The 57,671-nt window shown below is 50.3% G+C and carries 57 protein-coding genes and 4 pseudogenes (1 of these 61 running past the window's edge); 38 read left to right on the top strand and 23 right to left on the bottom strand.

The features are described from left to right. Nucleotides 1-1,118, bottom strand: partial view of a Re/Si-specific NAD(P)(+) transhydrogenase subunit alpha gene (gene pntA, locus A7090_RS13330; RefSeq protein WP_105274386.1) — the 5' portion only. 415 nt of this gene lie to the left of the window's left edge; only the first 1,118 of its 1,533 coding nucleotides appear in the window; the start codon lies at nt 1,116-1,118; the stop codon falls past the left edge of the window. Between the two features lie 523 nt (nt 1,119-1,641). Here pntA and ydgH point away from each other — a divergent pair. The 3 genes from ydgH to folM all read left to right on the top strand — a co-directional run bounded on the left by ydgH (nt 1,642) and on the right by folM (nt 4,912). Continuing rightward, nucleotides 1,642-2,586, top strand: a complete 945-nt coding sequence (gene ydgH / locus A7090_RS13325) for a DUF1471 family protein YdgH (protein WP_105274385.1) — start codon at nt 1,642-1,644, stop codon at nt 2,584-2,586. 185 nt (nt 2,587-2,771) lie between these two features. After that, nucleotides 2,772-4,154: an amino acid permease gene (locus A7090_RS13315; protein WP_105274384.1), complete on the top strand. Its 1,383-nt coding sequence runs from the start codon at nt 2,772-2,774 to the stop codon at nt 4,152-4,154. 35 nt (nt 4,155-4,189) lie between these two features. Then, entirely contained in the window at nt 4,190-4,912 is a 723-nt protein-coding gene (gene folM, locus A7090_RS13310; RefSeq protein WP_105274383.1) for a dihydromonapterin reductase, read from the top strand. Here folM and A7090_RS13305 read toward each other — a convergent pair. After that, nucleotides 4,909-5,244 carry a GlpM family protein gene (locus A7090_RS13305; RefSeq protein ID WP_105274382.1) on the bottom strand — a complete coding sequence of 112 codons (336 nt, stop codon included), beginning with the start codon at nt 5,242-5,244 and terminating at the stop codon, nt 4,909-4,911. The two genes, folM and A7090_RS13305, sit on opposite strands and share 4 nt — an antisense overlap. Nucleotides 5,245-5,372: 128 nt before the next feature. Between A7090_RS13305 and rstA the strand changes: the two genes are divergently transcribed. The 3 genes from rstA (at nt 5,373) to tus (ending at nt 8,403) form a co-directional block, all read left to right on the top strand. Next, nucleotides 5,373-6,092: a two-component system response regulator RstA gene (gene rstA / locus A7090_RS13300; protein ID WP_105274381.1), complete on the top strand. Its 720-nt coding sequence runs from the start codon at nt 5,373-5,375 to the stop codon at nt 6,090-6,092. Nucleotides 6,093-6,095: 3 nt separating this feature from the next. Then, nucleotides 6,096-7,397: a two-component system sensor histidine kinase RstB gene (gene rstB, locus A7090_RS13295; RefSeq protein ID WP_105274380.1), complete on the top strand. Its 1,302-nt coding sequence runs from the start codon at nt 6,096-6,098 to the stop codon at nt 7,395-7,397. A 76-nt stretch (nt 7,398-7,473) separates the two neighbouring features. Next, nucleotides 7,474-8,403 (top strand): DNA replication terminus site-binding protein, encoded by a 930-nt coding sequence (gene tus / locus A7090_RS13290; protein WP_105274379.1) that lies wholly within the window; start codon nt 7,474-7,476, stop codon nt 8,401-8,403. On the opposite strand, the gene fumC is transcribed toward tus, so the two are convergent. Together fumC and fumB are read right to left on the bottom strand one after the other, a co-directional pair. Next, complete coding sequence (fumC, locus tag A7090_RS13285; RefSeq protein WP_105274378.1) at nt 8,400-9,803, bottom strand: class II fumarate hydratase; 1,404 nt, start codon at nt 9,801-9,803, stop codon at nt 8,400-8,402. The genes tus and fumC overlap by 4 nt on opposite strands. Nucleotides 9,804-9,945: 142 nt before the next feature. Further along, nucleotides 9,946-11,592, bottom strand: a complete 1,647-nt coding sequence (fumB, locus tag A7090_RS13280) for a class I fumarate hydratase (protein WP_105274377.1) — start codon at nt 11,590-11,592, stop codon at nt 9,946-9,948. Nucleotides 11,593-11,790: 198 nt separating this feature from the next. On the opposite strand from fumB, the gene manA reads away from it, so the two are divergent. Both manA and A7090_RS13270 read left to right on the top strand, forming a co-directional pair. After that, a complete protein-coding gene (gene manA, locus A7090_RS13275; RefSeq protein WP_105274376.1) occupies nt 11,791-12,966 on the top strand; it encodes a mannose-6-phosphate isomerase in 1,176 nt (391 codons plus the stop codon). A 100-nt stretch (nt 12,967-13,066) separates the two neighbouring features. After that, nucleotides 13,067-14,575, top strand: coding sequence for a YdgA family protein (locus tag A7090_RS13270; RefSeq protein ID WP_105274375.1), 1,509 nt, complete (start codon nt 13,067-13,069; stop codon nt 14,573-14,575). Between the two features lies 1 nt (nt 14,576). On the opposite strand, the pseudogene A7090_RS26575 reads toward A7090_RS13270, so the two are convergent. The 3 genes and pseudogenes from A7090_RS26575 to malI form a co-directional block, all read right to left on the bottom strand. Continuing rightward, nucleotides 14,577-14,693, bottom strand: a pseudogene (locus tag A7090_RS26575) (hypothetical protein); the annotation flags it as partial. A gap of 199 nt (nt 14,694-14,892) precedes the next feature. Next, nucleotides 14,893-15,483: a TetR/AcrR family transcriptional regulator gene (locus tag A7090_RS13265; RefSeq protein ID WP_105274374.1), complete on the bottom strand. Its 591-nt coding sequence runs from the start codon at nt 15,481-15,483 to the stop codon at nt 14,893-14,895. Nucleotides 15,484-15,675: 192 nt separating this feature from the next. Continuing rightward, complete coding sequence (gene malI, locus A7090_RS13260; RefSeq protein ID WP_032280932.1) at nt 15,676-16,704, bottom strand: mal regulon transcriptional regulator MalI; 1,029 nt, start codon at nt 16,702-16,704, stop codon at nt 15,676-15,678. A 174-nt stretch (nt 16,705-16,878) separates the two neighbouring features. On the opposite strand from malI, the gene malX reads away from it, so the two are divergent. The 3 genes from malX to add all read left to right on the top strand — a co-directional run bounded on the left by malX (nt 16,879) and on the right by add (nt 20,759). Beyond that, nucleotides 16,879-18,471 (top strand): PTS maltose transporter subunit IICB, encoded by a 1,593-nt coding sequence (gene malX, locus A7090_RS13255; RefSeq protein WP_105274373.1) that lies wholly within the window; start codon nt 16,879-16,881, stop codon nt 18,469-18,471. Between the two features lie 9 nt (nt 18,472-18,480). Continuing rightward, nucleotides 18,481-19,653 carry a bifunctional maltose regulon transcriptional repressor/cystathionine beta-lyase MalY gene (malY, locus tag A7090_RS13250; protein ID WP_105274372.1) on the top strand — a complete coding sequence of 391 codons (1,173 nt, stop codon included), beginning with the start codon at nt 18,481-18,483 and terminating at the stop codon, nt 19,651-19,653. A 104-nt stretch (nt 19,654-19,757) separates the two neighbouring features. Next, on the top strand, nt 19,758-20,759 hold the full coding sequence (gene add, locus A7090_RS13245; protein ID WP_105274371.1) for an adenosine deaminase: 1,002 nt from the start codon (nt 19,758-19,760) through the stop codon (nt 20,757-20,759). 96 nt (nt 20,760-20,855) lie between these two features. Here the strand turns inward: add and A7090_RS13240 are convergent, their stop codons facing one another. Beyond that, complete coding sequence (locus A7090_RS13240) at nt 20,856-21,896, bottom strand: oxidoreductase (protein WP_105274370.1); 1,041 nt, start codon at nt 21,894-21,896, stop codon at nt 20,856-20,858. Nucleotides 21,897-22,138: 242 nt separating this feature from the next. On the opposite strand from A7090_RS13240, the gene blr reads away from it, so the two are divergent. The 12 genes from blr to gstA all read left to right on the top strand — a co-directional run bounded on the left by blr (nt 22,139) and on the right by gstA (nt 32,473). Further along, the gene (gene blr / locus A7090_RS13235; RefSeq protein WP_105274394.1) at nt 22,139-22,264 is read left to right on the top strand and encodes a division septum protein Blr; all 126 of its coding nucleotides are present in this window, start codon (nt 22,139-22,141) and stop codon (nt 22,262-22,264) included. Between the two features lie 271 nt (nt 22,265-22,535). Next, on the top strand, nt 22,536-22,751 hold the full coding sequence (ydgT, locus tag A7090_RS13225; protein ID WP_105274369.1) for a transcription modulator YdgT: 216 nt from the start codon (nt 22,536-22,538) through the stop codon (nt 22,749-22,751). Between the two features lie 85 nt (nt 22,752-22,836). After that, nucleotides 22,837-23,277, top strand: a complete 441-nt coding sequence (locus A7090_RS13220; RefSeq protein ID WP_105274368.1) for a DUF2569 domain-containing protein — start codon at nt 22,837-22,839, stop codon at nt 23,275-23,277. 76 nt (nt 23,278-23,353) lie between these two features. Beyond that, a complete protein-coding gene (gene rsxA / locus A7090_RS13215; protein ID WP_000133193.1) occupies nt 23,354-23,935 on the top strand; it encodes an electron transport complex subunit RsxA in 582 nt (193 codons plus the stop codon). After that, complete coding sequence (gene rsxB / locus A7090_RS13210; RefSeq protein ID WP_105274367.1) at nt 23,935-24,513, top strand: electron transport complex subunit RsxB; 579 nt, start codon at nt 23,935-23,937, stop codon at nt 24,511-24,513. Before rsxA ends, rsxB begins: the two co-directional genes overlap by 1 nt. Continuing rightward, nucleotides 24,506-26,632, top strand: a complete 2,127-nt coding sequence (rsxC, locus tag A7090_RS13205; RefSeq protein WP_105274366.1) for an electron transport complex subunit RsxC — start codon at nt 24,506-24,508, stop codon at nt 26,630-26,632. Before rsxB ends, rsxC begins: the two co-directional genes overlap by 8 nt. Continuing rightward, nucleotides 26,633-27,691, top strand: coding sequence for an electron transport complex subunit RsxD (rsxD, locus tag A7090_RS13200; protein ID WP_105274365.1), 1,059 nt, complete (start codon nt 26,633-26,635; stop codon nt 27,689-27,691). Between the two features lie 3 nt (nt 27,692-27,694). Further along, complete coding sequence (rsxG, locus tag A7090_RS13195; protein ID WP_105274364.1) at nt 27,695-28,315, top strand: electron transport complex subunit RsxG; 621 nt, start codon at nt 27,695-27,697, stop codon at nt 28,313-28,315. Nucleotides 28,316-28,318: 3 nt separating this feature from the next. Then, a complete protein-coding gene (rsxE, locus tag A7090_RS13190; RefSeq protein WP_098027609.1) occupies nt 28,319-29,014 on the top strand; it encodes an electron transport complex subunit RsxE in 696 nt (231 codons plus the stop codon). Beyond that, nucleotides 29,014-29,649 (top strand): endonuclease III, encoded by a 636-nt coding sequence (nth, locus tag A7090_RS13185; protein WP_105274363.1) that lies wholly within the window; start codon nt 29,014-29,016, stop codon nt 29,647-29,649. The genes rsxE and nth overlap by 1 nt, the downstream gene beginning before the upstream one ends. Nucleotides 29,650-30,259: 610 nt before the next feature. Further along, a complete protein-coding gene (gene dtpA / locus A7090_RS13175; protein WP_105274361.1) occupies nt 30,260-31,762 on the top strand; it encodes a dipeptide/tripeptide permease DtpA in 1,503 nt (500 codons plus the stop codon). A gap of 105 nt (nt 31,763-31,867) precedes the next feature. Continuing rightward, entirely contained in the window at nt 31,868-32,473 is a 606-nt protein-coding gene (gene gstA / locus A7090_RS13170; protein WP_105274360.1) for a glutathione transferase GstA, read from the top strand. Nucleotides 32,474-32,516: 43 nt separating this feature from the next. On the opposite strand, the gene pdxY is transcribed toward gstA, so the two are convergent. From pdxY to anmK, 5 genes are all read right to left on the bottom strand, one after another. Continuing rightward, the gene (gene pdxY, locus A7090_RS13165; protein ID WP_123056951.1) at nt 32,517-33,377 is read right to left on the bottom strand and encodes a pyridoxal kinase PdxY; all 861 of its coding nucleotides are present in this window, start codon (nt 33,375-33,377) and stop codon (nt 32,517-32,519) included. A gap of 61 nt (nt 33,378-33,438) precedes the next feature. Next, nucleotides 33,439-34,713, bottom strand: a complete 1,275-nt coding sequence (gene tyrS, locus A7090_RS13160; RefSeq protein ID WP_052909514.1) for a tyrosine--tRNA ligase — start codon at nt 34,711-34,713, stop codon at nt 33,439-33,441. A gap of 128 nt (nt 34,714-34,841) precedes the next feature. Further along, entirely contained in the window at nt 34,842-35,498 is a 657-nt protein-coding gene (pdxH, locus tag A7090_RS13155; protein WP_105274358.1) for a pyridoxamine 5'-phosphate oxidase, read from the bottom strand. A gap of 58 nt (nt 35,499-35,556) precedes the next feature. Next, complete coding sequence (gene mliC, locus A7090_RS13150; RefSeq protein WP_000061974.1) at nt 35,557-35,886, bottom strand: C-type lysozyme inhibitor; 330 nt, start codon at nt 35,884-35,886, stop codon at nt 35,557-35,559. A gap of 97 nt (nt 35,887-35,983) precedes the next feature. Next, a complete protein-coding gene (gene anmK / locus A7090_RS13145; RefSeq protein ID WP_105274357.1) occupies nt 35,984-37,093 on the bottom strand; it encodes an anhydro-N-acetylmuramic acid kinase in 1,110 nt (369 codons plus the stop codon). A 273-nt stretch (nt 37,094-37,366) separates the two neighbouring features. On the opposite strand from anmK, the gene slyB reads away from it, so the two are divergent. Then, nucleotides 37,367-37,834 carry an outer membrane lipoprotein SlyB gene (gene slyB / locus A7090_RS13140; RefSeq protein ID WP_105274356.1) on the top strand — a complete coding sequence of 156 codons (468 nt, stop codon included), beginning with the start codon at nt 37,367-37,369 and terminating at the stop codon, nt 37,832-37,834. A 45-nt stretch (nt 37,835-37,879) separates the two neighbouring features. On the opposite strand, the gene slyA is transcribed toward slyB, so the two are convergent. Then, nucleotides 37,880-38,314 (bottom strand): transcriptional regulator SlyA, encoded by a 435-nt coding sequence (slyA, locus tag A7090_RS13135; protein WP_000445640.1) that lies wholly within the window; start codon nt 38,312-38,314, stop codon nt 37,880-37,882. A 199-nt stretch (nt 38,315-38,513) separates the two neighbouring features. Here slyA and A7090_RS13130 point away from each other — a divergent pair, with 199 nt between their 5' ends. Genes A7090_RS13130 through A7090_RS13120 form a run of 3 tightly spaced genes read left to right on the top strand, consistent with a single transcriptional unit; the run spans nt 38,514 to nt 41,622 of the window. After that, nucleotides 38,514-38,750: a DUF1656 domain-containing protein gene (locus A7090_RS13130; protein ID WP_000670998.1), complete on the top strand. Its 237-nt coding sequence runs from the start codon at nt 38,514-38,516 to the stop codon at nt 38,748-38,750. A 2-nt stretch (nt 38,751-38,752) separates the two neighbouring features. Continuing rightward, entirely contained in the window at nt 38,753-39,610 is an 858-nt protein-coding gene (locus tag A7090_RS13125; RefSeq protein ID WP_105274355.1) for an efflux RND transporter periplasmic adaptor subunit, read from the top strand. Beyond that, nucleotides 39,610-41,622: an FUSC family protein gene (locus A7090_RS13120; protein WP_105274354.1), complete on the top strand. Its 2,013-nt coding sequence runs from the start codon at nt 39,610-39,612 to the stop codon at nt 41,620-41,622. The genes A7090_RS13125 and A7090_RS13120 overlap by 1 nt, the downstream gene beginning before the upstream one ends. Here A7090_RS13120 and sodC read toward each other — a convergent pair whose 3' ends face one another. The 3 genes from sodC to A7090_RS13105 all read right to left on the bottom strand — a co-directional run bounded on the left by sodC (nt 41,623) and on the right by A7090_RS13105 (nt 43,409). Next, entirely contained in the window at nt 41,623-42,144 is a 522-nt protein-coding gene (gene sodC, locus A7090_RS13115; RefSeq protein WP_105274393.1) for a superoxide dismutase [Cu-Zn] SodC, read from the bottom strand. It lies immediately after the preceding gene. A gap of 80 nt (nt 42,145-42,224) precedes the next feature. Beyond that, nucleotides 42,225-43,121 carry an aldo/keto reductase gene (locus tag A7090_RS13110; RefSeq protein WP_105274353.1) on the bottom strand — a complete coding sequence of 299 codons (897 nt, stop codon included), beginning with the start codon at nt 43,119-43,121 and terminating at the stop codon, nt 42,225-42,227. A gap of 48 nt (nt 43,122-43,169) precedes the next feature. Further along, nucleotides 43,170-43,409: a DUF1289 domain-containing protein gene (locus A7090_RS13105; protein ID WP_105274392.1), complete on the bottom strand. Its 240-nt coding sequence runs from the start codon at nt 43,407-43,409 to the stop codon at nt 43,170-43,172. 101 nt (nt 43,410-43,510) lie between these two features. Here A7090_RS13105 and nemR point away from each other — a divergent pair, with 101 nt between their 5' ends. The 4 genes from nemR to rnt all read left to right on the top strand — a co-directional run bounded on the left by nemR (nt 43,511) and on the right by rnt (nt 46,482). Continuing rightward, nucleotides 43,511-44,110, top strand: a complete 600-nt coding sequence (gene nemR, locus A7090_RS13100) for a DNA-binding transcriptional regulator NemR (protein ID WP_105274352.1) — start codon at nt 43,511-43,513, stop codon at nt 44,108-44,110. 36 nt (nt 44,111-44,146) lie between these two features. After that, a complete protein-coding gene (gene nemA, locus A7090_RS13095; protein ID WP_105274351.1) occupies nt 44,147-45,244 on the top strand; it encodes an N-ethylmaleimide reductase in 1,098 nt (365 codons plus the stop codon). A gap of 80 nt (nt 45,245-45,324) precedes the next feature. Next, nucleotides 45,325-45,732, top strand: coding sequence for a lactoylglutathione lyase (gene gloA / locus A7090_RS13090; protein WP_105274350.1), 408 nt, complete (start codon nt 45,325-45,327; stop codon nt 45,730-45,732). A 102-nt stretch (nt 45,733-45,834) separates the two neighbouring features. Beyond that, on the top strand, nt 45,835-46,482 hold the full coding sequence (gene rnt / locus A7090_RS13085) for a ribonuclease T (protein ID WP_105274349.1): 648 nt from the start codon (nt 45,835-45,837) through the stop codon (nt 46,480-46,482). Between the two features lie 264 nt (nt 46,483-46,746). Here rnt and grxD read toward each other — a convergent pair whose 3' ends face one another. Next, complete coding sequence (grxD, locus tag A7090_RS13080) at nt 46,747-47,094, bottom strand: monothiol glutaredoxin 4 (protein ID WP_000108172.1); 348 nt, start codon at nt 47,092-47,094, stop codon at nt 46,747-46,749. A 334-nt stretch (nt 47,095-47,428) separates the two neighbouring features. On the opposite strand from grxD, the gene mepH reads away from it, so the two are divergent. Together mepH and sodB are read left to right on the top strand one after the other, a co-directional pair. Beyond that, complete coding sequence (gene mepH / locus A7090_RS13075) at nt 47,429-48,256, top strand: peptidoglycan DD-endopeptidase MepH (protein ID WP_105274348.1); 828 nt, start codon at nt 47,429-47,431, stop codon at nt 48,254-48,256. A 127-nt stretch (nt 48,257-48,383) separates the two neighbouring features. Further along, the gene (gene sodB / locus A7090_RS13070) at nt 48,384-48,965 is read left to right on the top strand and encodes a superoxide dismutase [Fe] (protein WP_105274347.1); all 582 of its coding nucleotides are present in this window, start codon (nt 48,384-48,386) and stop codon (nt 48,963-48,965) included. 41 nt (nt 48,966-49,006) lie between these two features. Here sodB and A7090_RS26570 read toward each other — a convergent pair. After that, nucleotides 49,007-49,211, bottom strand: a pseudogene (locus A7090_RS26570) (MFS transporter); the annotation flags it as partial. A gap of 137 nt (nt 49,212-49,348) precedes the next feature. Then, on the bottom strand, nt 49,349-49,438 hold the full coding sequence (gene cydH / locus A7090_RS13060) for a cytochrome bd-I accessory subunit CydH (protein WP_000102278.1): 90 nt from the start codon (nt 49,436-49,438) through the stop codon (nt 49,349-49,351). Nucleotides 49,439-49,736: 298 nt separating this feature from the next. Between cydH and purR the strand changes: the two genes are divergently transcribed. Next, nucleotides 49,737-50,762 (top strand): HTH-type transcriptional repressor PurR, encoded by a 1,026-nt coding sequence (gene purR, locus A7090_RS13050; protein WP_000190982.1) that lies wholly within the window; start codon nt 49,737-49,739, stop codon nt 50,760-50,762. Here purR and punR read toward each other — a convergent pair. Continuing rightward, a complete protein-coding gene (gene punR, locus A7090_RS13045; RefSeq protein ID WP_105274345.1) occupies nt 50,759-51,691 on the bottom strand; it encodes a DNA-binding transcriptional activator PunR in 933 nt (310 codons plus the stop codon). The two genes, purR and punR, sit on opposite strands and share 4 nt — an antisense overlap. 112 nt (nt 51,692-51,803) lie before the next feature. Between punR and punC the strand changes: the two genes are divergently transcribed. Further along, nucleotides 51,804-53,015, top strand: coding sequence for a purine nucleoside transporter PunC (gene punC, locus A7090_RS13040; protein WP_105274344.1), 1,212 nt, complete (start codon nt 51,804-51,806; stop codon nt 53,013-53,015). Between the two features lie 290 nt (nt 53,016-53,305). Then, nucleotides 53,306-54,454 (top strand): cyclopropane fatty acyl phospholipid synthase, encoded by a 1,149-nt coding sequence (cfa, locus tag A7090_RS13035; RefSeq protein WP_105274343.1) that lies wholly within the window; start codon nt 53,306-53,308, stop codon nt 54,452-54,454. 39 nt (nt 54,455-54,493) lie between these two features. Here cfa and ribE read toward each other — a convergent pair whose 3' ends face one another. After that, a complete protein-coding gene (ribE, locus tag A7090_RS13030) occupies nt 54,494-55,135 on the bottom strand; it encodes a riboflavin synthase (RefSeq protein WP_105274342.1) in 642 nt (213 codons plus the stop codon). A 214-nt stretch (nt 55,136-55,349) separates the two neighbouring features. Here ribE and mdtK point away from each other — a divergent pair, with 214 nt between their 5' ends. Continuing rightward, on the top strand, nt 55,350-56,723 hold the full coding sequence (gene mdtK / locus A7090_RS13025; protein ID WP_105274341.1) for a multidrug efflux MATE transporter MdtK: 1,374 nt from the start codon (nt 55,350-55,352) through the stop codon (nt 56,721-56,723). Nucleotides 56,724-56,756: 33 nt separating this feature from the next. Continuing rightward, nucleotides 56,757-56,993: pseudogene (locus A7090_RS13020) on the top strand (hypothetical protein); the annotation flags it as partial. A gap of 120 nt (nt 56,994-57,113) precedes the next feature. On the opposite strand, the pseudogene A7090_RS13015 reads toward A7090_RS13020, so the two are convergent. Next, a pseudogene (locus A7090_RS13015) lies at nt 57,114-57,671 on the bottom strand (IS630 family transposase); the annotation flags it as partial.

Genomic DNA, 57,671 nt, shown 5'->3' with positions numbered 1-57,671 from the left:
ATCGGCGGCGCCGGCCAGGTAATTTCGCCCGCACGTATCACTGTCACGCCGCGAATCACCACATCATCAAAATCAACCGTGATGTTGCCGTCTTTCTCTTTGCACAACAGTTTCAGCAGATTAACGAGGTTGGTGCCATAAAGCTGTGAGGATTGCGTCGGCAGACGCCCTGGGAGATCGGTATAACCAATCACTTTGACGCCATTTTCCGTAGTGAAGATTTCACCTGGCACGGTGTATTCACAGTTGCCGCCGTTTTGGGCAGCCAGGTCAACAATCACACTGCCCGACTTCATGGAGTCAACCATTTCACGGGTAATTAGCTTCGGCGCCGGTTTGCCTGGAATAAGCGCGGTGGTGACAATGATATCGACCTCTTTTGCCTGCGCGGCAAAAAGCGCCATTTCCGCTTTGATGAAGGCGTCCGACATCACTTTGGCATAGCCATCGCCGCTGCCCGCTTCCTCTTTAAAATCCAGCTCGAGGAATTCCGCGCCCATACTTTGAACTTGTTCTTTCACTTCCGGGCGAGTGTCGAATGCACGCACTATCGCGCCGAGACTGTTTGCTGCGCCTATGGCGGCCAGCCCCGCAACACCCGCACCAATCACCATCACTTTTGCCGGTGGCACTTTCCCTGCGGCAGTGATTTGCCCGGTAAAGAAGCGCCCAAACTCATGTGCCGCCTCAACAATTGCGCGATAACCAGCGATGTTCGCCATCGAACTTAGTGCGTCCAGCGATTGTGCGCGTGAGATACGCGGCACAGCGTCCATCGCCATCACGGTCACATTACGTTCCGCAAGTTTCTGCATTAATTCCGGGTGCTGTGCAGGCCAGATAAAACTCACCAGCGTTGTCCCAGGATTCAGTAACGCAATTTCATCATCTAACGGCGCATTGACCTTTAGAATGATCTCTGACTGCCAGACGTTATTCCCTTCAACAATTTCAGCGCCCGCTTGCAAAAACGCTTTATCGTCAAAACTTGCCAGTTGACCCGCGCCGCTCTCTACCGCGACGGTAAAACCCAGTTTCAGCAACTGTTCCACTGTTTTTGGCGTTGCTGAAACACGGGTTTCATTGGTTAACCGTTCTCTTGGTATGCCAATTCGCATGATATTCCCTTCCATCGGTTTTATTGATGATGGTTTGCCTGTGTCAGGACCCACACAAGCCGCTCATGTACGAGCTAAATGTTACTCCGTTCAAATAAATTAGTAACAAACGCCCTATAACGTACTGAAAATCATGCCTGTGATCTAGCGCTAAAAATCAGTATTTTGGCGTGAACTCGCAAAATATTAACGATTCAGCTGTGATAGAGGGATAAACACCTTAGAACATCAGATAAAGACTGATAATTGTCTTCGGCGGTCGGGTAAAACGTGATATCGCCCCGGCACGGATCACGACTTAACATTAAATTAACTAATACTATTCAGCTGCTTCAGTAATATTGATGCTGGTACGACTGTTTTTTAAGCATAGACGGTCATTTGAGCAGGATTAAAATTGGCTTAAGGAATGTGATATGAAAAATGACGCAGACAGTTACACCGTTTAAATGCAATAATCGGCCACGTTTCTCGTTAATAACAATACCAGTACCTGGTTTGCGCAAGGCGAAGGATTATTTTTATGAAGCTTAAGAACACCCTCCTGGCGTCGGCACTGCTTTCTGCTACGGCATTCTCCGTTAACGCAGCAACAGAACTGACACCGGAGCAAGCGGCAGCGGTTAAACCTTTTGACCGTGTAGTGGTTACCGGTCGTTTTAATGCTATTGGCGAAGCGGTGAAAGCCGTTTCTCGTCGCGCTGATAAAGAAGGTGCTGCCTCTTTTTATGTTGTCGACACGTCTGATTTTGGGAACAGCGGTAACTGGCGTGTGGTCGCTGACCTCTATAAAGCCGATGCTGAAAAGGCAGAAACTGAAAAGAATCGTGTCTTCAATGGGGTAATTGAACTGCCTAAAGACCAGGCGGTTTTGATCGAACCGTATGACACCGTTACCATTCAGGGCTTCTTCCGCAGCCAACCAGAAGTGAACGATGCCATCACCAAAGCGGCAAAAGCGAAAGGTGCCTACTCTTACTACATTGTTCGTCAAATCGATGCCAACCAGGGCGGCAACCAGCGTATTACCGCATTCATCTACAAACAAGATGCTAAAAAACGCATCGTCCAGAGCTCGGATGTGATCCCGGCAGATTCTGATGCTGGTCGCGCGGCACTGGCTGCCGGTGGAGAAGCTGCGAAAAAAGTTGAGATCCCAGGCGTTGCGACAACTGCATCACCAAGTTCTGAAGTCGGTCGTTTCTTTGAAACCCAGTCATCAAAAGGCGGGCGTTACACTGTCACGCTTCCTGACGGCACTAAAATCGAAGAACTGAACAAAGCAACAGCAGCGATGATGGTTCCGTTCGACAGCATCAAATTCTCTGGCAACTACGGCAACATGACTGAAGTCTCCTATCAGGCTGCAAAACACGCCGCGAAGAAAGGTGCTAAGTATTACCACATCACCCGCCAGTGGCAGGAACGTGGTAATAACCTGACCGTCAGCGCAGATCTGTATAAATAACTATTCAGTTACTACTATAAGGCGGCTTGATGCCGCCTTTCGCATTTTTAGTCACAAATTTCCCCGCGACCATTGCATGCAGACACATCTCTTCGTAAAATCCCGCGCTTCAGTGGCAAACTCCATTTTTATGCGTTTTGCCCTAATATTTATTCTTCTTATCACGTTTTAATCACTGGATATCGATGGAAAAGAAACTGGGACTGAGCGCACTCACCGCGCTGGTATTAAGCTCAATGCTGGGTGCAGGTGTTTTCAGTCTGCCGCAAAATATGGCGGCAGTTGCCAGCCCGGCAGCACTGCTCATCGGCTGGGGCATTACTGGCGCTGGCATTTTATTGCTGGCCTTTGCCATGCTGATCCTCACGCGCATTCGTCCCGAACTTGACGGCGGTATCTTTACCTATGCCCGCGAAGGGTTTGGCGAGCTAATCGGTTTTTGCTCCGCATGGGGGTACTGGCTGTGCGCGGTCATCGCCAACGTCTCCTATCTGGTGATCGTTTTTTCCGCATTAAGCTTTTTTACGGACACGCCGGAATTGCGTCTGTTTGGCGATGGCAATACCTGGCAATCGATCGTCGGTGCCTCGGCTTTATTGTGGATTGTTCACTTTTTGATCCTGCGTGGGGTGCAAACCGCTGCCAGCATTAATCTGGTCGCGACACTGGCAAAATTGTTGCCGCTGGGTCTGTTTATTGTGCTGGCGATAATGATGTTCAAACTGGACACCTTCAAGCTCGACTTCACCGGACTTGCACTTGGCGTCCCGGTGTGGGAACAGGTGAAAAACACTATGCTTATCACCCTGTGGGTGTTCATTGGTGTGGAAGGTGCCGTGGTTGTTTCTGCACGAGCGCGTAATAAACGTGATGTTGGCAAAGCGACACTTCTGGCTGTTCTCTCCGCTCTGGGCGTTTACTTACTGGTAACGCTGCTTTCGCTGGGCGTGGTGGCACGTCCTGAACTGGCTGAAATTCGTAACCCGTCAATGGCCGGTCTGATGGTGGAAATGATGGGACCGTGGGGTGAAATCATCATCGCTGCCGGTTTGATCGTTTCCGTTTGCGGCGCGTACTTAAGCTGGACCATCATGGCGGCAGAAGTTCCATTTCTGGCCGCCACCCATAAAGCATTCCCGCGCATTTTTGCACGCCAGAACGCACAAGCTGCGCCATCTGCCTCGCTGTGGCTGACCAACATCTGCGTGCAAATTTGTCTGGTACTCATCTGGCTGACCGGTTCCGATTACAACACGTTGCTGACCATCGCCTCAGAAATGATTCTGGTGCCCTATTTCCTGGTCGGCGCGTTCTTGCTGAAAATCGCAACCCGTTCACTGCATAAAGCGGTAGGTGTCGGTGCCTGCATTTATGGCTTATGGTTATTGTACGCCTCTGGCCCAATGCACTTGCTGTTATCCGTTGTTCTGTATGCGCCGGGGCTACTGGTTTTCCTGTACGCGCGTAAAACGCATACACATGATAATGTACTGAACCGTCAGGAAATGGTGCTGATTGGTATGCTGTTAATTGCCTCAGTTCCGGCGACCTGGATGCTGGTGGGATAACGTTCATCCCATCGTTGATAGCTAAGGAGATAACGATGGGTAAAACCCAGCCCTTGCCAATATTAATTACTGGTGGAGGTCGTCGCATCGGCCTCGCCCTCGCCTGGCATTTCATTAATCAAAAGCAACCGGTGATTGTCAGCTATCGGACGCACTATCCTGCCATTGATAGGCTGATTCAGGCGGGGGCGCAGTGTATTCAAGCTGATTTTTCGACCAACGACGGAGTGATGGCGTTTGCGGATGAAGTACTAAAAAGTACCCATGGTCTGCGTGCTATTTTGCATAACGCCAGTACGTGGATGGCGGAAAAACCGGGTGCGCCACTGACCGACGTGCTGGCCTGCATGATGCAGATCCACGTTAACACCCCTTACCTGCTCAACCATACGCTGGAAAGATTACTGCGTGGGCACGGACACGCTGCCAGCGATATCATTCACTTTACCGATTATGTGGTGGAGCGCGGTAGCGACAAACATATTGCCTATGCTGCAAGTAAAGCGGCACTGGATAATATGACTCGCTCATTTGCCCGCAAACTGGCACCGGAAGTGAAAGTGAATTCTATTGCGCCATCGCTGATCCTGTTTAATGAGCATGATGATGCCGAATATCGTCAACAGGCGCTGAATAAATCACTGATGAAAACTGCACCTGGTGAGAAAGAAGTGATCGACCTGGTCGATTACTTACTTACCAGCTGCTTTGTCACCGGACGCAGTTTCCCACTTGATGGCGGTCGTCATCTGCGTTAATGCAGCTTAATCCAGCATATAATCAACACCCATGCGCTTAATCCCCAACACACCACAGAACCGACAAAAGCAGCGGGCAAGCGCATTATTCCGGTGAAATACCACAGCGACGCCAGGTAAACAAAATAGGGAATAATCGACCACATACTAAAAATGATGGTTGCACGTAAGGCTTCAATGCCGCGTTCGCTGGCAACAATATAATGCGCGATGAGCGCAAAAGTCGGGAAAAGCGGAATCAGCCCGGCGATATAATAATTTTTCGTTTTTGCTAAAACACCAATCAACAGCACTACCAGCGCACCGAGCGCGGCTTTGATTACCAGCCCCATCTTTTTACCTTAACACTTCCATAACAAGTCATCAGTAGAATACCTGATGAAAACTTGTTTAGAAACGATTGATAGTAAGTAAAAACAGCTCGGTGTATTGTGACGTTTTTATATCTACCGTGAATAATATGAACACTATCGTATTTGTGGAAGATGATGCGGAAGTCGGTTCACTGATTGCCGCGTACCTGGCAAAACATGATATGCAGGTTACCGTGGAACCGCGCGGCGACCGGGCCGAAGAAACCATTCTGCGAGAAAATCCGGATTTGGTGTTACTCGACATCATGCTACCAGGCAAGGACGGCATGACCATTTGTCGTGATTTACGCGCAAAGTGGTCCGGACCGATTGTTCTTCTAACCTCTCTCGATAGCGATATGAATCACATCCTGGCACTGGAAATGGGTGCCTGCGACTATATTCTCAAAACGACCCCCCCTGCTGTATTGTTAGCGCGCTTACGTTTGCATTTGCGTCAGAATGAGCAAGTCACACTGACCAAAGGTCTTCAGGAAACGACGCTGACCCCTTACAAAGCCCTGCATTTCGGCACGTTGACCATCGATCCCGTCAACCGCGTAGTCACTCTGGCGAATACTGAAATCTCGCTATCGACAGCTGATTTCGAATTATTGTGGGAATTAGCTACCCATGCCGGGCAAATCATGGACCGCGATGCATTGCTGAAAAATTTACGCGGCGTCAGTTATGACGGATTGGATCGTAGCGTGGATGTAGCCATCTCGAGATTAAGAAAAAAACTGCTCGATAACGCTGCCGAACCTTATCGCATTAAAACTGTGCGTAATAAAGGTTATCTTTTTGCGCCTCATGCGTGGGAATAAGCGATGAAAAAACTGTTTATTCAGTTTTATCTTTTGCTGTTTGTATGCTTTCTGGTGATGTCTCTGCTGGTTGGGCTGGTGTATAAATTTACCGCCGAACGCGCGGGCAAACAGTCGCTGGATGATTTGATGAACAGTTCGCTGTATCTGATGCGCAGCGAATTGCGTGAGATCCCCCCACACGACTGGGGAAAAACGCTGAAAGAGATGGATCTAAATCTCTCTTTCGATCTACGTGTCGAGCCGCTGAGTAAATATCATCTTGATGATATTTCCATGCTCCGGTTGCGTGGCGGCGAAATTGTCGCCCTGGACGATCAGTACACTTTTTTGCAACGTATCCCACGTAGCCACTACGTGCTGGCAGTGGGTCCTGTTCCTTATCTTTATTACCTCCATCAGATGCGATTGCTGGATATCGCCCTGATCGCTTTTATTGCTATCTCCCTCGCCCTTCCGGTGTTTATCTGGATGCGTCCGCACTGGCAGGATATGTTAAAACTGGAAGCTGCGGCGCAACGATTTGGCGATGGGCATCTCAATGAACGTATCCACTTTGATGAGGATTCGAGCTTTGAACGACTTGGCGTCGCGTTTAACCAGATGGCAGACAATATCAACGCCTTGATTGCCAGCAAAAAACAGCTTATTGACGGTATCGCTCACGAACTTCGAACGCCTTTAGTGCGCCTGCGTTATCGACTGGAGATGAGCGATAACCTGAGCGCCGCCGAATCCCAGGCGTTGAATCGCGATATCAGTCAACTTGAAGCGTTAATTGAAGAGCTGCTGACTTATGCCCGACTCGATCGCCCACAAAATGAGCTTCATCTTAGCGAACCAGACCTGCCGTTATGGCTGTCAACGCATCTGGCAGATATTCAGGCAGTCACGCCCGATAAAACGGTACGGATAAAAACGCTCGTGCGAGGTCATTATGCGGCGTTGGATATGCGCTTAATGGAGCGCGTGCTGGATAATTTGCTCAATAACGCCCTGCGCTACTGCCATTCAACGGTTGAAACCAGCCTGCTACTGTCGGGGAATAGAGCGACATTAATTGTTGAGGATGATGGCCCAGGGATTGCCCCTGAAAATCGCGAACATATCTTTGAACCTTTTGTTCGCCTCGATCCCAGCCGGGATCGCTCAACCGGCGGCTGTGGACTGGGGCTGGCGATTGTCCACTCCATAGCACTAGCAATGGGGGGGACGGTTAATTGTCACACCAGCGAATTGGGAGGTGCCCGCTTCTCGTTTAGCTGGCCGTTATGGCATAACATCCCGCAATTTACCTCTGTCTGACACCTGGCGCACGGTGGTCAAGTTGTTGTCACTGTGCTATAAAATAAGTATGTTGTAACTAAAGTGGTTAATTATTATGACTCGTTACGATCTCGTAGACCGACTCAACACGACCTTTCGCCAGATGGAACAAGAGCTGGCTGCATTTGCCGCAGATCTTGAACAACACAAGCTATTAGTTGCCCGCGTGTTCTCTTTGCCGGAGGTGAAAAAAGAGGATGAACATAACCCGCTTAATCGTATTGAGGTAAGGCAACATCTCGGCAAAGAGGCGCAGGAACTGGCGATACGTCATTTCCGCCATTTGTTTATTCAGCAACAGTCTGAAAATCGCAGCAGCAAAGCCGCTGTCCGTCTGCCAGGTGTGTTGTGTTACCAGGTTGATAACCTTTCGCAAGCGGCGTTGGTCTGTCATATTCAGCGCATCAATCAACTCAAGACCACTTTCGAACATATCGTCACGGTTGAGTCAGAACGCCCCACAGCGGCGCGTTTTGAATGGGTGCATCGTCATTTGCCGGGCCTAATCACCCTTAATGCTTACCGAACGCTCACTGTTCTGCACGACCCCGCCACTTTACGTTTTGGTTGGGCGAATAAACATATCATTAAGAATTTGCATCGTGATGAAGTCCTGGCACAGCTGGAAAAAAGCCTGAAATCCCCACGCAGTGTCGCTCCATGGACGCGCGAGGAGTGGCAAAGAAAACTGGAGCGTGAGTATCAGGATATTGCGGCCCTGCCGCAGAACGCGAAATTAAAAATCAAACGTCCGGTTAAGGTGCAGCCGATTGCCCGCGTCTGGTACAAAGGAGATCAAAAACAAGTACAACACGCCTGCCCTACGCCGCTTATTGCGCTGATTAATCGGGATAATGGCGCGAGCGTGCCGGACGTTGGCGAGTTGTTAAATTACGATGCCGACAATGTGCAGCACCGTTATAAACCACAGGCGCAACCGCTTCGTTTAATCATTCCACGGTTACACCTGTATGTTGCAGATTAACGCCCGGCTTTCATACTGCCGACCATCTGTTCTGGCCGTACCCAACTGTCAAACTCAGCTTCGCTAAGATAACCCAACGCAAGGGCTGCGGCCTTTAAGGTCAGCCCTTCTTTATGCGCTTTTTTGGCGATCCCGGCGGCTTTGTCATAGCCAATATGAGTATTGAGTGCCGTCACCAGCATCAGTGATTCATTGAGTAATTGATTGATTCGCTCACGATTCGGTTCAATTCCCACTGCGCAGTGTTTATTGAAACTTTCCATGCCATCTGCCAGTAAGCGCACTGATTGCAGGAAATTGTGGATCACCATCGGACGGAAGACATTCAGTTCAAAGTTTCCGGAAGCGCCCCCCATGTTGATTGCCACGTCGTTCCCCATCACCTGACAGCAGAGCATGGTTAATGCTTCACACTGGGTTGGATTCACTTTCCCCGGCATGATAGAGCTGCCCGGCTCGTTTTCCGGGATTGAGATTTCACCCATTCCGCAGCGCGGGCCGGAAGCCAGCCAGCGGACGTCATTAGCAATTTTCATCAGTGACGCAGCCAACCCTTTCAACGCGCCGTGCGCCTGCACCAGGGCATCACAGGTCGCCAGCGCTTCAAATTTGTTCGGCGCGGTAACAAACGGTGCACAGGTAATGACTGCCAGTTCATCTGCCACGCGACGCGCATACTCCGGATGGGTATTTAATCCAGTCCCCACAGCTGTACCGCCCAAAGCCAGTTCAGCTACGTGAGGCAGGCTGTATTCGATATGTTTGAGATTATGCTCCAGCATCGCTACCCAGCCGGAAATCTCCTGCCCCAGTGTTAGCGGCGTGGCATCCTGCAAGTGGGTACGACCAATTTTGACGATATCGGCAAATGCACGGGATTTCTCATTCAGAGTTTGTGTCAGGGTTTTAAGTTGTGGAATGAGTTGCTTGCGTAGCGCCAGCAGCGCCGCAACGTGCATCGCCGTCGGAAAGACATCATTGGAACTTTGGCTTTTGTTCACATCGTCGTTAGGATGAACTTTACGTTCCATCCCGCGCACACCACCGAGTAGTTCACTGGCCCGGTTAGCCAGCACTTCGTTCATGTTCATGTTACTTTGCGTGCCGGAACCGGTCTGCCAGATAGCCAGCGGGAATTCATCGTCATGCTGTCCCGCCAGTACTTCATCCACCGCCTGACGAATGGCGATCGCTTTCTCTTCAGACAACAAGCCTAAATCTTCATTAACTTTTGCCGCTGCGCGCTTGGTTAGCGCCAGCGCATGAATCAGTGAGGCAGGCATTTTCTCCGTCGAAATGCGGAAATGCTCCAGCGAGCGTTGAGTTTGTGCGCCCCACAGCTTATCTGCCGGGACATCAATCGTCCCCATCGAATCTTTTTCGCTGCGTACTGTATTCATGGCCTGCTCCTCACCTGATTAATTTTTTCTTTCTGTTTTGCTTACGTTAAGCAACTTTTAGCTCACTTATTATTTACTATTTGATAACAAATGTTTGGTCTTTTGTGCCATGTAAAAAAGCCGCCCCGAAGGACGGCTCAGTTTATTTCACACAGCGGATACACTGCGTAAGTTGTATCTGCTGGAAGAAGTCATTTCCTTTATCATCCACAAGGATAAACGCCGGGAAATCTTCCACTTCGATTTTCCAGATGGCTTCCATTCCCAGTTCCGGATATTCAACACATTCCAGACTCTTAATACTTCCCTGCGCCAGCACTGCCGCAGGACCGCCGATACTGCCGAGGTAAAAGCCACCGTGTTTTTTACAGGCATCCGTCACCTGCTGGCTGCGGTTGCCTTTCGCCAGCATAATCATACTGCCGCCCTGTGCTTGCAGTTGATCGACATAAGAATCCATCCGCCCGGCGGTCGTTGGGCCAAGAGAACCAGAGGCATAACCTTCCGGCGTTTTGGCCGGACCCGCGTAGTAAATCGGATGATCTTTAATGTACTGCGGTAGCCCTTCACCGTTATCCATTCGCTCTTTCAGTTTGGCGTGGGCAATATCACGACCGACGATAATCGTGCCGTTAAGCGATAAGCGTGTAGAAACGGGATACTGCGACAACTGCGCGAGGATCTCTTTCATCGAACGGTTAAGGTCAACGCGAACCGCTTCGCCTTCGCCCGCTTTGCGCAGCTCTTCCGGGATATATTTTCCCGGATTATGTTCCAGTTTTTCGATCCAGATCCCCTGACGGTTGATCTTCGCTTTGATATTACGGTCAGCAGAACAGGAGACGCCCATTCCGACCGGGCAGGATGCGCCGTGACGTGGCAGACGTATCACCCGGATGTCGTGAGCGAAGTATTTACCACCAAACTGCGCACCCAGACCGAGATTTTGCGCTTCGATCAGCAATTCTTTTTCCAGTTCCACATCGCGGAAGGCCTGACCGTGTTCATTCCCTTCCGTTGGCAGTTCGTCATAGTATTTTGCGGAAGCCAGTTTTACCGTTTTAAGGTTAGTTTCCGCAGACGTACCACCAATAACGAACGCAATGTGATACGGAGGGCACGCCGCCGTACCCAGCGTACGCATTTTCTCAACCAGGTAATTTTTCAGTTTTCCCGGCGTCAGTAACGCTTTGGTTTCCTGATAGAGATACGTCTTGTTTGCCGAACCGCCACCTTTGGCGATACAGAGGAATTTGTATTCGTCACCCTCAACGGCATAAAGATCGATCTGCGCTGGCAGATTGGTGCCGGTATTCACCTCTTTATACATATCCAGCGGCGCGTTTTGCGAGTAGCGCAGATTATCTTCGATATAGGTGTTATAGACACCACGCGCCAGCGCCGCTTCATCGCCACCACCGGTCCATACACGCTGCCCTTTTTTACCAACAATAATCGCGGTGCCGGTATCCTGACAGGTTGGCAAAACACCTTTTGCCGCGATGTCGGAGTTACGCAGGAATTGCAGCGCCACATATTTATCGTTTTCGCTGGCTTCCGGGTCACGCAGAATATCGGCCACCTGTTGTTGGTGAGCCGGACGCAGCATAAATGACGCATCATGAAACGCCTGACGCGCCAGAAGAGTTAACGCTTCAGGCGCGACTTTCAAAATCTCCTGCCCTTCAAATTCAGAAACACTAACGTGTTCGCTGGTTAGCAGATAATACTCGGTATCGTCTTTCTTGAGTGGAAAAGGAGCCTGATAATGAAAGGGTTTGTTTGACATTGTTCTCTCACTTACTGCCTGGTTTGGTTATGTTCTGGGCGGGTGTTCCGTTGCCCTGTTAAAAGCGAGTAACAATATCCTACACACTTTTTTAACAAAAACTGAGACTAGTACGACTTTTTGCGGCTCCAGGTTACTTCCCGTTGGATTCTTGCTTTAATAGCGGGATTAATTTCCACATTTAAACAGGGATTGATCATGCAAAAACTCATTAACTCAGTGCAAAACTATGCCTGGGGCAGCAAAACGGCGTTGACTGAACTTTATGGTATGGAAAATTCGTCCAGTCAGCCGATGGCTGAGCTGTGGATGGGCGCACATCCGAAAAGCAGTTCACGTGTGCAGAATGCCGCCGGAGATATCGTTTCACTGCGTGATGTGATTGAGAGTGATAAATCGACTCTGCTCGGAGAAGCCGTTGCCAAACGCTTTGGCGAACTGCCTTTCCTGTTCAAAGTATTATGCGCAGCACAGCCGCTCTCCATTCAGGTTCATCCAAACAAACGCAATTCTGAAATCGGTTTTGCCAAAGAAAATGCCGCAGGTATTCCGATGGATGCCGCCGAGCGTAACTATAAAGATCCTAACCACAAGCCAGAGCTGGTTTTTGCTCTGACGCCTTTCCTCGCGATGAACGCGTTTCGTGAGTTTTCCGAGATTGTCTCCCTGCTCCAGCTGGTCGCAGGTGCACATCCGGCGATTGATCACTTTTTACAACAGCCTAATGCCGAACGTTTAAGCGAACTGTTCGCCAGCCTGTTGAATATGCAGGGTGAAGAAAAATCCCGCGCACTGGCGATTTTAAAATCGGCGCTCGACAGCCAGCAGGGTGAACCGTGGCAAACAATTCGTTTAATTTCTGAATTTTACCCGGAAGACAGCGGTCTGTTCTCCCCGCTGTTGCTGAATGTGGTGAAATTGAATCCTGGCGAAGCGATGTTCCTGTTCGCAGAAACACCGCACGCTTACCTGCAAGGTGTGGCGCTGGAAGTGATGGCGAACTCCGATAACGTGCTGCGTGCGGGTCTGACGCCTAAATACATTGATATTCCGGAACTGGTTGCCAACGTGAAGTTCGAAGCCAAACCGGCTAACCAGTTGTTGACCCAGCCGGTGAAACAAGGTGCAGAACTGGACTTCCCGATTCCGGTGGACGATTTTGCCTTCTCGCTGCATGACCTTAGTGATAAAGAAACCCCCATCAGCCAGCAGAGCGCCGCCATTCTGTTCTGCGTTGAAGGCGAAGCGACCCTGTGTAAAGGCTCTCAGCATTTACAGCTTAAACCGGGTGAATCTGCGTTTATTGCCGCCAACGAGTCACCGGTGACCGTCAAAGGCCACGGACGTTTGGCCCGTGTTTACAACAAGCTGTAAGAGCTTACTGAAAAAATTAACATCTCTTGCTAAGCTTATTAAAGGCTTATAACACCTTCAGGCGGCCAGTCCGCCTGATTTCATTTTATGGATAATTATTATGAATAAATCGCTGGTCGCGGTAGGCGTCATTGTTGCGCTAGGCGTAGTCTGGACAGGCGGCGCATGGTATACAGGCAAGAAGATTGAAACCCATCTCGAAGACATGGTCGCGCAGGCGAACGCGCAACTCAAACTAACAGCGCCGGAATCCAACCTGGAAGTGAGTTATCAAAACTATCATCGCGGCGTATTCAGCAGCCAGTTGCAACTGTTGGTGAAACCCATGGCCGGGAAAGAAAATCCGTGGATTAAAAGCGGTCAGAGCGTCATCTTCAACGAATCGGTTGATCATGGTCCCTTCCCGCTTGCCCAGCTTAAAAAACTGAATCTGATCCCGTCGATAGCATCAATTCAAACCACGCTGGTCAATAACGAAGTAAGCAAACCACTGTTTGATATGGCAAAAGGTGAAACGCCTTTTGAGATTAACTCCCGCATTGGTTACAGCGGTGATTCCAGTTCCGATATTTCGCTCAAACCACTGAATTACGAACAAAAGGATGAAAAGGTCGCCTTTAGCGGCGGCGAGTTCCAGTTAAATGCTGACAGAGACGGCAAAGCCATTTCCCTTTCCGGGGAGGCGCAAAGTGGTCGGGTTGACGCGGTTAACGAATACAACCAGAAAGTGCAGTTAACCTTTAATAATCTGAAAACCGACGGTTCCAGCACACTAGCAAGTTTTGGTGAGCGCATCGGCAACCAAAAACTGTCGCTGGAAAAAATGGCTATTTCTGTTGAAGGCAAAGAACTGGCACTGCTGGAAGGCATGGAAATCAGCGGTAAATCAGACCTTGTGAATGACGGTAAAACGATCAATAGCCAACTGGATTACTCGCTAAATAGCCTGAAGGTACAGAATCAGGATCTGGGCAGCGGCAAACTGACTTTAAAAGTCGGCCAGATTGATGGCGAAGCCTGGCATCAGTTTAGCCAGCAATATAACGCGCAAACTCAGGCGCTGCTGGCACAGCCAGAAATTGCCAACAATCCCGAACTTTATCAGGATAAAGTGACAGAAGCCTTCTTTAGCGCCCTGCCGCTGATGTTGAAAGGCGATCCAGTGATTACTATCGCGCCGCTAAGCTGGAAAAACAGTCAGGGTGAAAGTGCGCTGAATCTGTCGCTGTTCCTGAAAGATCCGGCAACATCTAAAGAAGCGCCGCAAACGCTGGCTCAGGAAGTGGACCACTCGGTTAAATCTCTGGATGCGAAACTGACCATCCCGGTGGATATGGCAACTGAGCTGATGACTCAGGTAGCGAAGCTGGAAGGTTATCAGGAGGAGCAGGCGAAAAAACTGGCGAAACAGCAAGTTGAAGGTGCGTCAGCAATGGGGCAGATGTTCCGTCTGACTACCTTGCAGGACAATACCATTACTACCAGCCTGCAATATGCTAACGGTCAGATAACGTTAAACGGGCAGAAAATGCCACTGGAAGATTTTGTTGGCATGTTTGCAATGCCAGCGCTTACCGTTCCAGCAGTACCGACCATTCCGCAACAGTAATTCACCGCCAAAACGCCGGAGAGAAAATTCTCCGGCGTTTTGGCATACCGTCATACTGAATACTCATTTTCACATCCCAGTAATTCAGGCGGTCGCCCAGCCCCCTGCCATCGCCCTTTACCGGCGGCAAGAAAGAAATAACAGCGTTGAAAGATGCCACAAGTTCGCTCTAGCATCTTGAGAAGGATACAACCTCATGACATATGTCTACGGTGAATATTATGGGGGAACTCTCTGACCGAGAGACTGTTTTTTGTACAGGAAAATTAAGGTATGAAACGCGGGCACAGTTGTCACCAGCCCGCGGAAAGAGAGAATCATGATACGGTTAATATACCGCCAATCATCGCGCGCAATCCCTGAACAAACGACGCTTCACGCGCCAGCTCTTCCACGTCGAGATCGGCCAGTACACCATAGGTCAGATCCAGCAATAAACGTGAGGTCATTGCCGTGTTAATGTCTGGGCTTATCTCGCCTTTTTGCTGGGCATCACGCATCCGCTGGGCAACCAATTCGGTGATTGTCAGATGCTTATTTTTAAGCATGGCGGCGATCTGTGGGTTACGCATCCCTTCTGCCATGATTTCGACCACCAGCGCCCGTTGCCCAAAGGCTTCGTGGGAGAGAGAGACAATAGACTCGAGCATATAGTCAACAAAATGAATCTCTTCAATCGGTTCCCGGAAACGGGCCAGCGCCCTCTCCTGGTCCTGTAAGATAATCGCCTGAATCAAGGCTTCTTTAGAGATGAAATGGTGATAGAGCGTCCCTGGACTGATAGAACAGGATTTACAGATGGCTTTCATCGAGGCACTGTGAAATCCATTTCCTGAAAAAATCTCTCTGGCAGCAGTGAGGATCCGGGTCCGTGTCGGTTGTGCTTCAGTCTGCATGTTATCCATCATTAAACCATTATAGTTAGTGAATAACGAGTTTACCGCGTTGTCAGGTGAGCGCCTATCATTGCTGTTGAATAGTGCGAAGGCACACTCGACTCATGAACTTTTCACCCAATAATTGGTTAACCAATGACACTTACTGGGCAGGGACATTAATGAGTTGAACACGCTATCCCGGTATAGCAGATAAAAAGAGGATTATTTCGCCGCAATGAGCCGGGCGGGGATAATAAGATTGCGTGAATGCGTCTCTTCATGGGTGATTTTTTGCATCATGCGATCCGCAAGTGTGGTACCAAGTTCCCGCGCAGGCGTGCTGGCCCAGATAACGGGTATATCATCAAGTGTGGTTGGTGTCGCATCGGTAAATGCCGCCAGCGAAACCTGTTGCTCGAAGTAACGATCGACTCCGCTTTCCCCACTTTGCCGCCCTGCTTTCAGCAAACCAAACCATGCCCCCATCGCTATGGTTTCGTTATAGCAAACCACGGCGCTGATAGTCGGGTTATGACGCAAAAGCGCCGTGATAGCTTCCGCAGCTTGCTTCTGGCTGGAAGTGCACTCCAGCACCCAATCGCTATGAAAAGGCAGGCCAAATTTTAGTAGCGTTGCACAATACCCCCCCACCCGTTCTGCACGGGTTAATGAGGAACTTTGCCCTCCCAGCCAGGCGATACGCTGATGCCCATTGCGAATGAGATGTTCCGTCAACAACTGTGCAGCCTGCATGTTGTCCGGGCGAACCGTATCAACATCATCAAGATAACTGGCACGGGAAGCGAAAATCACCGGGATAGCTTTTTCTTCTGCCATCCGTCGCAGGTCATCGCTGCTTCCTGCGGCCCCGGCAATTACCACACCATCGACACCCTGATTCAGTAACAGTGAAAACCGCTGTGCCAGCTGCTCGCCATCTTTACCGCCGTGAAGCAAAAAAACCATCCGTCCCTGCGCCTCCAGAGCTTCCGTCAATCCGGCCGTTAATTCGGCGTAAAACGGTGCAGATAAATCACGGACGATCAAACCAATGACGCCGCTTTGCCCGCCGCGCAGTGCCGACGCCTGACGATTGCGCACGAATCCCAGCTCTTCAATGGCGGCGTTGACGCGTTCTCCTGTGGCGGTAGAGATTCGCCCTTTGCCACTAAGCACCAGCGAAACGGTACTGACCGACACGCCCGCAGCCAGCGCAACATCATGAATGGTGATTTTTTTGGCGGTAGCCATACAGATGACCGACTCCCTGATTATGTGACAGATAAAACGTTTTACCTTTTATTTATCTTATACCCGCTATTATCGTTGCGTAATGTGATTTATGCCTCACTAAAATTTGATAAAACGTTTTATCTTCTCGCGCAATTTACTGAATCCAGATAGTTCTCTACGAGGAGTCGTTTTATGACGGCGAAAGCAGCACCGAAAGTCACGCTGTGGGAGTTCTTCCAGCAGCTAGGCAAAACCTTCATGTTACCCGTGGCATTATTATCGTTCTGCGGCATTATGCTCGGCATTGGTAGTTCTCTTAGCAACCATGATGTCATCACCCTGATCCCGGTATTGGGCAACCCCGTGTTGCAGGCTATCTTTACCTGGATGAGTAAAATTGGCTCGTTTGCTTTTAGTTTCCTTCCCGTCATGTTCTGTATCGCCATCCCGCTGGGTCTGGCACGCGAAAACAAAGGCGTGGCAGCATTCGCTGGCTTCGTCGGTTACGCGGTAATGAACCTCGCCGTTAACTTCTGGTTGACCAATAAAGGCATTCTGCCGACCACGGACGCCGCTGTTCTGAAAGCCAATAACATCCAGAGCATTCTTGGGATCCAGTCGATCGACACAGGGATCCTCGGTGCGGTGATCGCCGGTATTATCGTCTGGATGCTTCATGAGCGTTTCCATAATATCCGCCTGCCGGATGCGCTGGCATTCTTCGGCGGTACGCGCTTCGTGCCAATCATCTCCTCGCTGGTGATGGGCCTTGTCGGTCTGGTGATTCCGTTAGTCTGGCCGATTTTCGCCATGGGTATTAGCGGATTAGGCCATATGATCAACAGCGCGGGAGATTTCGGACCGATGCTGTTTGGTACGGGTGAACGTCTGCTGTTGCCGTTTGGTCTGCATCACATTCTGGTGGCATTAATTCGCTTTACCGACGCAGGCGGCACGCAGGAAGTCTGCGGTCAAACCGTCAGCGGCGCACTGACCATCTTCCAGGCGCAATTGAGTTGCCCGACCACTCACGGTTTTTCTGAAAGCGCCACGCGTTTCCTTTCGCAAGGCAAAATGCCTGCGTTCCTCGGCGGTCTGCCAGGTGCGGCGTTAGCGATGTATCACTGTGCACGCCCGGAAAATCGCCATAAAATTAAAGGTCTGCTAATTTCAGGCCTGATCGCCTGTGTTGTTGGCGGCACCACCGAACCGCTGGAATTCCTGTTCCTGTTCGTAGCGCCGGTTCTGTATGTCATCCACGCGCTGTTAACCGGACTCGGCTTCACCGTCATGTCAGTGCTCGGCGTCACTATCGGTAATACCGACGGCAATATCATCGACTTTGTGGTGTTCGGCATCCTGCATGGTCTGTCAACCAAGTGGTACATGGTGCCAGTGGTGGCGGCAATCTGGTTTGTTGTTTACTACGTCATCTTCCGTTTCGCTATCACCCGCTTCAATCTGAAAACCCCGGGTCGCGATAGCGAAGTTGCCAGCTCAATCGAAAAAGCCGTTACCGGTGCGCCGGGTAAATCAGGTTATAACGTTCCGGCAATCCTGGAAGCCTTAGGCGGTGCCGACAATATTGTCAGCCTGGATAACTGCATTACCCGTTTGCGTCTGTCAGTGAAAGATATGTCGCTTGTTAATGTGCAGGCACTGAAGGACAATCGGGCAATTGGCGTAGTACAACTTAATCAACATAACCTGCAGGTTGTTATCGGACCACAAGTTCAGTCAGTAAAAGATGAAATGGCCGGTCTGATGCATACTGTCCAGGCATAAGGATAAGATATGTTCGATTTTTCAAAGGTCGTGGATCGTCATGGCACATGGTGTACGCAGTGGGATTATGTCGCTGACCGTTTCGGCACTGTTGACCTGCTCCCCTTCACGATTTCAGACATGGATTTTACCACTGCCCCCTGCATTATCGAGGCGCTCAACCAGCGCCTGATGCACGGCGTGTTTGGCTACAGCCGCTGGAAAAACGATGAATTTCTCGCGGCTATTGCCCACTGGTTTTCCACCCAGCATTACACCGCCATCGATCCTCAGTCAGTAGTGTATGGCCCTTCTGTTATCTATATGGTCTCAGAACTGATTCGTCAGTGGTCTGAAACAGGTGAAGGCGTGGTGATCCACACTCCCGCCTATGACGCATTTTACAAGGCCATTGAAGGTAATCAGCGTACAGTAATGCCCGTTGCTTTAGAGAAGCAGGCTGACGGCTGGTTTTGCGATATGGGCAAGCTGGAGGCCGAGTTAGCGAAACCAGAATGTAAAATTATGCTCCTGTGTAGCCCACAGAATCCTACCGGCAAAGTATGGACGTGCGATGAACTGGAGATCATGGCTGACCTGTGCGAGCGTCATGGTGTGCGGGTTATTTCCGATGAAATCCATATGGATATGGTTTGGGGCGAGCAGCCGCATATTCCCTGGAGTAATATGGCGCGCGGAGACTGGGCGTTGCTAACGTCGGGATCGAAAAGCTTCAACATTCCCGCCCTGACCGGTGCTTACGGGATTATAGAAAATTGCGCCAGCCGTGAAGCCTATTTATCGGCACTCAAAGGACGTGATGGGCTTTCTTCCCCTTCGGTACTGGCGTTAACTGCCCATATCGCCGCCTATCAGCAAGGCGCACCGTGGCTGGATGCGTTACGCGTCTATCTAAAAGATAACCTGACGTATATTGCAGATAAAATGAACGCCGCGTTCCCTGAACTCAACTGGCAGATCCCGCAATCCACTTATCTGGCCTGGCTTGATCTGCGTCCGTTGAATATTGACGACAACATGTTGCAAAAAGCACTTATCGAGCAAGAAAAAGTCGCGATCATGCCGGGGTATACCTACGGCGAAGAAGGTCGTGGTTTTGTCCGACTCAATGCTGGTTGCCCACGTTCGAAACTGGAAAAAGGTGTTGCTGGATTAATTAACGCCATCTGCGCTGTTCGTTAACCTCAATTGCGCAACGAAAAATAAACGTTGCGCAATCGTGGATTTTTATCCTGATTTGTTTTTATAATGGTGCGCACTTTTATATCCAGAAAAAGAGTGCGACCATGATTGATACCACCCTGCCATTAACTGATATCCATCGCCACCTTGATGGCAACATTCGTCCTCAGACCATTCTTGAACTTGGCCGCCAGTATAATATCCCGCTTCCTGCACAATCCCTGGAAACACTGCTCCCCCACGTTCAGGTCATTGCCAACGAACCCGATCTGGTGAGTTTTCTGACCAAACTTGACTGGGGCGTTAAAGTTCTCGCTTCTCTTGATGCCTGCCACCGCGTAGCAATTGAAAACATTGAAGATGCTGCCCGTAACGGCCTGCACTATGTCGAGTTGCGTTTTTCACCGGGCTACATGGCAATGGCACATCAGCTGCCAGTCGCGGGTGTTGTCGACGCGGTGATAGCTGGCGTACGTGAAGGTTGCCGCACCTTTGGTGTGCAGGCGAAGCTTATCGGCATTATGAGCCGGACCTTCGGCGAAGCCGCCTGTCAGCAAGAACTGGAGGCCTTTTTAGCCCACCGTGACCAGATTACCGCGCTTGATTTAGCCGGTGATGAACGTGGTTTCCCCGGAAGTCTGTTCCTTTCTCACTTCAACCGCGCGCGTGATGCTGGCTGGCATATTACTGTCCATGCAGGCGAAGCCGCCGGACCGGAAAGCATCTGGCAGGCGATTCGTGAACTGGGGGCTGAGCGCATTGGACACGGCGTAAAAGCCATTGAAGATCGGGCGCTGATGGATTTTCTCGCCGAGCAGCAAATTGGTATTGAATCCTGTCTGACCTCCAATATTCAGACCAGCACCGTGGTGGATCTGGCCGCACATCCGCTGAAAACATTCCTGGAGCATGGCATTCGCGCCAGTATTAACACTGACGATCCTGGCGTACAGGGAGTGGATATCATTCACGAATATACCGTTGCCGCGCCGGCTGCCGGGTTATCCCGCGAGCAAATCCGCCAGGCACAGATTAATGGTCTGGAAATGGCTTTCCTCAGCGCAGAGGAAAAACGCGCGCTGCGAGAAAAAGTCGCCACGAAATAAGAACATGCCTGATAAGGCGCGTAAGCGTCGTATCAGGCATTAAGCTTATCGCCGGATGCGGCGCAAGCGCTTTGTCCGGCCTAAATTCTTCAGTATTTACGCCAGACACAGCGTCGCGCGATGTTTGGCAGATTCGATACCCAGTTCAATCAACTCCATTACCTGGATTGCCTGGCTTGCCGGAACCGGATTTTCACCATCACCATTTAACGCATCACGAATAGCCGCATAGTAAGCCGGATAATTCCCCGGCACCGTCAACAGCGTTTCTTCGACACACTCCTCACCGTCCACGCGGGTAAGTACGCCATCACGCATATCGTAGCCCCAGTCTTCCTGCGGCAGACGCTCGCCATTTTTCAGACGTTCTTCCTGTGGATCGACGCCATATTTCACATAACTGCCTCGGGAACCATGCACGATATAGCGTGCTGACTCAGCTGCTGCCAACATGGTGCCGTGTAAAATGACTCGCCGCTGCGGATAGGACAAGATGGCGTGGAAATAATCGGTCGACTGCGCTCCGGGCCGTAGCTGTGCCAAATCCACCGTCATGCTGACCGGTAAACCAAATAACGTAATGGCCTGATCAAGAAGATGCGGCGCTAAATCGTACCAGATACCGCTGCCAGGGCCGCCCTGTTCACGCCAGCGATCGCGCACCTGTGGACGGAAGCGATCAAAATGAGACTCAAAATAAGCGACTTCACCCAGCACACCTTCCGCGAGCAAACCTTTTAGCGTCAGGAAATCACTATCCCAGCGACGGTTATGAAATACAGACAGCACACGCCCCAGGCTTTTTGCCAGCGCATCCAGCTCTCGCGCTTGTGACAGTGTCACGGTGAAAGGTTTATCAACGACCACATGTTTACCCGCCTCAAGCGCCGCTTTGGCTAACGGAAAATGGGTATCGTTGGGTGTAGGAATGACAACCAGGTCTATGCTGGGATCGTTAAACAGATGTTTCGGCTCAGAGACAACCGTAACCGTTGGCCAGCCGGCTTTTACTTTTGCTTCATCACTGCTGGAAATTACCGCCAGTTCCAGCCCGGGCGTGCCCGCAATCAGGGGCGCATGGAAGGTTTTGCTCGCATAACCATACCCAATCAACCCAACACGGATGTTGTCGCTCATGTCATTGCCTCTCATTGAAGTATGATGGCTATTTGACACTATCCTTTACCCTCGCTCAACAATTTAATAACCGGCCAACCATAAGGGAAGTTATTTAACTTAAGTCAAAAAAATAGCGAATTTTCCAACAACAAAAGCTAAATATCGCAAAAACCTCAGTAAAAATCTTGCTGGAGCTATTATTGCTAAGTAACATTTACCCCCTGAAGTTAATGGATCAATCAACATAGATGTGGGCAGTAATGAATCGTCTTATTGAATTAACCGGTTGGATCGTTCTTGCCGTTTCAGTCATTCTTCTTGGCGTGGCGAGTCACATTGACAACTACCACCCCCCTGAACAGAGTGCTACGATACAACACAAGTAAACTCTGTGCTTGTAGAGCAACATGCCGCCCATCCGGGTGCATGTTTCTACTTGTCGGATATTAAACCAGGAATTTATTATCTTGTGCGATGCTGTTGGTGATTGTCAGGGATAGTAAATCGAGTTATTCTTTTCAGAGCAGTTTTCATCCCTGGATATTTGGCATCAGCGCATTCTTATTATTGTAATAACACAAGCGTTCACTTTTGGTGAGATTTTACCATCACTAATAATACCTCCCCCTTTGGTATTAATTATTTTATGGACCTTTTATGACTGTTCAGGACTACTTATTAAAATTTCGCAAAATTAGTTCACTCGAAAGTCTGGAAAAACTCTACGACCATCTTAATTACACCCTGACGGACGATCAGGAACTGTTCAATATGTATCGTGCCGCCGATCACCGCCGCGCAGAACTGGTTTCTGGCGGGCGTTTGTTTGACCTCGGCCAGATACCGAAGTCCGTCTGGCACTATGTCCAATAAAGAAAGTAGCGATCGGTTATAAAAGCCTTATAATCACGCCCCTAAAATTAGATTTGCCTGTTTGCGTCGCTATTCTGGAGAACCTATGACCACCACAACGCCACAACGTATTGGAGGCTGGTTGCTTGGCCCGTTGGCCTGGCTTTTAGTCGCTCTGTTGAGCACGACGCTGGCGCTGTTGCTATATGCCACTGCGTTGTCTTCTCAGCAAACATTTCAAACGCTCGGCGAACAAGCACTGACAACACAAATCTTATGGGCCGTTTCTTTTATAACCGCTATCGCCATGTGGTATTACACATTGTGGTTGACCATCGCTTTCTTTAAACGTCGGCGTTGTGTTCCTAAACACTATATTATCTGGCTGCTTATTTCCGTATTACTGGCAGTAAAAGCGTTCGCTTTTTCACCCGTGGAAGATGGCATAGCCGTTCGCCAGTTGCTGTTTACTTTGTTGGCAACCGCATTGATCGTCCCCTATTTCAAACGCTCGTCGCGGGTGAAAGCGACGTTTGTGAATCCGTAATAACCTTACAGTTAACCTGTTGTCGCCTGCTCTGGATTAACGGATAATAGGCGGCTTTTTTATTTCAGGCCAAAAAATGACTGACTACCTGTTACTGTTTGTCGGAACTGTACTGGTCAATAACTTTGTACTGGTCAAGTTTCTCGGTCTCTGTCCGTTTATGGGGGTTTCCAAAAAGCTGGAAACCGCGATGGGCATGGGGCTGGCAACAACGTTTGTGATGACGCTGGCGTCTATTTGCGCCTGGCTTATCGACACGTGGATTTTGATCCCGCTTAATCTGATTTACCTGCGCACCCTGGCGTTTATTCTGGTGATTGCTGTGGTTGTGCAGTTCACCGAGATGGTGGTGCGCAAAACCAGCCCGGTGCTTTACCGTCTGCTGGGGATTTTTTTGCCGCTTATCACCACCAACTGTGCAGTGCTCGGCGTGGCGTTGCTGAATATCAATCTCGGCCACAATTTCTTGCAGTCGGCACTGTACGGTTTTTCTGCCGCTGTCGGTTTCTCGCTGGTGATGGTTCTCTTCGCCGCCATCCGCGAACGCCTTGCTGTGGCTGATGTCCCGGCACCTTTTCGCGGTAATGCCATTGCGTTAATTACCGCAGGTCTTATGTCTCTGGCCTTTATGGGCTTTAGTGGTTTGGTGAAGTTGTAATGAATGCTATCTGGATTGCCGTTGCCGCCGTGAGCCTGCTGGGCCTGGCGTTTGGCGCCATTCTGGGGTATGCCTCCCGCCGTTTTGCGGTGGAAGACGATCCGGTCGTTGAGAAAATTGACGAAATCTTACCGCAGAGCCAGTGTGGCCAGTGCGGTTATCCCGGCTGTCGCCCTTATGCGGAAGCCATCAGCTGTAACGGTGAAAAAATCAACCGCTGCGCCCCTGGAGGCGAAGCTGTGATGCTAAAAATTGCCGAGTTGCTTAATGTCGAGCCGCAGCCGCTGGATGGCGAAACGCAAGAACTAACACCAGCGCGGATGGTGGCGGTTATTGATGAAAATAACTGTATTGGCTGCACTAAATGTATTCAGGCGTGTCCGGTAGATGCCATCATTGGCGCTACCCGTGCCATGCATACGGTCATGAGTGATCTCTGTACTGGCTGCAATTTATGTGTTGATCCGTGCCCGACACACTGCATCTCGTTGCAACCGGTCGCAGAAACACCTGATTCCTGGAAATGGGATCTGAACACCATTCCCGTGCGTATCATTCCCGTGGAACACCATGCTTAAGTTATTCTCTGCATTCAGAAAAAATAAAATCTGGGATTTCAACGGCGGCATCCATCCACCTGAGATGAAAACCCAGTCCAACGGTACGCCGCTGCGCCAGGTACCACTGGCGCAGCGTTTTGTCATTCCACTGAAACAGCATATTGGCGCTGAAGGTGAGTTGTGCGTTAGCGTCGGTGATAAAGTATTGCGCGGCCAGCCGCTTACCCGTGGTCGCGGCAAAATGCTGCCGGTTCACGCCCCCACCTCGGGGACCGTTACGGCTATTGCGCCCCACTCTACGGCTCATCCTTCAGCCTTAGCTGAATTAAGCGTGATTATTGATGCCGATGGCGAAGACTGCTGGGTCCCGCGCGACGGCTGGACCGACTATCGCTCTCGCAGTCGGGAAGCGTTAATCGAACGCATTCATCAGTTTGGTGTTGCCGGGTTGGGTGGTGCGGGCTTCCCGACAGGCGTTAAATTGCAGGGCGGTGGTGATAAAATTGAAACGTTGATTATCAACGCAGCCGAGTGCGAACCGTACATTACTGCCGATGACCGTTTAATGCAGGATTGCGCGGCTCAGGTCGTAGAGGGTATTCGCATTCTTGCGCATATCCTGCAGCCACGCGAAGTTCTTATCGGCATTGAAGATAACAAACCGCAGGCGATTTCCATGCTGCGCGCAGTGCTTGCGGACTCCCACGATATTTCTCTACGAGTGATTCCAACCAAATATCCTTCTGGCGGCGCCAAACAATTAACCTACATTCTGACCGGGAAGCAGGTTCCACATGGCGGCCGCTCGTCCGATATCGGCGTATTAATGCAAAACGTCGGCACCGCTTACGCAGTGAAACGTGCCGTTATTGATGGCGAGCCGATTACCGAGCGTGTCGTGACCCTGACTGGCGAAGCAATCGCACACCCTGGTAACGTCTGGGCACGACTGGGTACGCCAGTGCGCCACTTATTGAATGATGCCGGATTCTGTCCTTCTGGCGATCAAATGGTGATTATGGGCGGCCCGCTAATGGGCTTTACCTTGCCGTGGCTGGATGTCCCGGTCGTAAAAATTACCAACTGTCTGTTGGCTCCTTCAGCCAATGAATTTGGCGAACTACAGGAAGAACAAAGCTGCATCCGTTGTAGCGCCTGTGCTGACGCCTGCCCTGCGGATCTTCTGCCGCAACAGCTGTACTGGTTCAGCAAAGGTCAGCAGCACGATAAAGCCACCACACATAACATTGCCGACTGCATTGAATGTGGGGCTTGCGCGTGGGTTTGCCCGAGCAATATCCCCCTGGTGCAATATTTCCGCCAGGAAAAAGCTGAAATTGCGGCAATTCGTCAGGAAGAGAAACGCGCGGCAGAAGCCAAAGCGCGTTTCGAAGCACGCCAGGCTCGTCTGGAACGCGAAAAAGCGGCTCGCCTTGAACGACATAAAAGCGCAGCCATTCAACCTGCCGCTAAAGATAAAGATGCGATTGCTGCCGCTCTGGCGCGAGTGAAAGAGAAACAGGCCAGGGCTACACAGCCTGTTGTGATTAAAGCGGGCGAACGCCCGGATAACAGTGCAATTATTGCAGCACGGGAAGCCCGTAAAGCGCAAGCCAGAGCGAAGCAGGCTGAATTGCAGCAAACTAACGACACAGCAACCGTTGCTGATCCACGCAAAGCCGCCGTCGAAGCCGCTATTGCCCGTGCCAAAGCACGTAAGCTGGAACAACAACAGGCTAACGCAGAACCAGAACAACAGGCCGATCCGCGCAAAGCCGCCGTCGAAGCCGCTATTGCCCGTGCCAAAGCACGCAAGCTGGAACAACAACAGGCTAACGCAGAACCAGAACAACCGGTCGATCCACGCAAAGCCGCCGTCGAAGCCGCTATTGCCCGTGCCAAAGCACGTAAGCTGGAACAACAACAGGCTAATGCGGAACCAGAACAACCGGTCGATCCGCGCAAAGCCGCCGTCGAAGCTGCTATTGCCCGTGCCAAAGCACGTAAGCTGGAACAACAACAGGCTAATGCGGAACCAGAAGAACAGGTTGATCCGCGCAAAGCGGCAGTTGCCGCGGCTATTGCCCGCGTTCAGGCCAAAAAAGCCGCCCCGCAAAAGGTTGTAAACGAGGACTAAATGGTATTCAGAATAGCTAGTTCCCCTTATACCCATAACCAACGCCAGACATCGCGCATTATGCTGTTGGTGTTGCTCGCAGCCGTACCAGGAATCGCAGCGCAACTGTGGTTTTTTGGCTGGGGCACTCTCGTGCAGATCCTGTTGGCGTCGGTCAGTGCTCTGTTAGCCGAAACTCTCGTACTCAAACTACGCAAGCAGTCGGTAGCCGCAACGTTGAAAGATAACTCAGCATTGCTGACAGGTTTATTGCTGGCGGTAAGTATTCCTCCCCTCACGCCGTGGTGGATGGTCGTGCTGGCTACGGTTTTTGCGGTGATCATCGCTAAACAGTTGTATGGCGGCCTGGGGCAAAACCCATTTAATCCGGCAATGATTGGTTATGTGGTCTTACTGATCTCCTTCCCGGTGCAGATGACCAGCTGGTTACCGCCGCATGAAATTGCGGTCAACATCCCTGGTTTTATCGACGCCGTACAGGTTATTTTCAGCGGTCATACCGCCAGTGGCGCTGATATGAACACGCTACGCTTAGGTATTGATGGCATTAGTCAGGCGACACCGCTGGATACATTCAAAACCTCTGTCCGCGCCGGCCATTCGGTTGAACAGATTATGCAATATCCGATCTACAGCGGTATTTTCGCGGGTGCAGGCTGGCAATGGGTAAATCTCGCCTGGCTGGCTGGCGGCGTATGGTTGCTATGGCAGAAAGCGATTCGCTGGCATATTCCCCTCAGCTTCTTAGTAACGCTGGCGTTATGCGCAACGTTGGGCTGGTTGTTCTCACCAGAAACACTGGCATCACCGCAAATTCATCTGCTGTCTGGTGCGACCATGCTCGGCGCATTCTTTATTTTGACTGACCCGGTTACCGCTTCTACGACCAATCGTGGTCGGCTGATTTTCGGCGCGCTGGCGGGCTTATTAGTCTGGTTGATCCGCAGTTTCGGCGGCTATCCTGACGGCGTGGCTTTTGCCGTCCTGCTGGCGAACATTACGGTTCCTCTGATCGATTACTACACGCGTCCTCGCGTCTACGGCCATCGCAAAGGGTAAACCATGCTGAAAACTATCCAAAAACACGGCATTACGTTGGCGCTATTTGCAGCGGGTTCAACAGGGTTAACTGCGGCCATCAACCAGATGACCAAAACGACGATTGCTGAACAGGCCAGTCTGCAACAAAAAGCGTTATTTGATCAGGTGCTGCCAACCGAACGCTATAACAATGCGCTGTCGCAGAATTGCTATCGAGTGACTGCACCAGAGTTAGGTAAAGGTGAGCATCGGGTTTACATCGCCAAACAGGATGACAAACCGGTAGCTGCCGTTCTGGAAGCAACCGCGCCAGATGGCTATTCCGGCGCGATTCAGCTGCTGGTAGGAGCCGATTTTAACGGCACGGTACTGGGCACGCGCGTGACAGAGCACCACGAAACGCCAGGGCTTGGCGATAAGATTGAACTGCGCCTTTCTGACTGGATCACCCATTTTGCGGGTAAAAAAATCAGTAGTGCGGATGATGCGCACTGGGCGGTGAAGAAAGATGGTGGTGATTTCGACCAGTTCACCGGCGCGACGATTACTCCCCGCGCGGTGGTTAATGCGGTAAAACGCGCCGGATTGTACGCTCAGACGTTACCGGCACAACTGTCTCAACTTCCTGCCTGTGGAGAATAAACCGTGAGCGAAATTAAAGACGTTATTGTTCAAGGGTTATGGAAAAACAACTCTGCGCTGGTCCAGTTGCTCGGCCTTTGTCCGCTACTGGCAGTCACGTCTACTGCCACTAACGCCCTGGGTTTAGGACTTGCGACAACGCTGGTGCTGACGCTGACCAACCTGACCATTTCGACACTGCGTCACTGGACGCCAGCCGAGATCCGCATTCCCATTTACGTGATGATCATCGCCTCGGTGGTCAGCGCTGTACAAATGCTGATCAACGCCTACGCCTTTGGCCTGTATCAATCGTTAGGGATTTTTATTCCGCTGATTGTCACTAACTGTATCGTTGTGGGTCGCGCTGAAGCCTTCGCTGCCAAAAAAGGTCCGGCACTTTCGGCACTGGACGGCTTTTCAATCGGCATGGGTGCGACCTGCGCGATGTTCGTGCTGGGTTCACTACGCGAAATTATCGGCAATGGCACATTGTTTGATGGTGCTGATGCGCTGTTAGGTAGCTGGGCAAAAGTATTACGCGTAGAGATTTTCCATACCGACTCCCCTTTCCTGCTGGCAATGCTGCCACCAGGTGCATTTATTGGCCTGGGACTGATGCTGGCAGGCAAATACCTGATTGATGAAAGAATGAAAAAACGCCGTGCTAAAGCTGCTGCTGAACGTGCATTGCCAAACGGTGAAACAGGGAATGTCTGATGAACAAAGCAAAACGCCTGGAGATCCTCTCTCGCCTGCGAGAGAACAATCCTCATCCCACAACCGAGCTTAATTTCAGTTCGCCTTTTGAATTGCTGATTGCCGTACTGCTTTCCGCTCAGGCCACCGATGTCAGCGTTAATAAGGCGACGGCGAAACTCTACCCGGTGGCTAATACGCCTTCAGCGATGCTTGAACTGGGCGTCGAAGGAGTGAAAACCTATATCAAAACTATTGGGCTTTATAACAGCAAAGCAGAAAATATCATCAAAACCTGCCGTATCTTACTGGAACAGCATAATGGCGAGGTTCCGGAAGATCGTGCTGCACTTGAAGCCCTGCCCGGCGTAGGTCGTAAAACAGCCAACGTCGTATTAAACACTGCATTCGGCTGGCCGACTATTGCTGTCGATACGCACATCTTCCGCGTTTGTAATCGTACTCAGTTTGCGCCGGGGAAAAACGTCGAACAGGTAGAGGAAAAGCTACTGAAAGTGGTTCCGGCAGAGTTTAAAGTCGATTGCCACCATTGGTTGATCCTTCACGGGCGTTATACCTGCATTGCCCGCAAGCCCCGCTGTGGCTCCTGCATTATTGAAGATCTTTGTGAATACAAAGAGAAAGTTGATATCTGAAGAAACGGGGTAACACCGATTACCCCATCCATAACCTTTCTTTATCCTCTTGTAAAACATCTTTTTAACGTCAATGATGCCGCTATGTCGCGTTATCATCAGGTAATCCGTTTGCAGATAACCAAAAATGCAGGTTAATTGTTTTTTTAATAGCGAAATTTTCTATTCATTCGTGATCAAAATCACGATGCTGTGGCAATGTAAAAACATTGCAAGAACAAGGTTAAAATCATTTAAATTTACACACGCAACAAACATTGACCTACAAAACATTACACTACCTATTTTTCTAAATCTGGACTATCTCACCAGAAAAGACAGCAAATAGCAGAACATATCTCCATTAGACCATCATCCCCCTCTCAATGTAGTGAAAAAATCTGCCGTTACGTTTTTTGAAAAATTTAACGCTGGATAACATTTCCCGGAATGGTTGAATTCCCCACTTCAGTTATATGTAACAGATTATTACAAAGGACTTGTCTGAAAGTGCAAGATAGTGAACATTACCTGCCGTTTCCCCTCCCACTATAACAATTGCGCGTATGTTTTTTAGGCATAACGCGAGAAAGCCCCCCCGTTAATATGGGTTGTAAAAAAAGAGGTAAAAGTGTCCACTGCAAACCAAAAACCAACTGAAAGCGTCAGTTTGAACGCTTTCAAACAACCGAAGTCGTTCTATCTCATCTTCTCGATTGAGTTATGGGAACGTTTTGGTTATTACGGCCTACAAGGAATTATGGCTGTTTACCTGGTTAAACAACTGGGTATGTCTGAAGCGGATTCAATCACCCTTTTCTCCTCCTTTAGTGCCCTGGTTTATGGTCTGGTCGCTATCGGCGGCTGGTTAGGTGACAAGGTACTGGGTACTAAACGCGTAATTATGCTCGGCGCTATTGTGCTGGCGATTGGTTATGCTCTGGTTGCCTGGTCTGGTCACGATGCCGGTATCGTTTATATGGGTATGGCGGCGATTGCGGTCGGTAACGGCCTGTTTAAAGCCAACCCGTCTTCACTGCTTTCTACTTGCTATGAGAAAAACGACCCGCGTCTGGACGGTGCATTCACCATGTACTACATGTCCGTCAACATCGGCTCTTTCTTCTCTATGATTGCTACGCCGTGGCTGGCCGCGAAATACGGCTGGAGCGTTGCATTTGCGCTAAGCGTTGTGGGTCTGCTGATCACTATCGTTAACTTTGCCTTCTGCCAACGCTGGGTTAAGCAGTACGGTTCAAAACCTGACTTCGAGCCTATCAACTACCGTAACCTGCTGCTGACCATTATTGGTGTTGTAGTACTGATCACTGTTGCCACCTGGCTGCTGCACAATCAGGAAGTTGCGCGTATGGCGCTGGGCGTTGTTGCCTTCGGTATCGTGGTTATCTTCGGTAAAGAAGCCTTCTCGATGAAAAGTGCTGCGCGTCGCAAAATGATCGTTGCCTTCATCCTGATGCTTGAAGCAATCATCTTCTTCGTGCTGTACAGCCAGATGCCAACGTCACTGAACTTCTTTGCGATTCGTAACGTTGAACATACTATTCTGGGTATGGCAGTAGAACCTGAACAGTATCAGGCACTCAACCCGTTCTGGATCATTATTGGTAGCCCGATTCTGGCCGCTATCTATAACAAGATGGGCGATACCCTGCCGATGCCGACTAAATTCGCAATCGGTATGGTGATGTGTTCTGGCGCGTTCCTGATTCTGCCGCTGGGTGCGAAATTCGCGTCTGACGCTGGTATCGTTTCTGTAAGCTGGCTGGTAGTAAGCTATGGCCTGCAGAGTATCGGTGAACTGATGATTTCCGGTCTGGGTCTGGCGATGGTTGCACAACTCGTTCCGCAGCGTCTGATGGGCTTCATTATGGGTAGCTGGTTCCTGACCACTGCTGGCGCAAACCTGATTGGTGGTTATGTTGCGGGTATGATGGCGGTTCCGGATAACGTGACCGATCCGCTGATGTCGCTTGAAGTCTATGGCCGTGTCTTCTTGCAGATTGGTATCGCCACTGCCGTTATCGCAGTGCTGATGCTGCTGACCGCACCGAAACTGAATCGCATGACGCAGGATGATGCTGCAGACAAAGCGGCGAAAGATGCTGTAGCGTAAATTTCAGGGAAACTCTTTTACAAGCCGTTAACTTTTCGTTAGCGGCTTTTTTTTTGTTCAGCAACGCACTACCCTACTTTAAACCACAGACAAAAGGAGTTACCGATGAAACTGTTCTACAAACCGGGCGCCTGTTCTCTCGCTTCCCATATCATCCTGCGTGAGAGCGGAAAGGACTTTACGCTCATCAGTGTGGATTTAATGAAAAAACGCCTCGAAAACGGTGACGATTACTTTGCCGTTAATCCTAAGGGACAGGTGCCTGCATTACTGCTGGACGATGGTACTTTACTGACGGAAGGCGTAGCGATTATGCAGTATCTTGCCGACAACGTACCCGACCGCCAGTTGCTGGCACCAGTAAACAGTATTTCCCGCTATAAAACCATCGAATGGCTGAATTACATCGCCACCGAGCTGCATAAAGGCTTTACTCCGCTGTTTCGCCCTGATACACCGGAAGAGTACAAACCAACAACTCGCGCACAACTGGAGAAGAAGCTGCAATATGTGAACGATGCACTGAAGGATGAGCACTGGATCTGCGGGCAACGATTTACGATTGCTGATGCCTATCTGTTTACGGTTCTGCGCTGGGCATACGCGGTGAAACTGAATCTGGAAGGGTTAGAGCACATTGCGGCATTTATGCAACGTATGACTGAACGTCCGGAAGTACAAGACGCGCTGTCGGCAGAAGGCTTAAAGTAATAGCCATCGGCCCACAGGTCACTGTGGGCCGAAATGAGATATTTCAGAGCTCCGTTGCGCTGAAGTAATGTTCAGGTTTGGCAATACGATCCTGAGCAGCAACCACTTGCAGTTCATATTCCTGCATTGCCCTGGTGGTTACCATGATTTCGTATACCGCAGCGGTCACATGTTCCAGCGCCTCCTGCAGCGTTGCCCCCTGAAGTAGTTTCACCAGCAGTAAACCGCTCGTCACATCACCAACACCTACCGGCTGGCGCATACCAAAATCCACCAGCGGACGACTGATATGCCAGGCTTCATCGGCGGTGACCAGCAGCATTTCAAAACGTTCACGGCTGTAGCCAGCTCGCGCCAGGTGTTTAACCAACACAATTTGTGGTCCTTGCGCAATGAGTTCGCGCGCTGCCAGAACCGCTTCTTCGACGTTATTTACCGGATGCTCACAGAGTATTTCCAGCTCAACCAGATTTGGCGCAATGATATCGCTGGCAGGCAAACCGTGACGCACATGAAACTCTGCAACACCCGGTGCAACGATACAGCCTTTTTCCGGGTGTCCCATTACCGGATCGCAAAAATATTTCGCCTGCGGATTCGCTGCTTTCACCTGCCGGACAATACCGAGAATATGTTCACCCTGCTCTGCCGATCCCAGATAGCCACTTAATACGGCATCACAGGTGTGTAATTTATCAATGGCGGCAATGCCTTGCACAATTTCGGTTAAATGGCTGGGCGGCATTACGCAGCCAGTCCATTTGCCGTACTGGGTGTGATTAGAAAATTGAACGGTGTTCAGCGGCCAGACATTCGCGCCCAGGCGACGCATCGGAAACTCTGCCGCACTGTTACCCGCATGACCATAAACAACGTGAGACTGGATAGCGAGAATATTTTTCATCATGTTCCCTGTATAAAAACCAGGGGGAGTGATTTCTCACTCCCCCTTTGCACTTAATGCATTATTTCCAGCAAATCAGACAGTAATTCTTTTTGCCGCGACGCAGTAAGGTAAAACGACCAAACAGACGATCTTCTTCTTTAAAGAAGTATTCAGGATCGGACTGTTTTTCACCGTTAATGGTGATGGCATTGGAGGCGATAGTTTTACGCGCCTGGCCACGGGAAGGTTGCAGTTCAGAATCAACCAGCGCCTGCATCAGGTCAGCGCCCTTTTCCATCTCAACCATCGGTACGCCGTCCTGCGCCAGCTGTTCGAAGTCCGCTTCACTCAGCGCACTCAAGGAACCACTGAACAGGCATTCGGTAATACGTTTTGCCGCCAGCAAACCTTCCTCACCATGCACCAGACGTGTCACCTGTTCTGCCAGCACATACTGGGCGCGCGGTGCTTTACCGCTGTTTTTATCTTCTTCTTCCAGAGCATTGATCTCTTCAATACTCATAAAGGTAAAGAACTTCAGGAAGCGGTAAACGTCGGCATCCGCAGTGTTGATCCAGAACTGGTAGAATTTGTACGGGCTGGTTTTCTTCGGATCCAACCAGACAGCGCCGCCTTCAGTTTTACCAAATTTGGTGCCGTCTGCTTTGGTGATCAGCGGAACAGTCAGGCCAAACACCTGATTCTGATGCAGACGACGGGTCAGGTCGATACCAGAAGTGATGTTACCCCACTGGTCAGAACCACCGATTTGCAGCACCACACCGTACTGTTTGTTCAGACAGGCGAAGTCATAACCCTGCAACAGGTTGTAGGAAAACTCAGTGAACGAAATCCCCTGATCTTCACGGTTGAGACGCTGCTTAACCGCCTCTTTGTTGATCATCTGGTTAACGGAGAAGTGTTTGCCAATATCGCGCAGGAAGGTCAGCACATTCATATTGCCGAACCAGTCATAGTTGTTCGCCGCGATAGCAGAATTTTCTCCACAGTCGAAATCGAGGAACGGGGCAACCTGCTTGCGGATTTTGTCCACCCACTCCTGAACAGTTTCTTCGGTGTTCAGCTTACGCTCGGCAGCTTTGAAGCTCGGGTCGCCAATCAGCCCCGTCGCGCCGCCTACCAACGCAACCGGCTTGTGGCCCGCCTGCTGGAAGCGTTTCAGGCATAACAATGGAACAAGATGCCCCAAATGCAAGCTGTCAGCGGTAGGATCGAAGCCGCAATAGAGCGCGATCGGGCCTTGCGCCAGTCGCTCTGCTAACGCTTCTTCGTCCGTCACCTGGGCTACCAGCCCCCGCTCTTGCAATTGTTTAATCAAGTTACTGCTTGCCATCAAAATCTCCATGTATATAACGACTGCACCTTTGCCGGTACACGACTTTTCGCCAGATGCGAAAGAGACATAGAATAAAGTGCCGGAATCAGGAGTACCAGCGATTAAAGCAAGATTTTTGCATCTTTTCAGGGGGCGAGACGCTCAATCTTCCACGCATCGTTTTCACGCTGGTACAAAAAGCGGTCATGCAAACGATGCTCACCGCCCTGCCAGAACTCAACCTGTTCAAGGCTGACGCGAAAACCGCCCCAAAAACTCGGCAATGGCACTTCGCCCTGTTGAAACTTCTGTTTCAGTTCCAGGAATTTACTTTCAAGGATACCACGGGCAGAAATACGACTGGACTGCTTCGAAACCCATGCACCAATCTGGCTATCGCGTGGGCGACTATGAAAATATTTCATCACTTCGAGCGTCGAAAGTCGTTCCGCTTTACCGATCACCATCACCTGGCGCTCAAGGGTATGCCACGGAAATAGTAAGCTAACACGCGGATTATTTTCGATTTGATGTGCTTTACGGCTACCGAGGTTGGTGTAAAACACCATGCCTTTTTCGTCGTAATGTTTGAGTAAAACGATGCGCTGATAAGGCTGACCATGTTCATCCACGGTAGCGACCACCATCGCGGTAGGGTCAGCCAGCCTGGCTTCACAAGTCTGAGAGAGCCAACGCTCAAAAAGTGTTAATGGATCGGCGGGAAGATCGCGGCGGCGTAATCCACCTTTGGTATATTCACGGCGCAGATGTGCAATTTGCTGCAATTCGTCATTATCAGACATGGTTTTCTTTACGGATTGTCAGTGGGTGACGCTATTGTGCGCCGCCCCTGGAAAAATCTCAACGCTGTGGATTTTGTAACTGACAGTTATTCAAGACGATGCGGTCGCGTTTATAGACAGTCGCTTCCTCGCCTTTCGACCAGAAAACATAGATTCCGTCGGTGTAACGTGCACCAGACGCTGAAATGCCCTGTTTGAGATGCAGTAGTTGATTATCGTAAACAAAACTGACCTCCTGGCGCGGATTATTCAGTTTGACCGTCAACGGTTTTTCATCACACTGGTATTCCAGCGTATCGGTTTGCATGCGCTCAACCAGTTGATTAAACGCGCTACAGCCAGTGAGAAGTACCGGCAAACAGATCAGTAACAGTTTTTTCATAGACATATCCCGAAGACTTTCCTGGTCTGGAGGGCAATACGCCCTCCCTAACGATCCAAGTGTAACGGCAGACGCGGTAAGAAAAATTCAGTTAACTCTGATATCACCGGTTGGCAGGGAAAATAGCTCCCAGCACCGTCTCCTGGCTTGCGCCGGTGACGGACGGTAGATTTCCCGGTAAACCTGCCAGCGTCCGCCAGGCAAGCCAGGCGAAAGCCAATGCTTCCATGTCATCGCCACTAATGCCAGCGGCATCAGTGGTGGTGACTTCTGTGCCGGGCAGTAATGCCGCCAGACGCGCCATGAGCAGCGGATTACGACTACCGCCACCACATACCATCAATCGTTCGCCGCCACCACTTAACAAAACTTGTTCAGAAATGGTCACGGCAGTGAGTTCTGCCAGTGTGGCCTGCACATCTCGGGGATCCACCCCCGGAAAATGGCGCAAATGGCGCTCCAGCCAGCCGTAGTTAAAGTATTCGCGTCCGGTGCTTTTCGGCGCAGATTGCGAGAAATACGGGTCGCTGAGCATATTTTGCAGCAGTGGAAGAATAACTTTACCCGCCCGTGCCCACTCAGCATCTTTATCGTAAGGTTTACCGGCCTGACGCCAGATCCAGGCATCCATCAGCATGTTACCCGGACCGGTATCGTAGCCCCCTACCGGCTGCCCAGGAATGAGCAGTGACAAATTGGCGATGCCACCAATATTGAGCACCATTCGGCGCTCGGTTGGGTGAGCCAGCAGCGCATGATGGAACGCAGGTACCAGCGGTGCGCCTTGTCCTCCTAAGGCAATATCGCGACGGCGAAAATCTCCAACAACTGTAATTCCGGTGCGCGCTACAATCTGATTGTTATCGCCTATCTGTAAAGTGTGCGGCGCCACGCCCGTCGGTTCATGCCAGACAGTTTGACCATGACAACCAATAGCAACAATATCTCTTGCCTGTAGGTTTTGTTCCTCAAGCAAGGCATTGACCGCATCAGCAAAAAGTCGCCCGAGTTGAGTATCAAGCTGTCCAAACTGCGAAAGTGTTAGCTGCTGGCCCTGGCAAATATCCAGTACAGCCTGTTTTAGTGACACCGGGATCGGCCAGCTCAAACTTGCCAGCTGCGCGACCCGGTGCTCATCAATTGTTGCCAACACAACATCAACACCATCAAGGCTGGTGCCTGACATAACGCCAATAAAGCGGCCCGATTTCATAGTTCATCCTTTTTCAATCTGATGTTTGCGCTCCACTCAAACATAAACTTTTCGTGAATACCATGCGGAATGACCGATTTTTACCGTTGGTAGTAAAACATTATCTTAAAATCAATAATAATCATGAATGTTTTGTTTATAATTGGTTGATCCTACTTTCATTATGATTTGCTCATATTTGGTAGAACATGTAACCATGGATTCACATATGCCATATACTTTGACCATGAGGGATGCTTGCGTGGCGTTTCATGGTGAACAGGAGATTTTTCAATGATTAAACGCGTGTTGGTTGTTTCAATGGTAGGTCTGTCTCTTGTCGGTTGTGTTAATAACGACACTCTGTCAGGGGATGTTTATACCGCTTCTGAAGCGAAACAAGTACAGAATGTCAGCTATGGCACCATCGTTAACGTACGTCCGGTACAGATTCAGGGCGGTGATGATTCCAACGTTATCGGCGCAATTGGCGGTGCTGTTCTTGGTGGTTTCCTGGGGAATACTGTTGGTGGCGGGACCGGGCGTTCTCTGGCGACTGCCGCAGGCGCTGTCGCAGGTGGTGTAGCCGGTCAGGGCATACAGAGTGCAATGAACAAAACGCAGGGTGTCGAGCTCGAAATTCGTAAAGACGATGGCAACACCATCATGGTGGTACAGAAACAAGGCAACTCTCGTTTCTCTCCAGGACAACGTGTCGTACTGGCCAGCAACGGCAGCCAGGTGACCGTTTCCCCGCGCTAAAAAGTTTGCGAGTGGTCAGGTTACTGACCACTCGCCCCCTTCACTTCACCCTTTGGCCTGTAACTCAATGATATTATGCTCAAGTTTGGCGATGAGCTTAATCAGTTGTTCCAGTTCCTCTGCGGAGATGCCATGTAAAATTTCCGCGCGGGTTTTGTTAATAACAGCTTCCATTTCGCTGATCAGTGGCTCTGCCTTCTCCGTCAATTTAATACGTTTGGCCCGACGATCGCTTGCACACGTTTGACGCGAAATTAACCCTTTTTCTTCCAGTTGATCCAAAGTACGGACCAGTGATGGCTGCTCGATGCCAATCGCTTTTGCCAGTTGAATTTGCGACTGGTCTGGAGGTAACTGATGGATATTGTGCAACGTAACCCAATGGGTTTGTGTTAACTCCAGCGGTTTCAGGCGATGGTCTATCAGAGCACGCCATATGCGCACCAACCGTGCCAGATCAGAACCTAGTGGCGATTCCAATTTCATCTCCTTATAATTAGCTTGCTAAGATATTATGCGACTTTTAGAATAGTGTGCAGCAATTGTATTGCTAAAACAAATGTATTGCTGCATTTGGTTACCGTCAGACATATTTTTCAGCGATTGCGCGTAAATTTTTCGCACCTAAAGAGTATTTATTAATCTAACGCAATATATTCGGTCGTAAAGGATCTAATTTGTGAAGTTTATGCTCAATGCAACAGGATTGCCCTTACAAGATCTGGTGTTCGGTGCGTCCGTCTACTTTCCTCCGTTTTTCAAAGCCTTCGCGTTTGGATTCGTCATCTGGCTTGTTGTACACCGCCTGCTTCGTGGCTGGATTTACGCCGGTGACATCTGGCATCCCTTGTTAATGGATTTATCGCTGTTTGCGATTTGCGTTTGCCTTGCTCTGGCAATACTAATTGCGTGGTAACTATGTCAATAAAAACAATTAAGTATTTATCAACAATCATTGTAGCGGTCGTTGCGGTTCTTGCCGGATGGTGGCTATGGAATTATTACATGCAGTCTCCATGGACACGCGACGGGAAAATACGCGCAGAACAGGTTTCAGTCACGCCACAGGTGCCAGGACGTATTGTTGAGCTGAATATAAAAGACAACCAGTTGGTTAACGCGGGTGATCTTCTGCTTACGATCGATAAAACCCCCTTTCAGATCGCCGAGTTGAACGCACAGGCTCAGCTGGCTAAAGCGCAATCTGACCTTGCCAAAGCCAATAACGAAGCGAACCGTCGTCGTCATCTCTCACAAAATTTTATCTCTGCCGAAGAACTCGATACCGCGAACCTCAATGTTAAAGCGATGCAGGCCAGTGTTGATGCCGCACAGGCGACGCTTAAACAGGCGCAATGGCAACTGGCGCAAACGGAAATCCGCGCCCCGGTGAGTGGATGGATAACTAATCTCACGACCCGCATCGGCGACTACGCTGAGACCGGAAAACCGCTGTTTGCTCTTGTCGACAGCCACTCCTTTTACGTCATTGGTTATTTTGAAGAAACCAAATTGCGCCATATCCGCGAAGGAGCACCAGCACAAATTACCCTCTATAGCGACAACAAAAAGTTACAGGGTCACGTTTCCAGTATCGGTCGGGCGATTTATGATCAGAGCGTTGAAAGTGATTCCAGTCTGATTCCGGATGTGAAACCTAATGTCCCCTGGGTTCGCCTCGCCCAACGCGTTCCCGTCCGCTTTGCGCTGAATAACGTCCCAAGCGATGTCATGTTGGTGTCGGGCACCACCTGTAGCATTGCCGTAGGTCAATAATGAACGCATCGTCATGGTCCTTGCGCAACTTGCCCTGGTTCAGGGCCACGCTGGCGCAATGGCGTTATGCGTTACGCAATACCCTTGCCATGTGTCTGGCGCTGACGATTACCTATTATTTGAATCTGGATGAACCCTATTGGGCGATGACCTCGGCTGCAGTGGTTAGCTTTCCCACCGTTGGCGGTGTCATCAGCAAAAGCCTCGGACGTATTGCTGGCAGTTTACTGGGCGCCATCGCGGCATTGCTTCTTGCCGGACATACGCTCAATGAGCCGTGGTTTTTTCTATTGAGCATGTCGGCCTGGCTTGGTTTTTGTACCTGGGCCTGTGCGCACTTCACGAATAACGTCGCGTATGCATTTCAACTGGCGGGCTACACGGCTGCCATTATCGCCTTTCCGATGGTTAATATTACTGAAGCCAGCCAGCTGTGGGATATCGCTCAGGCGCGCGTTTGCGAGGTGATAGTCGGTATTTTGTGCGGCGGCATGATGATGATGATCCTGCCGAGCAGTTCCGATGCTACGGCCCTTTTAACCGCATTGAAAAACATGCACGCCCGATTACTGGAACATGCCAGTTTGCTCTGGCAGCCTGAAACAACCGATGCTATTCGCGCAGCACATGAAGGGGTGATTGGGCAGATACTGACTATGAATTTGCTGCGTATTCAGGCTTTCTGGAGCCACTATCGTTTTCGCCAGCAAAACGCGCGCCTTAATGCGCTGCTCCACCAGCAATTACGTATGACCAGCGTCATCTCCAGCCTGCGACGTATGTTGCTTAACTGGCCCTCACCGCCGGGTACTACACGAGAAATTCTCGAACAGTTGCTGACGGTGCTCACCCGTTCGCAAACAGATTTTTACACCGTCGCACGTATTATCGCCCCGCTACGCCCGTCCAACGACGCCGACTACCGACACGTCGCCTTCTGGCAGCGACTACGTTATTTTTGCCGCCTTTATCTGCAAAGTAGTCAGGAATTACATTGTCTGCAAAGCGGCGTAGATGATCATGCCAGATTCCCCCTGACTTCCGGCCTGGCACGTCATACCGATAACGCCGAAGCTATGTGGAGCGGGCTGCGTACATTTTGTACGTTGATGATGATTGGCGCATGGAGTATTGCCGCGCAATGGGATGCAGGTGCCAACGCATTAACGCTGGCAGCAATTGGCTGCGTAATCTACTCTGCCGTCGCGGCACCGTTTAAGTCGTTGTCGCTGCTGTTGCGCACGCTGGTATTACTTTCGCTATTTAGCTTTGTGATTAAGTTCGGTTTGATGGTACAGATTAGCGATCTGTGGCAATTTTTGCTGTTTCTCTTCCCCCTGCTGGCGACGATGCAGCTTCTTAAATTGCAGATGCCAAAACTTGCCGCATTGTGGGGACAACTGATTGTTTTTATGGGTTCGTTCATCGCTGTCACTAATCCCCCGGTGTATGATTTTGCTGATTTTCTTAACGATAATCTGGCAAAAATCGTTGGCGTAGCGTTGGCGTGGTTAGCGTTCGCCATTTTGCGTCCAGGGTCGGATGCTCGTAAAAGCCGTCGTCATATTCGCGCACTGCGCCGGGATTTTGTCGATCAGCTAAGCCGCCATCCAACACTGAGTGAAAGCGAATTTGAATCGCTCACTTATCATCACGTCAGTCAGTTGAGTAACAGCCAGGATGCGCTGGCTCGCCGTTGGTTATTACGCTGGGGGGTCGTGCTGCTGAACTGTTCTCATGTTGTCTGGCAATTACGCGACTGGGAATCGCGTTCCGATCCGTTATCGCGAGTACGGGATAACTGTATTTCACTGTTGCGGGGAGTGATGAGTGAGCGTGGCGTTCAGCAAAAATCACTGGCGGCCACACTTGAAGAATTACAGCGGATTTGCGACAGCCTTGCCCGTCATCATCAACCTGCCGCCCGTGAGCTGGCGGCAATTGTGTGGCGGCTGTACTGCTCGCTTTCGCAACTTGAGCAAGCACCGCCGCAAGGTACGCTGGCCTCTTAATTACTTAATCACACCACAGGCATAGCGTTCACCGCCACCGCCCAGCGGTTTAGGTTGATCAGACATATTATCGCCGCCAACGTGGACCATCAGCGCCTTGTCTTTGATTTCATCAAGTGATTTCAAGCGAGGTGCGATGACGGCATCAGTAGCTTTGCCGTCATTATTGACTACCAGCGCAGGCAGATCGCCTAAATGTCCGGCACCTTCAGGCCCTTCATGCTTACCGGTATTTTGTGGATCAAGATGCCCGCCTGCGGATTCTGCCGCAGTGGCTTTGCCATCTTTGGTGGCTGGCTGGCAACTTCCTTTGGCATGGATATGGAAGCCATGTTCACCGGGAGGTAATGCTTTCAGATCGGGCGAAAACGCCAGACCTTTATCGGTTTCAGTAATGGTGACGCGACCAATTGACTGCCCAACCCCTTGCGACGTGACGAGGTTCATCTCGACTTTTTCACTGGCAGCTTGTGCGCCGGTCGCAACAACCAACGCCAGAATGGCCAGACTAAAACGTTTCATAGGACCTCCGTTCATTGTGCATTCCTGAATAAGTGTAAACCAGTGACACATTTTTGAACGGCGGCTATTCCTAAAAGTGCTTACGGTACGTCGTAACCCAATGCCGCTTTCCGGATACGAAACCATTGTTGAGGAGTCATTTTCAGTGCTTCCGCTTCGACAGCTGCCCGCACGCGCTCAATTTTGCCGGAGCCGATTATTGGCAGCGGCTGCGACGGTAAACGTAATACCCAGGCGTAAACCACCTGTTCAATCGAGCCCGCGTTTAACTCCTCTGCCACTACAGCCAGTTCATCACGCAGCGGCTGGAAATAATCATCATTAAACAGACGACCACCACCAAGGCAGGACCACGCCATCGGACGAACACGCAGTTGTTGCAGTTGGTCGAGCGTGCCATCCAGCAGTAATGGCTGATGCACCGGGGATATTTCCACCTGATTAGTGGCAAGGATAAACGGCAGGCGTGATTGCAACAGGGCAAATTGCGCAGGCGTAAAGTTCGATACGCCAAAATAGCGCACTTTGCCGCTCTGATGCAGTTGTTTAAACGCGTCTGCTACTTCATCGGCATCCATTAACGGGTCGGGGCGATGAATTAACAGCAGATCCAGATGATCGGTCGCGAGATTAATCAGCGACTGTTCGGCGCTCTTAATGATGTGATCGCGGTCAGTGATGTAATGACCAATGACGTTTTCTTCACGCGCGGTCGTCGCGATACCGCATTTACTGACAATTTCCATCCGCTCACGCAGGTGAGGTGCCAGTTTCAACGCCTCACCAAACGCCGCTTCACACTGGTAGCCACCATAAATATCAGCATGGTCCACTGTGGTCACACCGAGATCCAGATGCTCTTCAATAAAACTGACCAGCTGGCGGGCAGACATATTCCAGTCCATCAGTCGCCAGTAGCCCATCACAAAACGGGAAAACTCCGGGCCTTGCGGCGCAATAGTAATACGCTGAACCATAATCACTTCCTCTTATCAGATATGAGAGGAGTATACGCAAGATTATGCTCAAAAGAGTGATGGCTGCTCTGGTTCGTCTGATGACGCTGGCTTATTTGCACGTAATTTGCGCATTAATCGTTGCCGACAAAGGCGTAGCACCTCTTGTTTTTCGCCATCGCTCATTTTATTCCAGTTAAAACGCTCATTCCGGCTACGAAAACAGCCGCGACAAAATCCGCGTTCATCAGACTGGCAAATTCCCCGGCACGGGCTCTGGACGGGAAAGAACTCTAATTGCTCTGCCACCTCGCCCCCTCCGATAAGATTATTACCATTATTGAAGCTGTTAATGTCCAAAGTAGCAACTTTGCTTGCGCTAGACCGACTGGTCTACTACACTCCAACACATGAACAAACACACCGAACATGATACTCGCGAACATCTCCTGGCGACGGGTGAGCAACTTTGTCTGCAACGTGGATTCACCGGGATGGGATTAAGCGAATTACTAAAAACCGCTGAAGTGCCGAAAGGGTCCTTCTATCACTACTTTCGCTCTAAAGAAGCGTTTGGCGTTGCCATGCTTGAGCGCCATTTCGCGGCATATCACCAGCGACTGGCAGAGTTGCTGCAATCCAGCGAAGGTAACTACCGCGACCGCATACTGGCTTATTACCAGCAGACGCTGAATCAGTTTTGCCAACATGGAACCATCAGTGGTTGCCTGACAGTAAAACTCTCTGCTGAAGTGTGCGATCTGTCAGAAGATATGCGCAATGCGATGGATAACGGTGCTCGCGGCGTGATCGCACTGCTCTCTCAGGCGCTGGAAAATGGCCGTGAGAACCATTGTTTAACCTTTTGTGGCGAACCGCTGCAACAGGCACAAGTGCTTTACGCACTGTGGCTGGGCGCGAATCTGCAGGCCAAAATTTCGCGCAGTTTCGAGCCACTGGAAAACGCGCTGGCCCATGTAAAAACCATTATTGCGACGCCTGCCGCTTAGCAGGCATTTTTTATCACCAGACGAACGGGAGCCTTTATGTCATCTGAAAAACTGTATTCCCCACTGAAAGTGGGCGCGATCACGGCGGCAAACCGTATTTTTATGGCACCGCTGACGCGTCTGCGCAGTATTGAACCGGGTGACATCCCTACCCCGTTGATGGCAGAGTACTATCGCCAACGTGCCAGTGCCGGTTTGATTATTAGCGAAGCCACACAAATTTCTGCCCAGGCAAAAGGATATGCAGGCGCGCCTGGCATCCATAGCCCGGAGCAAATTGCCGCATGGAAAAAAATCACCGCTGGCGTTCATGCTGAAAATGGTCATATGGCCGTGCAGCTGTGGCACACCGGGCGCATTTCTCACGCCAGCCTGCAACCTGGCGGTCAGGCACCGGTAGCGCCTTCTGCACTTAGCGCGGGAACACGCACTTCTCTGCGCGATGAAAATGGTCAGGCGATCCGCGTTGAAACCTCCATGCCACGTGCGCTTGAACTGGAAGAGATTCCGGGTATCGTCAACGATTTCCGTCAGGCCATTGCTAACGCTCGTGAAGCCGGGTTTGATCTGGTGGAGCTCCACTCCGCTCACGGTTATTTGCTGCATCAGTTTCTTTCGCCTTCATCGAACCATCGTACCGATCGGTACGGCGGCAGCGTGGAAAATCGCGCACGTCTGGTGCTGGAAGTGGTCGATGCCGGAATTGAAGAATGGGGTGCCGATCGCATTGGCATTCGCATTTCGCCAATCGGTACTTTCCAGAACACGGATAATGGCCCAAATGAAGAAGCCGATGCACTGTATCTAATTGAACAACTGGGTAAACGCGGCATTGCTTATCTGCATATGTCCGAACCGGATTGGGCGGGAGGTGAACCGTATACTGATGCATTCCGCGAAAAAGTACGCGCCCGTTTCCACGGTCCGATTATCGGCGCAGGTGCATACACGGTAGAAAAAGCCGAAACGCTGATAGGCAAAGGGTTAATTGATGCCGTGGCATTTGGTCGTGACTGGATTGCGAACCCGGATCTGGTTGCCCGTTTGCAGCGTAAAGCCGAGCTTAACCCACAGCATGCTGAAAGTTTTTATGGGGGCGGTGCGCAGGGCTATACTGATTACCCGACGCTGTAATCGAACATTGCGAGCGGCGCAAAGCCGCCGCTATACTAAAACAACATTCTGAATCTGTTAGCCATTTTGAGGATATAAAGATGCGTCTTCTTCATACCATGCTGCGCGTTGGCGATCTGCAACGCTCCATCGATTTTTATACCAAAGTACTGGGCATGAAACTGCTGCGTACCAGCGAAAACCCGGAATACAAATACTCACTGGCATTTGTTGGTTACGGCCCGGAAACCGAAGAAGCCGTGATTGAGCTGACCTACAACTGGGGCGTGGATAAATACGAACTCGGCACTGCTTATGGTCACATCGCGCTTAGCGTTGATAACGCCGCTGAAGCGTGCGAAAGAATCCGTCAAAACGGGGGTAACGTCACCCGTGAAGCGGGTCCGGTAAAAGGCGGCACTACGGTTATCGCGTTTGTGGAAGATCCGGACGGTTACAAAATTGAATTAATCGAAGAGAAAGACGCCGGTCGCGGTCTGGGCAACTAATCTCCTGCCGGGCGTGAAGTCATCGCGCCCGCATCTTTACTGCATCGACAAGTAATATTTGTCATAATGCACGCTGCAATTTATCCGTATTAAGAGAATCAGATGTCCGATAACGCTCAACTTACCGGTCTGTGCGACCGTTTTCGTGGTTTTTATCCTGTTGTGATCGATGTTGAAACAGCCGGATTTAACGCCAAAACCGATGCGCTGCTTGAGATTGCCGCCATCACCCTGAAAATGGATGAACAAGGCTGGCTGATGCCGGACACCACATTACATTTCCACGTCGAACCGTTTGTCGGCGCAAATTTGCAGCCAGAGGCCCTCGCCTTCAACGGCATTGACCCGAACGATCCCGATCGCGGCGCGGTCAGCGAATACGAGGCGCTGCACGAAATTTTTAAAGTTGTACGTAAAGGCATTAAAGCCAGCGACTGTAACCGCGCCATTATGGTGGCGCACAATGCCAATTTCGATCACAGCTTTATGATGGCTGCCGCAGAACGCGCCTCACTGAAACGTAATCCATTCCACCCTTTCGCCACTTTTGACACTGCTGCACTGGCCGGGCTGGCACTCGGACAAACCGTATTGTCAAAGGCTTGCCAGACCGCGGGGATGGACTTCGACAGCGCCCAGGCGCACTCCGCGCTGTACGACACCGAACGCACTGCTGTGCTGTTTTGTGAAATCGTCAACCGCTGGAAACGTCTGGGAGGCTGGCCGCTGCCTGCCGCCGAAGAGGTGTAATCAAGTCGATGCCTGATGTCATGCAATAGCTCAGGCATCTATACTCTAAATAATTCGAGTTGCAAAAAGGCGATAAGTGAGTGACTGGGGTGAACGAACGCATCCCGTTCAATCGCAAACCGCTGCACTAACAGCAGTGAATGATCCCCCCGTGCGACAACACGGCTACGTGAACCGGGATTTTCCAGTTCGCCACAGGAACTGGATGAGGACAGGAAAGCACTGACGGATGCCTGTTCGCCTCCGTCAGTATTTCAGGACGGATTATTCAGCGTCCGGCTCTTCAGACTTGTATTTAGCGGCAGTTTCTTTGATCAGCTGCTGCAGTTCGCCACGCTGATACATTTCGATCACGATATCACAACCGCCGACCAGCTCGCCATCAACCCACAGCTGCGGGAAGGTCGGCCAGTTAGCATATTTCGGCAGTTCCGCACGAATGTCCGGATTCTGCAGAATATCAACATAGGCAAAACGTTCGCCACATGCGGCAAGCGCCTGGACTGCCTGGGCAGAGAAACCGCAGCTCGGCAGTTTCGGTGAACCTTTCATGTACAGCAGGATCGGGTTTTCAGCAATCTGGCGTTGGATTTTTTCGATAGTGGTGCTCATTGTCTTGCTTCCTTAAACTTCTTTACGGCAGTAATCTGACATTGTAGCGGGTCAGTGCGGCATCGGAAAATAACATTTTCATCACGCTTTTGCTATTTTATCCCTTTACTCTATTTGTTGCATTTCAAATATTCGTTTCTTCCCTGACGCACGGCAGGCTGGCGTATTTGTGACCATTTTTAGCTTTCACTGCTGCATTTTTTTGCGCTCGCCGACGAAACGTATTCTTTAACAATAAAAGCTATTAACTTTCTCTTCTTCTATGCATTAGAATCATTAAGTTTTGTAAATCAGACGCAGGCATGATAGACCTGCCTTAACAGAGGGACGCTCAGTGGCGCGGATAAACCGTTTTTCGATCACGCTCTGTGCTTTGCTTTTTACTACCCTGCCTTTAACGCCTATGGCCCATGCTTCAAAGCAAGCCAGGGAGAGTTCTGCTACCACTCATATCACCAAAAAAGCAGATAAAAAGAAAAGCACGGCAACCACCAAAAAGACCCAGAAAGCCAGCCAGAAAACAGCGAAAAAAGCCGCCAGTAAAAGTACAACTAAAAGCAAAACCGCTTCTTCCGTTAAAAAATCTTCCAATACCGCTTCTAAAAACGCCAAAACTCGCAGCAAACAAGCCGTCAATAAAACAGCCTCAGCCAGCTTTACCGAGAAGTGTACCAAACGTAAGGGCTATAAATCGCATTGTGTGAAAGTCAAAAATGCCGCGTCAGGAACCCTTGCCGACGCACACAAAGCGAAGGTGCAAAAAGCCACGAAAGTGGCAATGAATAAACTAATGCAGCAAATTGGTAAGCCATATCGTTGGGGCGGCAGCTCACCGCGTACCGGTTTTGATTGCAGTGGCCTGGTTTATTACGCTTATAAAGATTTGGTGAAAATTCGTATTCCGCGTACGGCGAATGAAATGTATCACCTGCGCGATGCAGCGCCAATCGAACGTAGTGAACTGAAAAACGGCGACCTGGTCTTCTTCCGTACTCAGGGACGCGGTACAGCCGATCATGTCGGCGTGTATGTCGGCAACGGCAAATTTATTCAGTCACCGCGCACGGGTCAGGAAATTCAAATCACTTCTCTCAGTGAAGACTACTGGCAGCGCCACTATGTTGGTGCTCGTCGGGTAATGACGCCAAAAACACTTCGCTAAAACTTTACTCTGTTGTTACGGCAACAGGGTAAGTTCATCTTTTGTCTCACCTTTTAATTTGCTACCCTATCCATACGCACAATAAGGCTATTGTACGTATGCAAATTAATAATAAAGGAGAGTAGCAATGTCATTCGAATTACCTGCACTACCATATGCTAAAGATGCTCTGGCACCGCACATTTCTGCGGAAACCATCGAGTATCACTACGGCAAACATCATCAGACTTATGTTACTAACCTGAACAACCTGATCAAAGGTACTGCGTTTGAAGGTAAAACACTGGAAGAGATTATTCGCAGCTCTGAAGGTGGCGTATTCAACAACGCAGCTCAGGTCTGGAACCATACTTTCTACTGGAACTGCCTGGCACCGAACGCGGGTGGGGAACCGACCGGTGAACTGGCTGACGCCATCACGGCTTCTTTTGGCAGCTTTAACGATTTCAAAGCTCAATTTACTGATGCAGCGATCAAAAACTTTGGTTCTGGCTGGACCTGGCTGGTGAAAAACAGCGATGGCAAACTGGCTATCGTTTCAACCTCTAACGCGGGTACTCCGCTGACCACCGATGCAACGCCGCTGCTGACCGTTGATGTCTGGGAACACGCTTATTACATCGACTATCGCAACGCGCGTCCTGGTTATCTGGAGCACTTCTGGGCGCTGGTGAACTGGGAATTTGTCGCGAAAAATCTCGCTGCATAATTGAAGTAACGCAGAAGGTTAGCCTTCTGCGTTCTTTTTCGTCAATTGGTGGCAACACAAACTGCTTCAGGCTGTTTTTTGACCGACATAAACACCAGCAACAATGCCAGTCCCACGACAATCGTCCCTATCACCGACGCAAAATTGTAACCTAAACAGCCAAAAATCACTGCGCACCTGCCACTGCACCCAGTACATTTCTGAGGTTAAAGGCTCTGATGAAGACAGACCCGGTGCTTCGCTTGCTGCCACTCCCGAACTCAGGTCAAAAAATGCCCGCAATTAAGACTGGTCAGAATACGTGAAAGCATCAGCCTCATATTGCCATTTTGCTCACAAACAGGAAGGAGATGCGAGGGAGAACGCGCTCCCTCGAGAGGAAATTAGTGCAGCGCGGCAGTTAAACCCACGGCCACGATCAAACCGAGGACGATAATCGTTGTTACCAGTGAAAATTTAAGGTCGGTGCTCATCAAGTTTTCTCCTTTTTTATTACCACACAAAAAGTGATATTACGCATTTTTACACATTGTGATGAAAAAATCTCCCGTCATTTATAATGATAAATGTTTTTACCACTTCCCCTTTTGGTCAAGATCAGCCAAAATTCCACGCTTACACTATTTGCGTACTGGCCATTGACCCCTTCCTGACGCTCCGTGTCGTTTTTCCGGCGTACCGCAACACTTTTGTTGTGCGTAAGGTGTGTAAAGGCAAACGTTTACCTTGCGATTTTGCAGGAGCTGAAGTTAGGGTCTGGAGTGAAATGGAATGGCAACAATAAAAGATGTAGCGAAACGAGCAAACGTTTCCACTACAACTGTGTCACACGTGATCAACAAAACACGTTTCGTCGCTGAAGAAACGCGCAACGCCGTGTGGGCAGCGATCAAAGAATTACACTACTCCCCTAGCGCGGTGGCGCGTAGCCTGAAGGTTAACCACACCAAGTCTATCGGTTTGCTGGCGACCAGCAGCGAAGCGGCCTATTTTGCCGAGATCATTGAAGCGGTTGAAAAAAATTGCTTCCAGAAAGGTTACACCCTGATTCTGGGCAATGCGTGGAACAATCTTGAGAAACAGCGGGCTTATCTGTCGATGATGGCGCAAAAACGCGTCGATGGTCTGCTGGTGATGTGTTCTGAGTACCCAGAGCCGTTGCTGGCAATGCTGGAAGAGTATCGCCATATCCCAATGGTGGTGATGGACTGGGGTGAAGCAAAAGCTGACTTCACCGATGCGGTCATTGATAACGCGTTCGAAGGAGGCTACATGGCCGGGCGTTATCTGATAGAGCGCGGTCACCGCGAAATCGGCGTTATCCCCGGCCCGCTGGAACGTAACACTGGTGCAGGCCGCCTTGCCGGTTTTATGAAAGCGATGGAAGAAGCGATGATCAAGGTGCCGGAAAGCTGGATTGTGCAGGGTGACTTTGAACCTGAATCGGGTTATCGCGCCATGCAGCAAATCCTGTCGCAACCGCATCGCCCTACTGCCGTCTTCTGTGGTGGCGATATCATGGCAATGGGGGCACTTTGTGCTGCTGATGAAATGGGTCTGCGCGTCCCGCAGGATGTTTCGCTGATCGGTTATGATAACGTGCGCAACGCTCGCTACTTTACCCCGGCACTGACCACGATCCACCAGCCCAAAGATTCACTGGGCGAAACGGCGTTCAACATGCTGTTGGATCGTATCGTCAACAAACGCGAAGAACCACAGTCTATTGAAGTGCATCCGCGGTTGATTGAACGTCGCTCCGTGGCTGATGGCCCGTTCCGCGACTATCGTCGTTAATCATCTGCTGCGGGAGTCTCTTCCGGCTCCCGCAGCCACTCACTGTTCAGCGTCTCACTATCGCCGAGGTAGTCCAGTAACCAGGTTAACGCAGGCGACATATCATTTTGCTGCCAGGTCAGACAACATGCCGAATCCGGGAAGGGGTTTTCCAGTTCTAATGCGACCCACTTACCCTCGTTGAGCCACGGCTTAGCGAAATGCGTTGGCACCATCCCTATGCATAACCCAGCCGAGATACAGGTTGCCGATGATTCCCAGTCCGGTACGACAAGTCTTTTTTGGTTATCCAGCAACCAGGTAATACGTTTAGGTAGCGTTCGCGAGGTGTCTTCGCGCACCAACGACGGCCAGTTGCGCAACGTATCATCGCTGAACGGGCCATCCATCAACGCCAGTGGATGGTGGCTGGCAACAACGCAACTCCAGCCTAGCATCCCCATATCCCGAAAGGCATAACGACCGCCTACCGGAATCGCTCGTGTTGCGCCAATCGCCAGTTCCACGCGCCCATCGGAAAGCGCATCCCAGACACCGTTGAACACCTCCTGAAAAACAAGAAGTTCGACATCATCAAAATGGCGATAAAAATCAACGATCATCTGCCGTGTACGTTCTGGCCTGACAATATTATCCACTGCAATAGCTAACTGACCGCGCCAACCGTTCGCTATCTGCTGACATTGCTGGCGGGTGATCTGCATTTTTTTGACAACAGAGCGCCCTTCTTTGAGAAACCACGCCCCGGCAGCGGTCAGTTCCACATCCCGATGACGTCGTTCAAAGAGCGGCACCGCCAGCCACTCTTCCAGCTGACGCACGGTATAGCTGACCGCGGAAGGAACGCGATGCAACTCCTGAGCTGCGGCGCTAAAACTACCGTTACGCGCTACCGCATCAACAACCTCGAGAGAATATTCTGACCACATAGTCTGCCTGCAAAATTTTTGAAACCAGTCATCAAATATTACCGTTTCACAACACTAATTTCACTCCCTACACTTTGCGGCGGTGTTTACTTGAGAGATTTAGAGAATATACATGCAACCTGGGAAAAGATTTTTAGTCTGGCTGGCGGGTTTGAGCGTGCTCGGTTTTCTGGCAACCGATATGTATCTGCCTGCTTTCGCCGCCATACAGGCCGATCTGCAAACGCCTGCGTCTGCTGTCAGTGCCAGCCTTAGTCTGTTCCTTGCCGGTTTTGCCGCTGCCCAACTTCTGTGGGGGCCGCTCTCCGACCGTTATGGCCGTAAACCGGTGTTATTAATCGGCCTGACAATTTTTGCGTTAGGTTGTCTGGGGATGCTGTGGGTAGAAAATGCCGCCACGCTGCTGGTATTGCGTTTTGTCCAGGCTGTAGGTGTCTGCGCCGCAGCGGTTATCTGGCAAGCATTAGTGACGGATTATTACCCTTCCCAGAAAGTTAACCGTATTTTTGCGACCATCATGCCGCTGGTGGGTCTATCTCCGGCACTGGCACCTCTGCTAGGAAGCTGGCTGCTGGTCCATTTTTCCTGGCAGGCGATTTTCGCCACTCTTTTTGCCATTACCGTGGTGCTGATTCTGCCCATTTTCTGGCTTAAACCCACGACGAAGGCCCGTAACGATAGTCAGGATGGGCTGACTTTCACCGACCTGCTGCGTTCAAAAACCTATCGTGGCAACGTGTTGATTTACGCGGCCTGTTCTGCCAGTTTTTTTGCATGGCTGACCGGTTCACCGTTCATTCTTAGTGAAATGGGTTACAGTCCGGCAGTTATTGGTTTAAGTTATGTTCCGCAAACTATCGCGTTTCTGATTGGTGGTTATGGCTGTCGCGCCGCGCTGCAGAAATGGCAAGGCAAGCAGTTGTTACCGTGGTTGCTGGAGCTGTTTGCTGTCAGCGTCATTGCAACCTGGGCTGCGGGATTCATTAGCCATGTGTCGCTGGTCGAAATCCTGATCCCATTCTGTGTGATGGCAATTGCCAACGGTGCAATCTACCCGATTGTTGTCGCCCAGGCGCTGCGTCCCTTCCCACATGCAACCGGTCGCGCCGCAGCATTGCAGAACACACTGCAACTGGGTCTGTGCTTCCTCGCAAGTCTGGTCGTTTCCTGGCTTATTAGTATCAGCACACCATTGCTCACCACCACAAGTGTGATGTTATCAACTGTGGTGGTGGTCGCTCTGGGTTACATGATGCAACGTTGTGAAGAAGTTGACTGCCAGAATCATGGCAATGCCGAAGTCGCTCATAGCGAATCACTCTGATCTATATCGACATCGTTATGCTTAGGCTGCTAACAAAATTTTGTTGTATGATTGAAATTAGCGGCCTATACTGATTTTGAGTCGTTAAGACTACGATAAATATTATGTGTTTACGGGAACAGGATCGTTCCCGACCCACTATGGATGGTCATTTCGGCAAGGGTTCCTCCTTTCCCTCTGTTCTACGTCGGATTATAGACTCGCGGTTTTTTCTGCGAGATTCCTCACAAAGCCCAAAAAGCGTCTACGCTGTTTTAAGGTTCTGATCACCGACCAGTGATGGAGAAACTATGAGTTCATCGTGTATAGAAGAAGTCAGTGTACCGGATGACAACTGGTACCGTATCGCCAACGAATTGCTTAGCCGTGCCGGTATAGCCATTAACGGTCCTACTCCGGCAGATATTCGTGTGAAAAACCCCGATTTTTTTAAACGCGTACTGCAGGAAGGATCGTTGGGGTTAGGCGAAAGTTATATGGATGGCTGGTGGGAATGTGACCGACTGGATATGTTTTTTAGCAAAGTTTTACGCGCAGGTCTCGAGAATCAACTCCCCCATCATTTCAAAGACACGCTGCGTATTGCAGGTGCTCGTCTCTTCAATCTTCAGAGTAAAAAACGTGCCTGGATAGTCGGTAAAGAGCATTACGATTTGGGTAATGACTTGTTCAGCCGCATGCTTGATCCCTTCATGCAATATTCCTGCGCTTACTGGAAAGATGCCGATAATCTGGAATCAGCCCAGCAGGCGAAGCTCAAAATGATTTGTGAAAAATTGCAGTTAAAACCAGGGATGCGCGTACTGGATATTGGCTGCGGCTGGGGTGGACTGGCGCACTACATGGCGTCTCACTATGACGTAAGCGTGGTGGGCGTCACCATTTCTGCCGAACAGCAAAAAATGGCTCAGGAACGCTGTGAAGGCCTGGATGTCACCATTTTGCTGCAAGATTATCGTGACCTGAACGACCAGTTTGACCGCATTGTTTCTGTGGGGATGTTCGAGCACGTCGGCCCTAAAAATTACGATACCTATTTTGCGGTGGTGGATCGTAATTTAAAACCGGAAGGTATTTTCCTGCTCCATACTATCGGTTCGAAAAAAACCGATCTGAATGTTGATCCCTGGATTAATAAATATATTTTTCCGAACGGTTGCCTGCCCTCTGTACGCCAGATTGCCCAGTCCAGCGAACCCCACTTTGTGATGGAAGACTGGCATAACTTCGGTGCTGATTACGATACTACGTTGATGGCGTGGTATGAACGATTCCTCGCCGCATGGCCAGAAATTGCGGATAATTACAGTGAACGCTTTAAACGGATGTTTACCTATTATCTGAATGCCTGTGCAGGCGCTTTCCGCTCCCGTGATATTCAGCTCTGGCAGGTCGTTTTCTCACGCGGTGTCGAAAACGGCCTTCGAGTAGCCCGCTAAAGGCTATTCTATCGCCCCCACTCCGGGGGCGATTTCAGATCAGGCTTCTGCACCAGGTTGATTCATGGCATTTTCTCGTGCCGTCAGCACACGTTCTACCGTATCTACCACTGCCTGAGTTTGCGGATCGATTTCGATGTTGACGCGTGCGCCGAGTTTTTTCTTCCCAAGAGTGGTGCGCTCCAGTGTTTCCGGAATTAAATGGACGCAAAAACGCGTTGGCGTGACCTCGCCGACGGTCAGGCTAATACCGTCGATTCCAATAAATCCTTTGTACAGGATATATTTCATCAACTGACTATCCTGGACTTTAAACCAGATCTGGCGATTATTTTCCGAGGTTAATATTTTCGCCACTTCAGCAGTGGTCATAATATGACCGGACATTAAGTGTCCACCAATTTCATCGCTGAATTTCGCCGCACGCTCAACGTTTACCCAATCCCCCACTTTTAAATCGCCAAGGTTGGTAATGCGTAACGTTTCTTTCATCAGGTCAAAACTGACATGGTTGCCGTTAATCGCCGTCACGGTCAGGCAGCAACCGTTATGTGCCACGGACGCACCGGTTTCCAGGCCGTCCAGCATGTGGTCGGGTAACACCATCACATGCGTGCGAAAATTTGGTTTCTCGTCAATCGACACCAGTTTTGCGGTGCCTTGTACAATCCCCGTAAACATATTTACAACTCCTGAAATCAGTTAAGGCATTCTGTTCAGCACAATAGCAGGTGGAAAACGCCCTTACCAGTGAAGGGGTAAGAATGGCTATTTTTTCACTGGAGAATTAATAAATCCTCGCTACAATAGACTGAATTTCCCCTGTTTCTTCTTTTTGCTGCCCATTCAGGCGGCTTTTTAGTCTCTCGTATAACTACAAATAAAAGGTGTTCACGTGCAGAAGTATATCAGTGAAGCGCGTCTGTTATTAGCATTAGCAATCCCGGTGATTCTCGCGCAAATCGCCCAAACTGCGATGGGTTTTGTCGATACCGTGATGGCGGGCGGCTATAGCGCCACAGACATGGCGGCAGTAGCCATCGGTACATCTATCTGGCTTCCGGCTATTCTTTTTGGTCATGGACTGCTACTGGCATTAACGCCAGTTATCGCGCAATTGAACGGTTCCGGTCGACGTGAGCGCATTGCTCATCAGGTGCGACAAAGTTTCTGGCTGGCGGGTTTTGTTTCCGTACTTATTATGCTGGTGCTGTGGAATGCAGGTTACATTATCCGCTCCATGGAAAACATTGATCCGGCTCTGGCAGACAAAGCCGTGGGTTATCTGCGTGCGTTGCTGTGGGGCGCGCCAGGCTATCTTTTCTTCCAGGTTGCCCGTAACCAGTGTGAAGGTCTGGCAAAAACCAAGCCGGGTATGGTGATGGGCTTTATCGGCCTGCTGGTTAACATTCCGGTGAACTATATCTTTATTTATGGTCATTTCGGTATGCCAGAGCTCGGTGGTGTTGGTTGTGGCGTGGCTACTGCGGCGGTGTATTGGGTCATGTTCCTTGCCATGGTTTCTTACATTAAACGCGCCCGCTCCATGCGCGATATCCGTAACGAAAAAGGCACCGTGAAACCCGATCCTGCAGTTATGAAACGACTGATTCAACTCGGTTTGCCGATTGCGCTGGCGCTGTTCTTTGAAGTGACGCTGTTTGCAGTCGTAGCTCTGTTAGTGTCTCCGCTCGGTATTGTTGATGTGGCAGGTCACCAGATTGCCCTGAACTTCAGTTCGCTGATGTTCGTTCTTCCGATGTCGCTGGCGGCAGCAGTTACCATTCGTGTGGGTTATCGTCTGGGACAGGGCTCTACGCTGGATGCTCAAACGGCAGCCAGGACAGGACTGATGGTTGGCGTTTGTATGGCAACCCTGACGGCAATATTTACCGTATCGCTGCGGGAACAGATTGCCTTGCTGTATAACGACAATTCAGAGGTCGTGACACTGGCCGCGCATCTGATGTTGCTGGCGGCGGTGTATCAAATTTCTGACTCAATACAGGTGATCGGCAGCGGGATTTTGCGTGGCTATAAAGATACGCGTTCTATTTTCTATATCACCTTTACTGCGTATTGGGTGCTGGGTTTGCCAAGTGGTTATACCCTGGCATTGACCGATCTGGTGGTTGAGCCGATGGGACCGGCAGGCTTCTGGATAGGCTTTATTATCGGCCTGACTTCTGCCGCCATTATGATGATGCTGCGTATGCGTTTCCTGCAACGTTTGCCATCAGCTATCATTTTGCAACGAGCCGCACGCTAAAGCGGAAAAGGATTCTCACATGCAATAAGGATGCTGAACTCTATGCAGGCATTGCGATATGTGGGCGCTAAAGGGAAGCAGAAAGCCATAATTGTGTACTGGTCCAGTCTGGAGACGGGTAAGTATGGTGCTGACATAAAGAAAGTATCGTGGACTGAGTATAGGAATGACAAATATACAGGTTCTGGCATGGTTTTGCGTTATCTGATCCGCTTTGCGCTGGTTGACGTTGCCAGTGGCGAATGGTCAACCTATTCTCCGGTAAACTATTAATATATAACAACACCTGCTGCGGTCGGGACGGGTATTGGCACTGGCGTCGCGACTGCGGATGCAACGAAACTCCAGATTAAACAACCTTAAGCAAAAAACGTATGAAAGTGCGGTACAGCTGAAGTAGCGATTATTCCAGGCATGTTCGTTCATTAATTTCCACATTCGTTCTATCGGATTCAGGTTTGGACTGTACAGTGGGAGATAATGGAGCTGTATATTCACCACTTCTGCCCAGTCTTTTACTAACTGTGAACGGTGGTAACCTGCGCCATCCAGAATGACGTGGATTTTCTGGTTATAATCAGGATAAACCTTACGTATCTCATTGAAAAAACGGGATACATTGTACTCATTAATCGTTTTATATTCGCAGATTAACGGGTGTTCCGGGGCTTTCAGATCCAGCGCCCCCATGATATTCAGGCGTGTGCGGCTGCCTGTTGTTTTTACTGACTTTTTCTGGCCTTTGCGTATCCAGCCATAGCTGATTTTAGTGGCCTGAGTCGGATGGACTCCATCAATAAAGAGAATCGGTTCATCACCCACAGTTGTTTTCAGTTCCTTATAATATTCAATGAATTGCCTTTGTTTCTCTTCACTGAATTTATGGGGGACGCCTGACGGTTTTTTGTAGGTGAAGCCGTTACGATGCAGCCACTTGTTCATTCCCGG

Source organism: Escherichia sp. MOD1-EC7003 (assembly GCF_002965065.1).
Lineage (GTDB): Bacteria > Pseudomonadota > Gammaproteobacteria > Enterobacterales > Enterobacteriaceae > Escherichia.
Note: the sequence above shows the minus strand (reverse complement) of the source record. Positions and strands in the feature narration are given on the sequence as shown.

Bases quoted from the DNA above. Each gene is read 5' to 3' on its own strand.
- sodB (WP_105274347.1), top strand. From the start codon at position 48,384: ATGTCATTCGAATTACCTGCACTACCATATGCTAAAGATGCTCTGGCA.
- sodC (WP_105274393.1), bottom strand. From the start codon at position 42,144: ATGAAACGTTTTAGTCTGGCCATTCTGGCGTTGGTTGTTGCGACCGGC.
- A7090_RS13265 (WP_105274374.1), bottom strand. From the start codon at position 15,483: ATGATGGATAACATGCAGACTGAAGCACAACCGACACGGACCCGGATC.
- A7090_RS13240 (WP_105274370.1), bottom strand. From the start codon at position 21,896: ATGAGCGACAACATCCGTGTTGGGTTGATTGGGTATGGTTATGCGAGC.
- A7090_RS13110 (WP_105274353.1), bottom strand. From the start codon at position 43,121: ATGGTTCAGCGTATTACTATTGCGCCGCAAGGCCCGGAGTTTTCCCGT.
- pdxH (WP_105274358.1), bottom strand. From the start codon at position 35,498: ATGTCTGATAATGACGAATTGCAGCAAATTGCACATCTGCGCCGTGAA.
- A7090_RS13120 (WP_105274354.1), top strand. From the start codon at position 39,610: ATGAACGCATCGTCATGGTCCTTGCGCAACTTGCCCTGGTTCAGGGCC.
- A7090_RS13305 (WP_105274382.1), bottom strand. From the start codon at position 5,244: ATGGGGCTGGTAATCAAAGCCGCGCTCGGTGCGCTGGTAGTGCTGTTG.
- cfa (WP_105274343.1), top strand. From the start codon at position 53,306: ATGAGTTCATCGTGTATAGAAGAAGTCAGTGTACCGGATGACAACTGG.
- rnt (WP_105274349.1), top strand. From the start codon at position 45,835: ATGTCCGATAACGCTCAACTTACCGGTCTGTGCGACCGTTTTCGTGGT.
- rsxA (WP_000133193.1), top strand. From the start codon at position 23,354: ATGACTGACTACCTGTTACTGTTTGTCGGAACTGTACTGGTCAATAAC.
- pdxY (WP_123056951.1), bottom strand. From the start codon at position 33,377: ATGAAAAATATTCTCGCTATCCAGTCTCACGTTGTTTATGGTCATGCG.
- punR (WP_105274345.1), bottom strand. From the start codon at position 51,691: ATGTGGTCAGAATATTCTCTCGAGGTTGTTGATGCGGTAGCGCGTAAC.
- manA (WP_105274376.1), top strand. From the start codon at position 11,791: ATGCAAAAACTCATTAACTCAGTGCAAAACTATGCCTGGGGCAGCAAA.
- ydgH (WP_105274385.1), top strand. From the start codon at position 1,642: ATGAAGCTTAAGAACACCCTCCTGGCGTCGGCACTGCTTTCTGCTACG.
- tus (WP_105274379.1), top strand. From the start codon at position 7,474: ATGACTCGTTACGATCTCGTAGACCGACTCAACACGACCTTTCGCCAG.
- gloA (WP_105274350.1), top strand. From the start codon at position 45,325: ATGCGTCTTCTTCATACCATGCTGCGCGTTGGCGATCTGCAACGCTCC.
- A7090_RS13220 (WP_105274368.1), top strand. From the start codon at position 22,837: ATGACCACCACAACGCCACAACGTATTGGAGGCTGGTTGCTTGGCCCG.
- A7090_RS13270 (WP_105274375.1), top strand. From the start codon at position 13,067: ATGAATAAATCGCTGGTCGCGGTAGGCGTCATTGTTGCGCTAGGCGTA.
- tyrS (WP_052909514.1), bottom strand. From the start codon at position 34,713: ATGGCAAGCAGTAACTTGATTAAACAATTGCAAGAGCGGGGGCTGGTA.
- A7090_RS13315 (WP_105274384.1), top strand. From the start codon at position 2,772: ATGGAAAAGAAACTGGGACTGAGCGCACTCACCGCGCTGGTATTAAGC.
- nemR (WP_105274352.1), top strand. From the start codon at position 43,511: ATGAACAAACACACCGAACATGATACTCGCGAACATCTCCTGGCGACG.
- slyB (WP_105274356.1), top strand. From the start codon at position 37,367: ATGATTAAACGCGTGTTGGTTGTTTCAATGGTAGGTCTGTCTCTTGTC.
- gstA (WP_105274360.1), top strand. From the start codon at position 31,868: ATGAAACTGTTCTACAAACCGGGCGCCTGTTCTCTCGCTTCCCATATC.
- add (WP_105274371.1), top strand. From the start codon at position 19,758: ATGATTGATACCACCCTGCCATTAACTGATATCCATCGCCACCTTGAT.
- folM (WP_105274383.1), top strand. From the start codon at position 4,190: ATGGGTAAAACCCAGCCCTTGCCAATATTAATTACTGGTGGAGGTCGT.
- blr (WP_105274394.1), top strand. From the start codon at position 22,139: ATGAATCGTCTTATTGAATTAACCGGTTGGATCGTTCTTGCCGTTTCA.
- rsxB (WP_105274367.1), top strand. From the start codon at position 23,935: ATGAATGCTATCTGGATTGCCGTTGCCGCCGTGAGCCTGCTGGGCCTG.
- fumC (WP_105274378.1), bottom strand. From the start codon at position 9,803: ATGAATACAGTACGCAGCGAAAAAGATTCGATGGGGACGATTGATGTC.
- grxD (WP_000108172.1), bottom strand. From the start codon at position 47,094: ATGAGCACCACTATCGAAAAAATCCAACGCCAGATTGCTGAAAACCCG.
- rsxG (WP_105274364.1), top strand. From the start codon at position 27,695: ATGCTGAAAACTATCCAAAAACACGGCATTACGTTGGCGCTATTTGCA.
- punC (WP_105274344.1), top strand. From the start codon at position 51,804: ATGCAACCTGGGAAAAGATTTTTAGTCTGGCTGGCGGGTTTGAGCGTG.
- purR (WP_000190982.1), top strand. From the start codon at position 49,737: ATGGCAACAATAAAAGATGTAGCGAAACGAGCAAACGTTTCCACTACA.
- malX (WP_105274373.1), top strand. From the start codon at position 16,879: ATGACGGCGAAAGCAGCACCGAAAGTCACGCTGTGGGAGTTCTTCCAG.
- anmK (WP_105274357.1), bottom strand. From the start codon at position 37,093: ATGAAATCGGGCCGCTTTATTGGCGTTATGTCAGGCACCAGCCTTGAT.
- rstA (WP_105274381.1), top strand. From the start codon at position 5,373: ATGAACACTATCGTATTTGTGGAAGATGATGCGGAAGTCGGTTCACTG.
- nth (WP_105274363.1), top strand. From the start codon at position 29,014: ATGAACAAAGCAAAACGCCTGGAGATCCTCTCTCGCCTGCGAGAGAAC.
- ribE (WP_105274342.1), bottom strand. From the start codon at position 55,135: ATGTTTACGGGGATTGTACAAGGCACCGCAAAACTGGTGTCGATTGAC.
- malI (WP_032280932.1), bottom strand. From the start codon at position 16,704: ATGGCTACCGCCAAAAAAATCACCATTCATGATGTTGCGCTGGCTGCG.
- rsxC (WP_105274366.1), top strand. From the start codon at position 24,506: ATGCTTAAGTTATTCTCTGCATTCAGAAAAAATAAAATCTGGGATTTC.
- malY (WP_105274372.1), top strand. From the start codon at position 18,481: ATGTTCGATTTTTCAAAGGTCGTGGATCGTCATGGCACATGGTGTACG.
- ydgT (WP_105274369.1), top strand. From the start codon at position 22,536: ATGACTGTTCAGGACTACTTATTAAAATTTCGCAAAATTAGTTCACTC.
- A7090_RS13125 (WP_105274355.1), top strand. From the start codon at position 38,753: ATGTCAATAAAAACAATTAAGTATTTATCAACAATCATTGTAGCGGTC.
- mliC (WP_000061974.1), bottom strand. From the start codon at position 35,886: ATGTCTATGAAAAAACTGTTACTGATCTGTTTGCCGGTACTTCTCACT.
- nemA (WP_105274351.1), top strand. From the start codon at position 44,147: ATGTCATCTGAAAAACTGTATTCCCCACTGAAAGTGGGCGCGATCACG.
- fumB (WP_105274377.1), bottom strand. From the start codon at position 11,592: ATGTCAAACAAACCCTTTCATTATCAGGCTCCTTTTCCACTCAAGAAA.
- rstB (WP_105274380.1), top strand. From the start codon at position 6,096: ATGAAAAAACTGTTTATTCAGTTTTATCTTTTGCTGTTTGTATGCTTT.
- rsxD (WP_105274365.1), top strand. From the start codon at position 26,633: ATGGTATTCAGAATAGCTAGTTCCCCTTATACCCATAACCAACGCCAG.
- cydH (WP_000102278.1), bottom strand. From the start codon at position 49,438: ATGAGCACCGACCTTAAATTTTCACTGGTAACAACGATTATCGTCCTC.